Raw genomic sequence first — 56471 nt, forward strand, 5'->3', positions numbered from 1 at the left:
ACCGGCTTCCAGTTCCAGCCGAGCAGCGCAAAGGTGGGCACGGCGCCGATCAGCACGGCCTTGTCGTAGCCATCCATCCACTGGCCGTATTGCGACAGCGCAACGCCCGCGCCGACGGCCAGCGCCAGCGCGAACAGCCAGTCCACCCACGTCAGCCGACGCAGGAAAGAAGGTTCGAGATAGGCCTCATCGCCAGCGCCCCCGTGGGCGGGCGTGGCGGGCGTGGCTTGTGTGGTGCCGCGCATGGCGTGGTCGGCCGGGTTCACGTTTGAAGACATAGCGTACCTGCTCGTTTAATGGCTGCCGCCCTGGTGTGGCGCTTCAGTGGGTGTCCCGCCGGCGGCACGGCCGACGTCGTCGCGCAGTGCCGAGAACTCCTTTTCGAAGTCCATCGTGCGGCGCTGGGTCGACATCGCCATCAGTACATGGCTGCTGGACGCCGTGGTCTCGCTCTCGGCGGGGTTGTCCTTGATCCAGATCCAGACGCGGCGCTCGCGGATATAGAACATCGCGAACACGCCCAGCGTCAGCAGCAGACAACCAAGATACACGATGTTCTTGCCCGGCGCACGGGTCATCTGGAACACGCTTGCCTTGATTTCCTTGAACTCGTCGAGCTGCAGGAACACCGGTGCGCCGTAGAAGAAACTGTCCGACAACGCGTTGATCGCCTGCTGCAGGAACGCACCGCTCTGTGCGCTGTTGGGCACCACCGGCAGCTTGTCCTGGTCACGCGCGAGCTGCCACAGCTCCCACATTGAACCGTTCAGGATCTTCAGCAACACGTCGGCGGCCTTCTGCTGCTCGGCCTGCGGCACCGACTTTTCCAGGAACGCCGCGATCGCGGTAAATCCGCCCGGCGGCGAGTCCGACGTGGGGCGCGTGGCGCCGGCGAACAGGTCGAGTGCGCGCAGCGCGCTTTCGGCAAGCTGGCGGCGCAGGTCAGCCTTGTCTGCGCCCGGCATCGATGCCAGCGCAAAGCGGCGCGCGGCCTCGCCGCGCAGCGCACGGTCCTGCAGCGCGGCACGCAGGCGCATCCAGTCGGCGACGCTGCTTTGGTCGTCGGCGGGAATGCGCAGGTAGCGGAACTGTTCGCTCGGCGATTCGCGCATGCCGGCCAGGAACACAGACTGGCCGTCTATCTGCACCGGCACCATGTAGTTGTTGTACTCGCGCGCCTGGCCGGTGCGGTCGCGCAGCTTGTACTGCACCGAGGGGCCGACGTTGCGCAGCGTCTTGGCGCGGTCGGCGCTGGCTGCGGCGCCCAGGTGCTTCTCCAGCGTCTCGTTCAGCGATTTGCGCGCGACGCCGCGCGCATCGGGCTTGCCCGAGGCATCGGTGACGTTCTCGATATTCATCAGGCGGAAGTCGCTGAATTCGACCGTCACGCCCTCGCTGTCCGCGCTGGTGCCGGTGCCCTTCAGCGGCGCATTGCCGCCCACCGCGCCGTCGATGGCAAAGGGGTTGCGCGCAGCACCCTGCATCGGGTAGCCGACGAACTTCAGCCGCGAGCCGCCGTCCTCGAAACTGGACTGGTAGATGGCGATGCCGTCGACGATCAGCGGCTCGTTCACCTTGATGGTGGCCTCGGTCTGCTTGCCGGTGGCGCGGTCGGTGACGATCACGTCGGAGGCGAACAGCTTGGGCATGCCGGTCTCGTAGAAGTCGATCGAGAACTTCTTGAGCGTGAGCGCGAACGGCAGGTCCTGCACCAGCGCACCATCGGCGACGTTCAGGATCGCCGTCGACACGGTCGAACCCTCAGGCACGTAGGCATTGCCACGGAAACCGGGGTTGCTCGCCGCCAGCCGGTGCTGTGGCGGGATCTCGCTGATCACCGCGTTGCCGCGGATCGGCGTCTTGCCACCCAGCCACATCTGCGCGCGGATCAGCATGTCGCCATCGAGCAGGCCACCGATGCAGATCACCACAATAGCGGTGTGCGCCAGGATATAGCCGACCTTGTTGGCGGCCCCCGCCTTGCCCGCCAGCAGCGTGGCGCCGTCATGCTCGACGGCCTTGATGCGGTAGCCGCGGTTGCGCAGCAGCGCGGACAGCCGTCCCACCGCCTCGGTACGCGTGCGCGCGCCGTCGAACTCGCCGCGATGGTGGAAGGCGCGCAGGCTGCGCTCGCGCACCTGGTCCTTCCACGACCGCATGTCCGCGACCATTTTGGGCGCATTGCGCACCAGGCAGAGCGAGGTCGACACCACCAGGAACGCCAGGATCAGCAGGAACCACCACGAGCCGTAGACCTTCTGCAGCGACAGCGAATGGAAGACATCGGCCCAGAACGGCCCGAACTGGTTGACGTAGTTGGGATACGGCTCGTTCTGCTTGAGTACCGTGCCAACAATGCTCGCGATGGAGATCACCGTCAGCAGCGTGATCGCGAAGCGCATCGAGGACAACAATTCGACCGCGTCGCGCAACACGCGGTGAGGGGTCTTCAGGTGCAGCCCTGAAGTAGAAGCGGTCGACATGTGCAGTGGAACCCAAGACAACGTGCTGCTTTGAAATGAAAAAGGGTGGACTTGCTTCGACAAGCAGGCCACCCTTTTCGATTGTGACAGGCGCGTTCGGTTGCATGCCACACGGGCTGCATGCCGAAGCGCCGGCGCCTGGCGGCGCCAGCGTACTACGCTAACGTCGTTACCGGACGCCGGCGACGTAGTCCGCCACCGCCTTGATCTCGGCATCCGACATCTTGGCGGCGATGGTCGTCATGACCGAATTGTTCTTGCGGGTGCCCTGGCGGAACGCCACCAGTTGTGCCTCGGTGTATTCCGACCACTGTCCGCCAATACGCGGATACTGGGCCGGGATGCCGGCACCGGCAGGACCATGGCAGGCGGCGCAGGCCGGCACGCCCTTGGCGGCGATGCCGCCACGGTAGATCTTCTGGCCTTCTTCGATCGTGTCCTTGTTCTTGGCGGTGGCAGGCTTGATCGGCTGCTTGGCCAGGTAGGCGCCGATGTTGCGCATTTCGTCGTCGGTCAGCACCGATGCCATCGGCACCATGATCGCGTTATTGCGCGCCTTGGACTTGAAGTCGGCCAGTTGCTTGTGGACGTATTCCGGATGCTGGGCGGCCAGCTTGGGGTTGGCGGCGGCCGCGCTGTTGCCGGCGGCGCCGTGGCAGCTCAGGCAGGCAGGCACATTGCGATCGGGAGCGCCCTGCGTGTACAGCGTTTCACCCTTGGCCGGATCGGCCTTCGCGGCGGCCTGCTCTGCGGCAGATGCCAGTCCGGAAAGGGTGGCTGCAGGAACGGCCAGAGCCAGGACACCCAGAATCTTCGCAATGCGGTTCATTCGCACACCTTCTCTGAATTGTTTTGGATACCGTAATGCATGCCGGCCGGCACTCTGCCGGCGGTGAGGACGCGCCGGGACAAAGGCCTGACATCGTGGCGACCCGCGCGGATGACCGATCCGCTGCGGCATGCCTGGCGGCAGACCCCCGCCAGCCCCTGCTCCGCTGCCGCGGCACCTGAAGTTGACCCCAGGTGCAACGCATGGTGCGTAACAAGGCCTTGCCCACGATAGGACGACACAACGAGGCTTCCCGTCCGGACAACGGCAGCCGAGCCACGCGGCAAAGGATGTCGCGCGTCACCCGATCAGGAGACCGTAAACCGGCGTATTGTACAATAAGTTATGTGCCGGATTGATGCCTTGCGCCCTGCTGTGCCGTCTTGAAGCGGTACCGGGCTGCGCCAGATCAAACCCGGCGAGCGGCCCCGCCGCAGCCCTCCCCACCCTGGCGGTAACCCGGCCACGGCCAGCGCCCATTGCGCCGCCGCGGCACCCCGCCCTACCGCTATCGCGCATGTCCCTCCTTCACCAGGCCCGCTTCTTCATTACTGTCAACCACCTGCGCGACCTGCCCGCCACGGCAGTGCCCGAGGTAGCGTTCGCCGGCCGCTCCAACGCCGGCAAGTCCACCGCCATCAACATCCTGTGCAACCAGAAGCGGCTGGCGTTTTCCTCGCGCACGCCCGGGCGCACGCAGCACATCAACTATTTCACGGTGGCTCCGGTCAAGGCGCCGGACCCGCAGGCATTCCTGGTCGACCTCCCCGGCTACGGCTATGCCGAGGTGTCGGGCTCGGCCAAGTACCACTGGCAGGGCCTGCTCAGCGACTACGTGCAGACGCGGCCGCAACTGTCGGGCCTGATCCTGATGATGGATGCGCGCCGGCCGTTTACCGATCTCGATTGCCAGATGGTCGAGTGGTTCCTGCCCACCGGCAAGCCGATCCACGTGCTGCTGACCAAGGCCGACAAGCTCACCAACAGCGAGAACGCCAATGCGCTGCGCGAGACGCGCAAGATGCTGCAGGGCTATGCCGAGCAACTGGCAACGCCGGTGCCCCTGACGGCACAGCTGTTTTCCAGCCTCAAGCGCCGCGGCATCGAAGAAGCGCAGGGTGTGATCGCCGGCTGGCTCAACCTGCCCGAGGCGCAGAAGGACGTGGCGCAGGATGCTGCCGCGGCCCCGACGGCTGAGCCGCCTGCTCCCATGGATCCTGCGTCCCCTGCGGCATAAAGCCGCAGCGTTGCAAGGGCGCAAAAAAAGCACGCAAAAAAAAGCCCCGCTGCAAGCAACGGGGACAAACTTTCCCGCCGCTGGGGCGGGTACCCGCTCAGGGAGGAGTAGCGGGGAACACCCGCGCCACGCAAGGCGCAACGCATAGTGTCCGCGAGTATGATGGCGGGCACGCACAAAAGTTTAGTTTTTCTTCAGCCGGCATCTTTGCGCCGCGCGCGCAGTGCCTGCCGGCTGGCAAATTGGGACTTTTCTGTCCCGTCTCCAGCACAAGAAGCCTGCCATGTCGACCTTCCCCGAGTACCGCCCGCGCCGCATGCGCCGCGACGATTTCTCCCGCCGCATGATGCGCGAGCATCGCCTGTCGCCGGACAACCTGATCTACCCCGTTTTCATCCTTGACGGCCAGAACCAGCGCCAGTCCGTGGCCTCGATGCCGGGCGTCGAGCGGGTCTCCGTGGACCTGCTGATGGCGGTGGCCGAAGACTGCGTCAAGCTTGGCATCCCGGTGCTCGCGCTGTTCCCGGTGATCGACCCGTCGCTGAAAACGCCGGACGGCATCGAGGCCATCAATCCCGACGGCCTGGTGCCGCGCGCGGTGCGTGCGCTGAAGGACCGCTTCCCCGAACTCGGCGTGCTGTGCGACGTCGCGCTCGACCCCTACACCAGCCACGGCCAGGACGGCGTGCTGGATGAAAACGGCTACGTCATCAACGACACCACCGTCGACATCCTGGTGCGCCAGGCGCTGGCCCAGGCCGAAGCGGGCGTCGATATCGTGGCCCCGTCAGACATGATGGACGGCCGCATCGGCGCGGTGCGCACGGCGCTGGAAGACAACGGCCACATCCATACCCGCATCATGGCCTACTCTGCCAAGTACGCGTCGGCCTTCTACGGCCCCTTCCGCGACGCGGTGGGCTCGGCGGCCAACCTGGGCAAGGGCAACAAGATGACCTACCAGATGGACCCGGCCAACACCGACGAGGCCCTGCGCGAAGTGGCGCAGGACATCCTCGAAGGCGCCGACATGGTGATGGTCAAGCCCGGCATGCCGTACCTCGACATCGTGCGCCGCGTGAAGGACGAGTTCAGCTTCCCGACCTACGTCTACCAGGTCAGCGGCGAGTACGCGATGTTGAAGGCCGCCGCGCAGAACGGATGGCTCGACCACGACAAGGTCATGATGGAATCGCTGCTGGCCTTCCGCCGCGCCGGCGCCGACGGCATCCTGACCTATTTCGCACGCGACGCCGCACGCCTGCTGGCCGCCTGATCCATATCGCTCTATTCGGGAACTCGCGCCTATGGAACTGCTCGGCTTCTCGGCCAGCCAGGTACACCCGCTTGCCTCGCTCGCCGAGGCGGGCGGCTTCCTCAGCGGCAATGCCGCCGCGCTGTTCGTCTGGGCAGACTTTTCCACCGAGGAAGTCACCGCCGCGCCCGACACCTGGCGCGAGAATGTGCGCCAGCTTGCCGGCGCCTCGATCCTGGACCTGCACCTGGCCGACGCCACCAATGCCGCGCATCCGTCGTACTTCGACACGACCAATGCGTATGACATGGTGATCTTCCGCAAGCTGACCTTCGAGACCAGCCGCGCGATCGCCGAGGCCGAACCGCAGGAGGCAACGCCGGCCAGCGCGGCCAGGATGCCGGGTGATGGGGCCGCCCGTGCGCGGCGGTATCCGCCCGGCTTCCTCCCCGCGCTGGCCAAGATTGATACGCAGCCGGTTACGTTTTTCGTCTTCGATACACTGCTGGTCACCGTCCGCAACGGCCCGTCGCGCACAGTCGACCAGGTACGCCAGCGCCTGCTCGAGCTTTGCCAGGCGCCGCGCCCGCAAGCATCGGCCGCGCGCGGCAACGGCCAAACGCTGCTGCACGGCGTGCGTCCGCCGAACCGGCCCGAAGACCTGATGCTGCGCCTGCTCAATGCGATGGTGGACCGCTACCTGGAACTACGCGCCCCGCTCACGCGCCAGCTCGACCGCTGGCAACGCGCGCTGCTGAACTCGCGGCGCAGCTTTTCCAGCTGGGAAGGCCTGCTGGATGCACGCATCCAGCTGCGCAAGCTGGAGCACCTGAGCGAGGAACAGCGCGATGCGTTGCAGGAATTCCGCGACAGCCTGCTGGACAACCGCTACAGCAGCGACCAGCACGGCACCCCGGTGGATATCCCGGGTCGCGACGAAGTGCTGCTGGTGCGCATCAACGATGTGATGGAGCATATCCAGCGCGTGCTTGCGCATGCGCGCCGGCTGGAAGATTCGATCGAGTCGGCGGTGCAGATCCACTTCTCGGCGGTCGCGCACCGGACCAACCGCACCATGCGCATGCTGACGCTGATCACGGCCCTGTTCATGCCGCTGACGCTGATCACCGGCATTTTCGGCATGAACTTCGAGCGCATGCCGTGGCTGCAGGCGCCGGACGGATTCTGGTGGTCCATCAGCCTGATGGGGGCGGTGGTGGTAGTGCTTGGCGCGCTATGGCTCGTGGCGCGGCAGCTGGAGCGCTAGCGCAGGGGCGGGTACGCCTCAGGTGCTGGTGCGCTGGCCGAAGGCGCGCTCCAGGCTTTCCAGGAAACGGTTGGCCGACTGGTAGCCGATCACGCGCACCGGCCGCTCGCGGCCATCCGGTCCGAACAGGATGATCCCCGGCGGGCCAAACAGCCCGAAGCGCTTGAGCAGCGCCTTGTCGTCGGCATTGTTGGCGGTTACGTCCGCCTGCAGCAGCACGATCTCCGACAGCCGCGCGCGCACGCGCGCGTCAACGAAGGTCATGCGCTCCATCTCCTTGCAGCTGACGCACCAGTCTGCATAGAAATCGAGCAGTACCGGCTTGCCGGCCGCGGCGGCCTGCGCCACGCGGGCATCGAGTTCGGCCACGCTGCGCACGCGCTCGAATCGCACCGCCTGGGTCGTGCCGGCGCTTTCCGCACCGCCGCGGCCGACGCTGAGGTGCGACAGCGGCTGCAGGGGATCGCGCCCGCCCGACGCCACGCCGATCAGTACGATGGCTGCGGCGATCGCAAACAAGACCCCCAGGCCCTTGCCCACGCGCGCCAGGTTGCGCGGATCGGGACCCAGCCCGTCAAAGGCGCCGAGGAACACCGCCGCGACCAGCAACAGTACCGCCAGCAGCAGCATCGTCGCCCACGCCGGCAGCACCGGCCCAAGCATCCACAGGGCCACGCCCAGCAGCAAGAAGCCAAAGAAGCGCTTGGTCACTTCCATCCAGCGCCCGGCGCGCGGCAGCAGGTTGCCGGCGCCTACGCCCACCAGCACCAGCGGCACGCCCATGCCGATCGCCATCGCAAACAGCGCCGCCCCGCCGATGACCGCATCGCGGGTCTGCGCGATATAGGCCAGCGCCCCCGCCAGCGGCGCGGTCACGCACGGGCCGACAATCAGCGCGGAGATCGCGCCCATCGCTGCCGCACCGGCCACCTGCCCGCCCTGGCGCCGGTTGGACGATTCCGTCAGCCGCGTCTGCCAGCGCTGCGGCAGCTGCAGCTCATACAGGCCGAACATCGACAGCGCCAGCGCCACCATCAGCGCGGCGAACAGGCCCAGCACCCAGGGCGTCTGCAACGCGGCCGACAGGCCTTCGCCAAGCATCCCGGCGGCCACGCCGACCGCGGTGTACACCACCGCCATGCCCAGCACGTAGGCCAGCGACACCACCAGCGCACGGCTGCGCGTGACGTGCTCGCCGACGACGATCGAAGACAGGATCGGCACCATCGGCAGCACACACGGCGTGAAGGTCAGCAACAGGCCCAGGCCGAAGAAGAGCGCCGCGATCAGGGCCACGTTGCGGCTAGCCAGCGCGCCGGCGATGCGGTCGCTGTCATCGGCACGCAGCGTGGCCGCGGGCGCCGGCTGGGCCGGCTGGGTTAGCGCAGGGGCTGCAGCAGTGGCATCGGAGCGCCCGCGTTTGCCGAACAGGTCGGCCAGGCCGGCGCCGCCGACCTTGTAGATGCTTTCCATCGGCGGATAGCACAGGCCCTTGTCGGCGCAGCCCTGCGAGGTGACCGTCAGCGTCCACTTGCCGTCCGCTGGCGCCGCCGCCACCGGCACGCGGATGGTCACGCTGTCGCGGTACGTTTCCATCTCCTTGCCAAAGGTGTCGTCGAACTTGACCTTGCCGTGCGGGAAGTCAGGCGTGCCGAGCTTCACGCCGGCAGGCTCAGTGGCAAAGGCGAATCGCTCCCGGTACATGTAGTAGCCGGGCGCGACATCGAAACGCACCTCCACGGTGTTGTCGTCGATCTGGCGCGCGGCGAAGCGGAAGGCTTGCTCCGGCGGCAGGAAATCGGCTTCCGTGGCGGCCTGCGCTGCGCCAGCCAGGCAAAGCCAGGCCAGTACCGCCAGCAGGACTGCGGCAATATGCCGCGCCTGAACCAGACCGCGTGCCCGCTGCGGAAGTGCCAAACCGATGTTCATGAAGCTGTTTCCTGTCTGTCCTGGCCACTGGGTCTCGCCGTACCCGCTGCTGCGCGGCGGCCCCCTTCGCCCGTTATCCCGCCGGCTGCGCGCCGGCATCCGTCTCGCTGCCGACCCACGCCAGGTATGGCGCAAAACCCGCCGTCACCGGCAGTGCGATGATCTCCGGCACGTCATAGGGGTGATGTTGCCGGATCACGGCCTCCAGTGCAGCGTAGCGCGCGCGCGTGGTCTTGATCAGCAGCGGCCATTCCTGCGCCTGTTCCAGCGCGCCTTGCCACCAGTACTGGGATTCCACCGGAGCCAGACGGTTCACGCAGGCGGCCGCGCGTGCTTCCAGCACGGCCCGGGACAGCCGCGCCGCAGTCTCGGCATCGGGAGTATTGGTGATCACCACGATCACTTCGGCGGAGTCGTGTGACGGGCTGGAATCTGGCATCGGAACCCTCCTGAAACGGCTGGCGGCCGCCCAAAACAAAAGAGCCAGGCGGATGCCTGGCTCGATTGTAAGCGGTGTGCCCGGAACCGTCGCACGACGGCAGCGGGCAGGAAACGCACTTATTCCGCGGCTTCTTCAGCCGGGGCTTCGGTGATTTCCGGACGATCCACCAGCTCGACCAGCGCCATCGGCGCATTGTCGCCCTGACGGAAGCCGAACTTCAGGATGCGGGTGTAGCCGCCCGGACGGGTGGCGTAGCGCGGGCCCAGTTCGGTGAACAGCTTGGTGACGATGTCGCGGTCGCGCAGGCGGGCAAAAGCCAGGCGGCGGTTGGCAACGGTGTCCTTCTTGGCCAGCGTGATCAGCGGCTCGACAACCTTGCGCAGTTCCTTGGCCTTGGGCACGGTGGTCTTGATCAGCTCGTGCTGGAACAGCGAGTTGGACATGTTGCGCAGCATCGCGAGGCGGTGCGACGAGGTGCGGTTCAGTTTCCGCAGACCATGACGGTGACGCATGATGATTCCTTTCAGTTAAGTGTTTGACCAGCTCTTCTATCGTCCGATGCGGCTGGACGCGGGCCGGTAGTGATACGAGCCCCGGCGCGAAGCCAGGGCGGTTACTGCGACGCGGGACAAAATGCCCCGCACCACAATTACTTCTCCAGACCTGCAGGCGGCCAGTTCTCGAGCTTCATGCCGAGGGTCAGGCCACGCGAGGCGAGGACTTCCTTGATCTCGTTGAGCGACTTGCGACCCAGGTTCGGGGTCTTGAGCAGTTCGTTCTCGGTACGCTGGATCAGGTCGCCGATGTAGTAGATGTTCTCGGCCTTCAGGCAGTTGGCCGAACGCACCGTCAGCTCCAGGTCGTCGACCGGGCGCAGCAGGATCGGGTCGATCTGCGGCGTGCGGCTCGAAGCAGCCTCGGCGGCCGACTCGGTGCCTTCCAGCGCTGCGAACACGGACAGCTGGTCGACCAGGATGCGGGCCGACTGGCGAATCGCTTCCTCGGGCGAGATCACGCCGTCGGTTTCGATGTTCATCACCAGCTTGTCCAGGTCGGTACGCTGTTCCACGCGAGCGGACTCAACGGCGTACGACACGCGGCGCACCGGCGAGAACGAGGCGTCCAGCACGATACGGCCGATGACCTTGCCCGACTCGTCGCCAAACTTGCGCACGTTGCCCGGCACGTAGCCGCGGCCTTGCTCGACCTTGATCTGCATGTCCAGCTTGCCGCCGGCCGACAGATGGGCGATCACGTGGTTCGGATTGATGATCTCGACGTCGTGCGGCAGCTCGATATCGGCAGCCGTGACAACACCTTCGCCATCCTTGCGCAGCGACACCGTGACTTCATCACGGTTGTGCAGCTTGAACACCACGCCCTTGAGGTTGAGCAGCAGGTTGACGACGTCTTCCTGCACGCCGTCGATGGTGGAATACTCGTGGACCACCCCAGCGATCGTGACTTCGGTCGGGGCATAGCCGACCATCGACGACAGCAGCACGCGACGCAGGGCGTTACCGAGCGTATGGCCGTAGCCGCGCTCGAACGGCTCCATCACGACTTTGGCGTGATGGTCGCCCAGAGGCTCGACGGCAATGATTTTTGGCTTGAGGAGTGCTGTTTGCATTAGGTTGTCCTTTTCAATACCCTCGGCTCGTTACACCGATAAGGCTGACGTTTGGAACCTGAAAATTCCCATCGCAACGATGGGCGAAGCCCGACCGCGCGTAGCGCGCGTCGGGCTGGAAGAGAAGCTTTGCGGAGAACGCAAGCGCTGGGCCGTCTGCTCGCGGATTAACGCGAGTAGAGTTCGACGATCAGGCTTTCGTTGATGTCGCCCGAGATGTCGGTGCGATCCGGAACTTGCTTGAAGGTACCTTCGAACTTCTTCGCATCCACGGCAACCCAGGTCGGGAAGCCCGACTGCTCGGCCAGCGACAGCGATTCGGCGATACGGACTTGCTTCTTCGACTGCTCGCGGATGGCGATGATGTCGCCCGACTTGATCTGGGCCGACGGCACGTTCAGGGTCTGACCGTTCACCAGGATCGCCTTGTGCGAAACCAGCTGGCGCGCTTCAGCGCGGGTCGAGCCAAAGCCCATGCGGTACACCACGTTGTCCAGGCGCGATTCCAGCAGTTGCAGCAGGTTTTCGCCGGTGTTGCCCTTGCGACGGTCGGCTTCGGCGAAGTAACGGCGGAACTGGCGCTCGAGCACGCCGTAGATGCGCTTGACCTTCTGCTTTTCGCGCAGTTGGTTGCCGTAGTCCGAGGTGCGGGCACCCGAGGTGCGGCCATGCTGGCCCGGCTTGCTGTCCAGCTTGCACTTGTCGGCCAGCGAGCGGCGCGAGCTCTTCAGGAACAGGTCGGTGCCTTCACGGCGGGAAAGTTTGGCCTTCGGGCCGGTATAACGTGCCACGTTGTCTTCCTTTGATCGATCACGGCGCCTTCTTGACGCGCCGCGAGTCCGTCAACGCAGTTACTTCCCGCAATGCTTAACGCTGCGGGGAGACCGTGACGGACGGTGGGCTTATGAAGCGTGCCCTGGCCGCATGGCCGGGTACGACGCTGAAAGCATTTACAGTGCATCGATATCGGAATGCGCTTTATGCGACACCCCGTCGATGCAAAACGAAAACCTGCCGCATCAAATGCAGCAGGTCAACGCGCGATACTATCATATCCGGCTCCGGCAGGTAAACCCACCGGGGCTGGACAAGGCCAGCGCTTAGATGCGGCGGCGCTTCGGCGGACGGCAGCCGTTGTGCGGAATCGGCGTGACGTCTTCGATGATCGCGATCTTGATGCCCAGCGCGTTCAGCGCGCGGACAGCCGATTCACGGCCAGGGCCGGGGCCCTTGATGCGCACTTCCAGGTTCTTGATACCCTGGTCTTGCGCCACGCGGCCGGCGTTCTCGGCAGCAACCTGGGCAGCGAACGGGGTCGACTTACGCGAACCCTTGAAGCCCTGGCCACCGGCGGTCGCCCACGACAGGGCGTTGCCCTGACGGTCGGTGATCGTGATGATGGTGTTGTTGAACGAGGCGTGGACGTGCGCAATGCCGTCGGCAACGTTCTTCTTGACCTTTTTACGCGCGCGAGCGGCGTTATTCGGACCTTTTGCCATTAGTTTCTTCCTCTGCCTTCGGCTTTACTTCTTCAGAGCCACGCCGGCCTTGCGCGGACCCTTGCGGGTACGTGCGTTGGTACGGGTACGCTGACCGCGCATGGGCAGGCCCTTGCGGTGACGCATGCCACGATAGCAACCAAGGTCCATCAGACGCTTGATGTTCATCGTGGTTTCACGACGCAGGTCACCCTCGACCGTGACCTTGCCCACTTCGTCACGAAGCTTTTCCAGGTCGGCGTCGGTCAGATCCTTGACCTTCTTGTCAAACGGTACACCGGTGGCCTCGCAAATCTTGCGAGCGCGCGAGCGGCCGACACCATAAATGGCCGTCAGGCCGATTTCGGTGTGCTTGTGGTTCGGGATGTTAACCCCTGCGATACGTGCCATTCGTCAATCCTCTTTCCGATTAGCCTTGGCGTTGCTTGTGGCGGGGATCCGACGAGCAGATCACGCGCACGACACCGTTGCGCTTGATGATTTTGCAGTTGCGGCAAATGCGCTTCACAGAAGCCAGCACTTTCATAATTTTCCTCTTCCTTCAATTCCTGTTCGCTCACTTCGTCCGGAAGACGATTCGTGCGCGCGACAGATCATATGGAGTCAGCTCGACCGTCACCTTGTCACCCGGAAGAATCCGGATGTAGTTCATTCTCATCTTGCCGGAGATGTGGCCCAGCACTACATGGCCATTCTCCAGCTTGACTCGGAACGTCGCATTGGGCAGGTTCTCCAGGACCTGGCCCTGCATCTGGATGACGTCGTCTTTTGCCATACCTAGCCTGTACCGATCCGAAGTCAGCGCAAGGTCAGATTACCCTTGAAATTCGCCTTCTTCAGCAGCGACTCATACTGCTGCGACATGACGTAGGACTGAACCTGGGCCATGAAGTCCATCGTGACGACCACGATGATCAGCAGCGAGGTTCCGCCAAAATAGAACGGAACGTTCCAGCGCAGCACCAGGAATTCCGGCAACAGGCAAACCAGCGTGATGTAGATCGCGCCAGCCAGCGTCAGTCGCACCAGAATCTTGTCGATATAGCGCGTCGTCTGCTCGCCCGGACGAATGCCCGGAATGAAGGCACCGCTTTTCTTCAGGTTGTCTGCCACTTCACGGCTGTTGTACACCAGGGCCGTGTAGAAGAAGCAGAAAAATACAATCGCAGCAGCGTACAGCAGGATGTAGACCGGCTGGCCCGGCGACAGCGTGGCAGCCAGGTCCTTGATGAACCGGCCAACCGTGCCCGTCGAGTCAGACGTGAACCAGCCCGCGATCGTCGCCGGGAACAGGATGATCGACGATGCGAAGATCGGCGGAATCACCCCTGCCATGTTCAGCTTCAGCGGCAGGTGCGACGACTGGCCGCCGTACACCTTGTTGCCGACCTGACGCTTGGCATAGTTCACCAGGATCTTGCGCTGGCCACGCTCGACAAACACCACGGCGAAGGTCACACCGATCACGATCGCCACGATGAAGATCGCCGCGATGATGCTCATGGAACCCGTGCGGACCAGTTCGAACAGTCCGCCGATCGCGTTGGGCAGGCCCGCCGCGATACCGCCGAAGATGATGATCGAGATGCCGTTGCCCAGACCACGCTCGGTGATCTGCTCACCCAGCCACATCAGGAACATCGTGCCGGTCACCAGCGTGATTACCGCCGTGGCCCGGAACATCAGGCCAGGATCCAGCACCAGCCCGGGCTGCGACTCCAGCGCCACCGCAATCGACAGCGCCTGGAACGTGGCCAGGACCACGGTGCCGTAACGCGTGTACTGCGTGATCTTGCGCTGCCCTGCCTGCCCTTCCTTCTTCAGCGTTTCCAGCTGCGGCAGCACGATCGTCAGCAACTGCATGATGATCGACGCCGAGATGTACGGCATGATGCCGAGCGCGAAGACGGTAAAGCGCGACAGCGCCCCGCCCGAGAACAGGTTGAACATCCCGAGGATGCCACCCGACTGACTCTGGAAAAGCTTCGCAAGCTGCTCCGGATCGATACCGGGCACCGGAATATGAGCGCCGATGCGGTACACGATCAGGGCCAGCACCAAGAACATCAGCCGGCGCTTGAGGTCGCCGTACTTCGCCGTGTTCCTGGCTTGCGCGCTTGCATTGGGTTTCGCCGTGGCCAAACGATGCTCCGACTATGACTGCCTATGCTGCGATAAATGCCGTATCAGGCTGCGATCTGGCCGCCGGCGGCTTCGATCGCGGCCTTGGCGCCAGCGGTGGCGCCCAGACCCTTGATCGACACCTTGCGGGTCAGTTCGCCAGCCTTGATGACCTTGGCGCTCTTGACCAGCTCGCCCACCAGGCCAGCTTGCTTCAGGACCAGCAGGTCGACTTCAGCCGCTTCCAGGCGCTCGATGTCACGCAGCGTGACTTCGGCGGTGAACGCCTTGGTCAGCGAGGTGAAGCCGCGCTTCGGCAGACGACGATACAGCGGCATTTGACCGCCTTCGAAGCCCACCTTGTGGAAGCCGCCCGAACGCGACTTCTGACCCTTGTGACCGCGACCGGCGGTCTTGCCCAGGCCGGAGCCGATACCGCGGCCGACGCGACGCTTGGCGTGCTTCGAACCGGCGGCCGGTTTCAGGTTGTTCAGTTGCATCTTGCTCTCCAAGTCCCGATCAGGCCAGAACCTTGACCAGGTACGAGACCTTGTTGATCATGCCGCGCACAGCGGGCGTGTCCTGCAGTTCCGACACCGAGTTGATGCGGCGCAGGCCCAGGCCACGAACGGTGGCGCGATGATCCTCGCGCGTGCCGATCAGGCTGCGCACGAGTTGCACTTTTACGGTTTTCTGCGACATTGCGTTCACCTTAACCCAGGATGTCTTCGACCGACTTGCCACGCTTGGCGGCGATTTCGCCCGGCGTGCTCATCTTCTGAAGGCCGTCCAGCGTGGCGCGAACCATGTTGTACGGGTTGGTGGAGCCGTGCGACTTGGTCACCACGTTGGTGACGCCCATCACTTCGAAGATCGCGCGCATCGGGCCGCCGGCGATCACGCCGGTACCTTCCTTGGCGGGCATCATCAGCACCTTGGCGGCGCCGTGCTTGCCAACGACTTCGTGTTGCAGCGTGCCGTTCTTCAGCGAGACCTTGACCATCTTGCGACGGGCTTCGTCCATTGCCTTCTGAACAGCAACCGGCACTTCCTTAGCCTTGCCCTTGCCCATGCCGATGCGGCCATCGCCGTCACCAACCACGGTCAGCGCAGCGAAACCGAGAATCCGGCCACCCTTCACCACCTTGGTGACACGGTTGACCGAGATCATCTTCTCGCGGAGGCCGTCGTCGCGTTCGTCCTGTTGGACTTTTGCTTGCATCTTTGCCATGACGTATCTCTCTCTATGCGCTTAGAACTTCAGGCCGGCTTCGCGGGCGGCGTCTGCCAGGGCCTTCACGCGGCCATGGAAACGGAAGCCGGCGCGATCGAACGCAACGGTTTCCACGCCGGCAGCCTTCGCCTTCTCGGCGATGCGCTTGCCAACCACGGTGGCGGCAGCGGCGGTAGCGCCCTTGCCATCCAGTTCCTTGCGCACTTCCACCTCTGCGGTCGACGCGGAAGCCAGCACCTTGGTGCCGCACTCCGAGAAAACCTGGGCGTAAATATGCGAATTCGTACGGAACACGGTCAGACGATTGACTTTCATCTCCGCGATCTTGGCGCGGGTCTGACGTGCACGGCGCAAACGAGCGTCTTTCTTGTTCATCATTGCACCCCTTACTTCTTCTTGGTTTCCTTCAGGATGACGCGCTCGTCGCTGTAACGCACACCCTTGCCCTTGTAGGGCTCAGGCGGGCGGTACGCGCGGACTTCCGCGGCAACCTGACCGACTTTCTGCTTGTCCGCACCCTTGATGATGATCTCGGTCTGCGTCGGCGTTGCAGCCGTCACGCCTTCCGGCATCTCATGGATCACGTCGTGCGAGAAACCAAGCTGGAGCTTCAGCGCAGCGCCTTGCAGCTGGGCACGGTAGCCCACGCCAACGAGGTTCAGCTTGCGCTCGAAACCGGTGGTCACGCCCTTGACCATGTTCGCCGCCAGGGCGCGCATGGTGCCTTGCAGGGCGTTTGCTTCACGCGACTCGTCAGCCGGCGAGAAGGTCAGCGTGTCGTTCTCGACATTGACCTTGACCAGGCTGTGAATCGGTTGCGACAGCGTACCGAGCGGGCCCTTCACGGAGAGCACGCCAGCCGCCACGTTCACTTCCGCGCCCTTGGGGAGCGCGATGGGAGCCTTACCTACACGGGACATGGTTCTCTCCTTAAGCGACGTAGCAGAGAACTTCGCCGCCCACGCCAGTGGCGCGAGCCTTGCGGTCGGTCATCAGACCCTGCGGGGTCGAGATGATCGCCACGCCCAGGCCGTTCATCACTTGCGGGATGTCGCTGCGGCCCTTGTACACGCGCAGGCCGGGCTTCGAGACGCGCTCGATGCGCTCGATCACCGGACGGCCGGCGTAGTACTTCAGGCCGATGCTCAGTTGTGCCTTGCCGCCATCTTCCTGGACGGCGTAATCGTCGATGTAGCCTTCGTCCTTCAGGACCTTGGCGATTGCCACTTTCAGCTTCGACGACGGCATGACAACCGACGCCTTCTGCACGCCTTGGGCGTTGCGGATGCGCGTCAGCATATCGGCGATAGGATCGCTCATGCTCATACTGTTTCTCCTGTAGCCTGTGCGTAATTACCAGCTGGCTTTCGTCAGACCCGGGATTTCGCCCTTGAAGGCGATTTCGCGGATCTTGTTACGCGCCAGGCCAAACTTGCGGAAGGTACCGCGGGGACGACCGGTGATCGCGCAGCGGTTACGCTGGCGAGTCGGGTTCGCGTTGCGCGGGAGCTGTTGCAGCTCGAGACGCGCGCTGTAACGCTCTTCTTCCGACTTCTCTTGGTCGTCGATAATGGCCTTGAGGTTGGCGCGCTTGGCGGCGTACTTCGCCACCAGCTTGGCGCGCTTCTTCTCACGTTCAATCAGAGCCAGTTTAGCCACGGTTACCCCTTAATTGCGGAACGGGAACTTGAACGCACCGAGGAGTGCCTTGGCTTCCTCGTCGTTCTTTGCCGTCGTCGTGATGCTGATGTTCAGACCACGCAGTGCGTCGATCTTGTCGTACTCGATTTCGGGGAAAATGATCTGCTCTTTCACACCGATGTTGTAGTTGCCACGACCGTCGAACGAACGGCCCGACACACCACGGAAGTCACGCACGCGCGGCAGGGCCACGGTGACGAAACGATCGAGGAATTCGAACATGCGCTCGCCGCGCAGGGTCACCATCGCACCGATGGGGTAGCCCTGGCGGATCTTGAAGCCGGCGATGGCCTTCTTGGCCTTCGTCACGACCGGCTTCTGACCAGCGATCTTGGTCAGGTCGCCGACGGCGTTTTCAATGATCTTCTTGTCATTGATCGCTTCGCCAAGGCCCATGTTCAGGGTGATCTTGGTGATGCGCGGCACTTCCATGACCGACTTGTAGCCGAACTGTTCGATCAGCTTCGGCACAACCTGTTCTTTGTAAAACTCTTGCAGACGTGCTGCCATGCTCAACTCCTAAACGTGCCCAGAATCAAGCTGCCACGACGGCGCCGGTGGTCTTCAGCACGCGCACGCGCTTGCCGTCTTCCACCTTGATGCCGACGCGCGACGGCTTGCCATTGGCATCCACGAGCGCAACGTTGGAAATATGCAGCGGCATGACCTTGTCGACCACACCACCGGTAGTGCCCAGCATCGGGTTCGGGCGGGCATGCTTCTTGGCGATGTTCACGCCTTGCACCGCGACCTTGTCGCCAAGCACGGCTTGCACGGTACCGCGCTTGCCCTTGTCCTTGCCGGTCAGCACGATGACTTCGTCGCCTTTGCGAATCTTGTTCATGGCGGCTCCTTACAGCACTTCCGGAGCGAGCGACACGATCTTCATGAATCGCTCGGTACGGAGTTCACGAGTCACCGGCCCGAAGATACGGGTGCCGATCGGCTCGAGCTTGTTGTTCAGCAGGACGGCGGCGTTGCCGTCGAACTTGATCAGCGAACCGTCAGCGCGGCGCACGCCCTTGGCGGTACGCACGACGACGGCGTTGTAGATGTCGCCCTTCTTCACGCGACCGCGCGGCGCTGCGTCCTTGACGGTCACCTTGATGATGTCGCCAACGCTTGCGTAGCGGCGCTTGGAGCCACCCAGCACCTTGATGCACAGCACTTCGCGCGCACCAGTGTTATCGGCCACTTCGAGCCGGCTTTCTGTCTGAATCATGGTGTTTGTCTTCCCAACTTAATCCGCCAGGTGCGATAGCGCCCGTCGGTCAGTCTTGGTCCCGTCGGCTCCGGCCTTGCGCCAGCACCGTCTGGGTTGATCAACTTTGAAGTCGGTAGGAACCTGGCAATCCCGACAGATCGTCGAGGCCGCCTGGCCCTGGCTCGCTCAACAGGCCCGCCCGGGTGGTACAGCTAAGGCGAACGCAATAAAGCGGAAGTCCAGGATTATAGCTACATAATCCTGGACTTGCAAGTCAAGCTAAGAACGTGTTGTTCTTAGATGACGCGTGCAGCCTCTACCAGCCGGGAAACCACCCAGGACTTGGTCCGCGACAGCGGACGGCCTTCCTGGATTTCGACCTTGTCGCCTTCCTTGTACTGGTTGGCTTCGTCGTGTGCGTGGTACTTCTTGGAACGCAGCACGTACTTGCCGTACAGGGGATGCTTGACGCGGTTTTCCACCAAGACCGTAACGGTCTTGTCCATCTTGTCGCTCACGACACGGCCGACCAGGGTACGGCGAAGCGACTTTTCCGTTTGTGCAGCTTCAGTCATTTCGCGTTCGCCTTTTGAGTCAGCACGGTTTGCACGCGCGCGATGTCCTTGCGAACCTTCTTCAGCTGGCTGGTGTTCTGCAGCTGTTGGGTTGCCTTTTGCATGCGCAGGCTAAATTGGGCCTTCAGCAGCTCGGAGAGCTCCTGGTTCAGGCCTGCGGCGTCCTTGCCGCGAAGTTCGGATGCTTTCATTCCTGCTCTCCTTACGTCCCGACCTGGCGCACCACGAAATTGGTGGCGATCGGCAGCTTGGCGGCTGCGAGGCGGAACGCCTCACGCGCCAGCTCTTCGCTCACGCCATCCATTTCGTACAGCATCTTGCCCGGCTGGATTTCAGCCACATAGTATTCCGGGTTGCCCTTACCGTTACCCATACGGACTTCAGCGGGCTTCTTCGAAATCGGCTTGTCCGGGAAGATCCGGATCCAGATGCGGCCGCCACGCTTGATGTGACGGGTCATCGCACGACGTGCCGACTCGATCTGACGAGCCGTCAGACGGCCGCGGCCCATTGCCTTCAGGCCGAATTCGCCGAAAGACACGGCGTTGCCACGGGTAGCCTTACCCGTGTTGCGGCCTTTCTGCTCCTTGCGGTATTTTCTGCGCTTAGGTTGCAGCATCGTTATTCTCCACTCTTCCCATCTGCGCCAGGCGCAGCGCGACGACCGGCACCGGCACCGCCACGGCGGTTGCCACCCGGACGGCCTTCGCCTTCACGGCGGCGACCTTCCGGACGACCCGGACGACGACGACGATCGTCTTGCGGCTCTTCCACCACCGGCGCGTCATTGCGGCCGAGGTGATCCCCCTTGTAGACCCACACCTTGACACCGATGATGCCGTAGGTGGTTTCTGCTTCGGAGAAGCCGTAGTCGATGTCGGCGCGCAGGGTGTGCAGGGGCACACGGCCTTCGCGGTACCACTCGGTACGTGCGATTTCGATACCGTTCAGACGGCCTGCGCTCATGATCTTGATACCCTGGGCGCCCAGGCGCATCGCGTTCTGCATGGCGCGCTTCATGGCGCGGCGGAACATGATGCGGCGCTCGAGCTGCTGGGTGATCGAGTCGGCGATCAGCTGAGCATCGGTTTCCGGCTTGCGGATTTCCTCGATGTTCACGTGCACGGGCACGCCCATGCGACGCTGCAGTTCGGCCTTCAGCAGTTCGATGTCCTCACCCTTCTTGCCGATCACCACGCCCGGACGCGAGCTGTAAATGGTGATGCGGGCATTGCGGGCGGGGCGCTCGATAACGACGCGGCCAACCGATGCGTTCTTCAGCTTCTTCTTCAGGAAGTCGCGAACTTCGATGTCTTCCTTCAGCATGCCGGCGAACTTCGTGTTGCTGGCGTACCAGCGCGAAGCCCAGTTACGGCTGACAGCCAGACGGAAGCCAGTCGGATGAATCTTCTGTCCCATCGTGACTCCTTAGTTGCCGAGCGTCACAGTGATGTGACAGGTTTGTTTCTCGATGCGGTTGCCGCGGCCCTTCGCCCGTGCGGTGAAGCGCTTGAGCGAGGTCGCCTTGTCGACGTAGATCGATTTGACCTTCAGTTCGTCGATGTCGGCGCCTTCGTTGTGCTCGGCGTTGGCGATGGCCGATTCGACCACCTTCTTCACGATCCCGGCAGCCTTTTTCGGGCTGAACTGCAGGACATTGAGCGCGCGCTCGATCGGCAGACCACGGATCTGGTCAGCGACCAGGCGCGTCTTCTGGGCGGAGATGCGGGCACCGCGATGAATCGCTTTCACTTCCATGATGGCACCTTACCTCTTCGCTTTCTTGTCAGCCGCGTGGCCCTTGAACGTGCGGGTAATCGCAAATTCGCCGAGCTTGTGGCCAACCATGTTTTCCGTAACGTACACCGGCACGTGTTGACGGCCGTTGTGCACGGCGATCGTCAGGCCAATGAACTCCGGCAGAATGGTCGAGCGACGCGACCAAGTCTTGATGGGCTTCTTGTCCTTGCCGCTTACCGCAACTTCCACCTTCTTCAGCAGGTGGGCGTCGCAGAACGGACCCTTTTTAGCGGAACGAGTCATATCTTTAGCTCCTACCTACCGATTAGCGCTTGTGGCGCTTCTGGACGATCATGCTGTCCGTGCGCTTGTTGCTGCGGGTGCGGTAGCCCTTGGCCGGGGTACCCCACGGCGAAACCGGATCACGACCAGCAGCAGTCTTGCCTTCACCACCACCGTGCGGGTGATCCACCGGGTTCATCACGACACCACGCACCGTCGGGCGGATACCGCGCCAGCGGGTAGCACCGGCCTTGCCGATGACGCGCAGGCTGTGCTCTTCGTTGCCCACTTCACCGATGGTGGCGCGGCACTCGATGTGCACGCGGCGAACTTCACCCGAGCGCAGGCGAACCTGGGCGTACAGGCCTTCACGAGCCAGCAGCACGGCGGAACCGCCGGCAGCACGCGCGATCTGGGCACCCTTGCCCGGCAGCATTTCCACGTTGTTGATCGTGGTACCGACCGGAATGTTGCGGATCGGCAGGTTGTTACCGGCCTTGATCGGCGCTTCCGAGCCGTTCATCAGCGGTTGGCCGGCAACCATGCCCTTGGTGGCGATGATGTAGCGGCGCTCGCCGTCGGCGAACACAACCAGAGCGATGTTGGCGCTGCGGTTCGGATCGTATTCCAGGCGCTCGACCTTGGCGGCGATGCCGTCCTTGTCGTTGCGCTTGAAGTCGACCACGCGGTAGTGGTGCTTATGACCACCGCCCTTGTGACGGGTGGTGATGTGACCATTGTTGTTACGGCCCGACTTCTGGAATTGCTTTTCCAGCAGCGGAGCGTGCGGGGCGCCCTTGTGAAGGTCCTTGTTGACCACCTTCACCATCGAGCGACGACCCGGGGACGTCGGCTTGGTCTTGACGAGTGCCATGATTACTTGGCCTCCGCTTCAAAATTGATTTCCTGACCCGGCTTCAGCGACACGTAAGCTTTCTTCACGTGGTTGCGGCGGCCCATGAAACGGCCGAAGCGCTTCTGCTTGCCCTTCTGGTTCAGGATCTGAACGGACTGCACCTCGACCTTGAACAGCAGTTCGACGGCGGCCTTCACTTCTGCCTTGTTGGCATCGCGGGCTACCTCGAACACGACTTGTTCATTCTTGTCGGCGACCAGGGTTGCCTTTTCGGAAACCACCGGCGCGAGCAGCACCTGCATCAAACGATGATCGTTCTTGGCTACTTGCGTCATTTCAGCAACTCCTCGATCTGCGCGACGGCCGCCTTGGTCACCAGCACCTTCTTGTAGTGCACGAGCGACAGCGGATCAGCCTGGCGCGGCTCCACGACTGCCACGTGCGGCAGGTTGCGCGAAGCCAGGTAGAGGTTTTCGTCGAGGCTGTCGGTGATGATCAGCACCGAGTCCAGGCCCATGGCCTTGAACTTGTCGGCCAAGAGCTTGGTCTTGGGCGCGTCGACAGTGAAACCGTCCACCACGTTGATACGACCTTCACGTGCGAGCTGCGAGTAAATCGAGCGCATGCCGGCACGGAACATCTTCTTGTTGACCTTCTGGGTGAAGTTCTCTTCCGGCGAATTCGGGAAGATACGGCCGCCCCCGCGCCACAGCGGCGAGGAAGACATACCGGCACGAGCACGGCCCGTACCCTTCTGGCGCCACGGCTTCTTGGTCGTGTGCTTGACCTCTTCACGATCCTTCTGCTTACGGTTACCGCTGCGAGCGTTGGCCTGGTAAGCGACGACGATCTGGTGAACGAGGGCTTCGTTGTAGTCACGGCCGAACACTTCGGGCGACGCGTCAACGCCGGCGCCGATCTGGCCATTGTCCTGGAGGAGCTTGAGTTCCATTACATGCGCTCCTTAAGCTTTGGCTTTGGCCTTGACGGCCGGGGTAACGATGACCTTGCCGTTCTTGGAGCCCGGGATGGCGCCCTTGACCAGCAGCAGCTTGCGCTCTGCGTCGATCTTGGCGATCTCCAGGTTCTGCACGGTGCGGGTGACATCGCCCAGGTGACCGGTCATGCGCTTGCCCGGGAACACACGGCCCGGATCCTGCGCCATACCGATCGAGCCCGGCACGTTGTGCGAGCGCGAGTTACCGTGCGTGGCACGGCCGGAGGCGAAGTGGTAGCGCTTGATGGTACCGGCGTAGCCCTTACCGATGGTCACGCCCTGCACGTCGATCTTCTGACCGACTTCGAACAGGTCGACCGACAGCGAACCGCCAGCTTGCAGTTCGGCAGCCTTGGCTGCGTCGATACGGAATTCGCGGATGATTTCGCCGGCTTCCACGCCGGCTTTGGCGAGGTGACCCGCCAGCGGCTTGGTGACACGGCTTGCGCGTCGTGCGCCGAAGGTGACTTGAACCGCGGTATAACCGTCGGTCTCGTCCGTCTTGATTTGCGTCACGCGGTTGTCGCCGACCTCGACCACGGTCACGGGAATCGCTTCACCGTCGTCCGTGAAAATACGGGTCATGCCAACCTTGCGACCTACAAGGCCAAGGCTCATGGTTTGCTCCATTCCCAGCTGCGATTGGCCGGGGCTGATTGATACACGAAAACTGTGTTTGCGCTTGTGCGCGGATGGGCTGCGCTAAAGAGGACTGCGCGTGGCCAAAACGGCCAACCCACTACCCGGAGACACGGGTAGCCTTACACTATAACGCTTCCCCCAGGAAAGGGCAATAAGCAATTGCGATTTGCCGAGGGGTGTTGCAGGCAGGATTCACGCAGATGTGCGCAAAAGCTGGCACGAAGGCGGCGCGGCGAGCGGCAGGCCCCGCCCCCGCGCAAAGGTCAGGCCGCGACGCGCACGAAGCCGCCACCATAGAAGACCAGCGGCTCGCCCTCTTCCGCCGAGATGGACTCCACCGCGCCCACGACCAGCAGGTGGTCGCCAACGGGATCGGCGCGCTCGACGCGGCATGCGAGCGTGGCGAGCGCCTCGTCCAGGTAGGGCACGCCCTGGGCGCAGCGCGTATGACGCACGCCGGCGAACTTGTCGGCCGCCGGCGTGGCGAAGCGGCGCGCCAGTTCCCCGTGTCCGGCGCGCAGGATGCTGACGCCGAACGGCCGGCCTGGCTCGAACAGGCCCGCATTGGGCGAGTGCGACGCCAGGCTCCACAGGATCAGCGGCGGCGCCAGCGACAGCGACGCGAACGAGTTGACGGTGATGCCGACCGGCCGCTGCTGCGCCGTGCAGGCACCGATGACCGCCACGCCGGTCGCGTAGCGGCCGCAAACCCGGCGCAGTTCGCGTGGATCGAGCAGGGGCGCGGCATGACTGGTGGTGTCCATGTCAGGCAGCCCGCGGCAGGTGGTGGTCGATCAGCTGGTGGCAAGCCTGCGCGTCCATCCACCATGGGAAATAATCCGGCGGATTGTCGAAGCCGTTGGCAATGCGCGCCGCCAGCGCCGGCGCCTGCCCCGCCGCACCCAGCAGCGCCAGGATATGCGGCGGCGGCGGGGTCAGCAGCGAGTTGGTCCACGCCACGACATCGCCGGCATATTGCCAGTACCGGGCGAAGGTCTGCTCCATCCAGTCACGGTCGAACGGCCGCTCGCCATGGGCAAGGATGGCGTCGAGGTAGACCTGGCAGCATTTGGCGGCATTGTTGGAGCCTTGCCCGGTGATCGGGTCGTTGACCACCACGGCATCGGCCATGCCGAATACCATCCGGCCCGATGGCAGCGTCAGCACCGGCTTGCGCACGCTCGGTGCGAAGCGGCCCGACAGGATACCGTTGTCGTCGGTCAGCGCCACGCGCTCGCAGCGCTCGGCTTCCCACGGCGCATAGGTGCGCAGGATGCGCAGGCTTTCTGCGAGGTGCTGCTCGGGCGTGCGCGCCTCGGCCCAGCGGTCCATCGGACCGCCAGGGATGCCTTCGAACACCATGATCTCGCACGGGCCCGACATCGTCAGCGCGGGAAAGACGAAGTATTCGCCGATGCCCGGGATCAGGTTGAAGCAAACCCGCGAGAACGGCTCGCGCGGCACCATGCCGGTCACGTAGGTCAGCGCCAGCGCGCGTTGCGGCTTGTCGAACGGGCTGCGCCGCGCATCGCGCTCGAAACGGCCGACGATCTCGCCCTTGCCGGCAGCCAGCAGCACGAGGACGTGATCGCGCGTCAGGTCCTCCAGTTCATCCATGCCGACATCGACAATGCGCAGGTCGCCGCCACGCGCAGCGAAGGCCTCCATCCAAACCGGCATCTTCAGCCGCTGGTCGACCGCCTGCGCTGGCCGGTCCAGCGGCGCGGCCCAGTCGATGACTTTCGCGCCAGGCTGCTCGGGATGCGGCACGGCGAGGCCAATGCCCTCGACCGGCGGGCAGGTGTCGTCCCACCAGTTGAGGCCGAGGTCGCGCTCGGTCTGCAAGGCGCGGTCGAACATGCATTGGCTCGACATGACCTTGCCTGCGCGGACCTGATCCGGCGCGCGGTTGGACAGCAGCGTGACCTGGTAGCCGGCTGCCTGCAGCCCGAGGGCCATTTGCAAACCGGACTGCCCGGCCCCGACGATGGCGATGCGTTGGCGCATGATGTTGTCTCCTGGTTGGATGCGGGATGGCTTCAGCCGGCCAGCTTGCCGATTGCCGGAACGTTCTGCTCCGGGCCCATGGCGCTGTAGCCACCGTCGACGGCGTAGTCCGCGCCGGTGACAAAGCTGGCATGGTCAGAGCACAGGAACAGCACCACCTGCGCGACCTCGTCGGGCTCGCCAACGCGGCCCAGCAGATGGAATGGCGCGGCAACGGCATCGGTACGGGCGCGGTTGCCGCCGCTGACCTCGTCCATCAGCCGGCACCAGGTCCAGCCGGGCGAGACCGAGTTCACGCGGATACGGTCGGGCGCCAGGTCCATCGCCATGTTGCGCGTCAACTGCGCGATGGCTGCCTTCGATACCGGATAGAGCCAGCGACCGGTCTGCGCGACGGTGGCCGAGATGCTGGTGAAATTGACGATGGCACCGCCGCCGCGCGCGCGCATCAGCGGCTGCACCGCCTGCGCCAGCATCACGCCGGACACGACGTTGACGTCGAGAGCCGTGAGCCAGTCGGCACGGCTGGAACGGAAGCCGTCATCGAGATAGGTGCAGGCAAGGTTGACCAGGAAATCCACGCCGCCAAAGCGCTGCGCGACCTGGCTTACCGCATCGCGGACCTGCTCGTCCTGCGTGATGTCAGCCGCGATGAAGAGGGCGTCCTTGCCCAGCTCCGCGGCGACGCGCTCGCCGTTGGCGGCATCGATATCGAAGATCGCCACGCGCGCGCCAGCCTCGACGAAAGCCCGAGCCACGCCGGCGCCGATCAGCGTGGCGCCGCCGGTGACGATGGCCACCTTGTCCTGCAATCCCTTCATGGTTGTCTCCTTGTTTGCCATCCGTGTCCAGGGTCCGGGCGGGCTTCTTCGGGCCCGCTCCGGATCGATGCTGCAACGCTCGCTACTTGACCTCGCTACTTGACCTCGCTACTTGACCTCGCTACATAACCTCGCTACTTGCCTTCACTCTCCTGCCAGCGCGCCATCAGCGTGTTCGACGGCAAGGCTTCGTCCAGCAGCTTGCGCGCGGTCTCGACGCCCGCCACCGGCAAGCCCGCCGGATCGAGCTTGCCGACCTGCACCAGCACGCTGGCCTGGTCCCAGTAGATATGCTCGTGATAAAGCTTGTCGCCTCGGAACTTGACGATGGCGATCAGCGGGATCTCCACGCGTTTGCCGGTGGGGGGCACGCCAGGCAGCATCCAGTCGATCTCGCAGGTATGCGTGAAGCAGAACAGCAGTTCGTCGACGATCTGCGTGGCACCGACCGTTCGCGACAGCGGGATCAGCGTGGTATCGGGGGGATTGCTGTGGACAAAGTGGTTCTGGTAGAAGCGTCGCAGCTGCGCGTAGCCGACGCCGCCGGTCATGGTCGGGATATGGTTCACATAGGGCTGCGCCACCATCGTCGCCATGGTGGCATCGACGTCGCGCGTGGCGAATTCATATTCGCAGTGCTTGTCCCACAGCGCGGAAAAATCGTAGTGCGGTCCCATCTCGCGCCGCAGCGCGGCGATCGCGCGCTGGTGCGCCATCAGTGCGGACGGCTTGTCGAAGTGCTCGCCGCCAGCACGCGCAAAGGCGTGGTCGACACCCGGGTAGACATAGACCTCGATGTTGTCGCGCCCGGCCAGGGCTTCGCGGATCGCGGCCTGTGCCTGCGGCGGGCAGAAGCCATCCTTCTCCGCGATATGCAGCACCAGGCGGCCTCGCACTTGAGCAGCTTCCCCCAGCGCATGCTCGATGCCCACGCCGTAGTAGGCCACCGCACAGCCCACGTCCGGTAGCCGGCACGCCGCCAGGTAGGCCAGCTTGCCGCCCAGGCAGAATCCCAGCACCCCGGTCTGGCCGACGCATTCCTGGCGCGCCCGCAGCGTATCCAGCGCCGCGCCTACGTCCTGCACGCCCTTGGCTTCGTCGAACTGCTGGTAGAGGCCGAGCGCGCGCTGGAAATCCTCGCCGCGATCGGTCAGCTCGATGCCGGGCGCGAGCCGCCAGAACAGGTCCGGAACCAGCACCGTGTACCCCTCTTCGGCGTAGTAGTCGGCGACCTGCCTCATGGTGGCATTGACGCCGAAGATCTCCTGGCACAACACGATTCCCGGGCCCTTGCCCGTCGCCGGAACGGCGAGATAGCCGCTGAAACTGCCTTCGGGGGTCTGGATCTGGATGGTCTGGCCCATGCCCTGCTCTCCTTGTCGTTGTCTCTTGACGGTGTCCGCTGGCGCCGCCGTGCTGGGTTCCATGATGGTGGCTCCGCACCGCAGCAAACTAGCCGCCCGCTGCAGCGGCTATCCGATTAGTGCAGGAAACTGCCAACTCGGTCAACGCTGCATCGCTGACGGCGAGGGCATCCGCTATAGTGGATCGCGTGGGAGACCGTGCGCCGGCGCAATCCCGGCGCAATGCCGGCGCAATGCCGGTGCGATACCGGACCATCCCCGGACCATGCGGCGCGCACGGCGCCAGGGCTCTGCCAGCACCGGCTGGCCGCCCTGCCCGGCAGCACCGCGGCCACGCCAGAGGAGCGAGACAATGCAGCTGCCCCCCGCCGCCACGGCCTTCCCGCACCAGGGAACGCTGGCGAGCACCCTGCTCGGCGATCCCGCCCGGTGCGTGTTCGCCTCGACCGACCTGGCAGAGACGCGCGCCGCCGTCGGCCGCGTATTCAAGCCGCACCGGCTCGATGTCCGCGGCACGCGGCTGCACGCGCGCATGCACCATGCGCCGCTTGGCGCGGTTTCCTTCAATCGCCTCGCCTACGGGGCCGAGGTCACCATCGATCCCGGTCCGCTTGGGGACTTCCTGCTGGTGCAGATGCCGCTGTCAGGGCAGGCCGATATCCGCTGTGGCGACCAGCACATCGTCTCGACGCCCGACTGCGCTTCGGTGCTGACGCCGAGTGATCCGTTGGCGATGCGCTGGAGCGCCGACAGTGACCAGTTGATCGTGCGCATCGAACGCAGCGCGCTGGAACGCGTCTGCGCCGCGCACCTGGGCCGGCGCCCCGGGCGGCCGCTGCGCTTTGCACTCGGCATGGACTGGCGCATGGGCGCCTGGTATGAGCTGGTGCGCTACCTCGCGGCGATGATCGAGACTGCGCCCGAGACCACGCGCCATCCGCTGACCGCCTGCCAGCTCGAGCAGCTGGTCATCGGCACGCTGCTGACATGGCAGCCGCACAACCTTTCGGATGCGCTGCGCGAGCACGGCAAGCCGTTGGCGCCGCGCCATGTGAAGGTGGTGGAGGAATACATCCATGCCAACGCCGATGCGGAATTGACGCCGGCCTTGCTGGCGGAAGTCGCTGGCGTCAGCGTGCGCAGCCTGTTCGCCGGCTTCCGCGAGCATCGCGGCACCGGGCCGATGGCCTACCTGCGCACCGTGCGCCTCGAGCGGGTGCGGCACGACCTGCTGAACGATGCGTCGGTGACGTCGGTCAGCGCGGCGGCTTTGCGCTGGGGCTTTGCGCACCTGGGGCGCTTCAGCGCGGAGTATCGTCGGGCGTTCGGGGAGTGCCCGGCGCAGACGCTGCGGCGGCGGGGAAGGGGCTAGCCGACCCCACACGAGAACGGCCGCCCAAAACAAAAACGGCGAACCACACGGTTCGCCGTTTTGCTGCATCAAGCCGCCGGAGCGGCCCGAAACATATTTACACCTTGATCTCGACGTCCACGCCGGCCGGCAGGTCGAGCTTCATCAGCGCGTCAACCGTCTTGTCGGTCGGATCGACGATGTCCATCAGGCGCTGGTGAGTGCGGATCTCGAACTGATCGCGGCTGGTCTTGTTGACGTGCGGCGAACGCAGGATGTCGAAGCGCTGGATGCGGGTCGGCAGGGGCACCGGGCCCTTGACGATCGCGCCGGTACGCTTGGCGGTATCCACGATTTCGGCGGCCGACTGGTCGATCAGGCGATAGTCGAAAGCCTTCAGGCGGATACGGATCTTCTGGTTCTGCATGATATTTCCTTAAAAGAGCGATTGGGCAACGTGCCCAGTTAAATGGGGACATGCCTGCAGGCATGTCCCAGGAAGTGCTTAGTCGAGGATCTTTGCCACGACGCCGGCGCCGACGGTACGGCCGCCTTCACGGATAGCGAAGCGCAGGCCTTCTTCCATGGCGATCGGGGCGATCAGCTTGACGGTGATCGACACGTTGTCACCCGGCATCACCATTTCCTTGTCCGCCGGCAGCTCGATCGAGCCGGTCACGTCGGTGGTACGGAAGTAGAACTGCGGGCGGTAGTTGTTGAAGAACGGGGTGTGACGGCCGCCTTCGTCCTTCGACAGGATGTACACCTCGCCGGTGAAGTGGGTGTGCGGCTTGATCGAACCCGGCTTGCACAGCACCTGGCCGCGCTCGACGTCTTCACGCTTGGTGCCGCGCAGCAGCAGACCGACGTTGTCGCCAGCCTGGCCCTGGTCCAGCAGCTTGCGGAACATTTCCACGCCGGTGCAGGTGGTCTTCACGGTCGGGCGAATACCGACGATTTCGATTTCTTCGCCAACCTTCACCACGCCGCGCTCGATACGGCCGGTCACCACGGTGCCGCGACCCGAGATCGAGAACACGTCTTCCACCGGCATCAGGAAGGTACCGTCAACGGCACGCTCCGGCGTCGGGATGTAGCTGTCCAGCGCTTCGGCCAGGTTCATGATGGCCACTTCGCCCAGCTCGCCCTTGTCGCCTTCCAGCGCCAGCTTGGCCGAACCCTTGATGATCGGGGTGTCGTCGCCGGGGAATTCGTACTTCGACAGCAGCTCGCGAACTTCCATCTCGACCAGCTCGAGCAGTTCAGCGTCGTCCACCATGTCGCACTTGTTCAGGAACACGATGATGTACGGCACGCCAACCTGACGGGCCAGCAGGATGTGCTCGCGCGTTTGCGGCATCGGGCCGTCAGCGGCCGAGCACACCAGGATCGCGCCGTCCATCTGGGCGGCACCCGTGATCATGTTCTTCACGTAGTCGGCGTGGCCCGGGCAGTCAACGTGCGCGTAGTGGCGGTTGGCCGTCTCGTACTCGACGTGGGCGGTATTGATGGTAATACCGCGTGCCTTTTCTTCCGGCGCTGCGTCGATTTCGTCGTACTTCTTGGCGGCACCGCCGAACTTGGCAGCCAGCACCGTGGCGATCGCTGCGGTCAGCGTGGTCTTGCCATGGTCAACGTGACCAATCGTACCAACGTTCACGTGCGGCTTGGTCCGCTCGAACTTTTCCTTTGCCATTTCTTAGCTCCTGATAGGAATGCAGTCTTGTTGTTTCATCGCGCCGCCGCACCGGCAGGCGCGGCGGCAAACTTCGAATTACTTGCCCTTGGCCGTCATCACGGCTTCGGCGATGTTCTTCGGTGCCTCAGCGTAGTGCTTGAATTCCATGGTGTACGTGGCGCGGCCTTGCGTGGCCGAGCGCAGCGACGTGGAATAACCGAACATTTCCGACAGCGGGACTTCGGCCTTGATGATCTTGCCGCCGCCCACCATGTCGTCCATGCCCTGCACGATGCCGCGGCGGGACGACAGGTCGCCCATCACGGTACCCGTGTAGTCTTCCGGCGTTTCCACTTCCACGGCCATCATCGGCTCGAGCAGAACCGGGCTGGCCTTGCGCATGGCTTCCTTGAAGGCCATCGAGCCGGCCATGCGGAACGCGTTTTCGTTCGAGTCCACGTCGTGGTACGAACCAAACGTCAGCGTGACCTTCACGTCCACCACCGGGAAGCCAGCCAGGATGCCGTTCGGCAGCGTGTCGACGATACCCTTCTCTACCGCCGGGATGTATTCGCGAGGAATCACGCCGCCCTTGATGGCGTCGATGAACTCGAAGCCCTTGCCCGGCTCTTGCGGTTCCAGCGTGATCACGGCGTGACCGTACTGGCCGCGGCCGCCCGACTGCTTGACGAACTTGCCCTCGACGCCTTCGGCGGTCTTGCGAATGGTTTCGCGGTAGGCCACCTGCGGCGCGCCGATGTTGGCTTCCACGTTGAATTCGCGCTTCATGCGGTCGACCAGAATTTCGAGGTGGAGCTCGCCCATGCCCGAAATGATGGTCTGACCCGATTCTTCATCGGTACGCACGCGGAACGACGGATCTTCAGCGGCCAGGCGGTTCAGGGCGATGCCCATCTTTTCCTGGTCAGCCTTGGTCTTCGGCTCGACAGCCTGCGAGATCACCGGCTCCGGGAACACCATGCGCTCGAGCACGATCGGTGCAGCCGGATCGCACAGCGTGTCGCCCGTGGTGGCGTCCTTCAGACCCACTGCAGCGGCGATGTCGCCGGCCAGCACTTCCTTGATTTCTTCGCGCTGGTTGGCATGCATCTGCAGAATACGGCCGAGGCGTTCCTTCTTGCTCTTGACCGGGTTGTACACGGTGTCGCCCGAATTGATCTTGCCCGAGTACACGCGGAAGAAGATCAGCTGACCAACGAACGGGTCGGTCATGATCTTGAACGCCAGTGCCGAGAACTTTTCGTTGTCGTCAGCCTTGCGCTCGAGCTTCTTCTCGCTGTCGTCCTCGTCCGTGCCCGTAACCGGCGGAATGTCGACCGGCGACGGCAGGAAGTCGATCACGGCGTCGAGCATGCGCTGCACGCCCTTGTTCTTGAACGCGGTGCCGCACAGCATCGGCTGGATTTCGCAGGCGATGGTACGGTCACGCAGCGCCTTGACGATCTCGGCGCGGGTCAGCTCTTCGCCGCCCAGGTACTTTTCCATCAGCTCTTCGCTGGCTTCGGCGGCGGACTCGACCATCTTCTCGCGCCATTCGTCAGCGGTGGCTTGCAGCTCGGCCGGGATGTCCTGGTATTCGAACTTCACGCCCTGGCTGGCTTCGTCCCAAACGATCGCCTTCATTTCCAGCAGATCGACGACGCCCTGGAAGCCGTCTTCAGCGCCGATCGGCACCACGACGGGCACCGGGTTAGCCTTCAGGCGGGTCTTCAGCTGGTCGTAGACCTTGAAGAAGTTCGCGCCGGTACGGTCCATCTTGTTGACGAACGCCAGACGCGGCACCTTGTACTTGTTGGCCTGACGCCAGACGGTTTCGGACTGCGGCTGCACGCCACCCACTGCGCAGTACACCATGCACGCGCCGTCCAGCACGCGCATGGAACGCTCCACCTCGATGGTGAAGTCCACGTGGCCCGGGGTGTCGATGATGTTGAAGCGGTGCTCGGGGTAGTTGCCGCCCATGCCCTTCCAGAAGGCGGTGGTCGCAGCAGACGTGATGGTGATGCCGCGCTCCTGCTCCTGCTCCATCCAGTCCATGGTGGCCGCGCCATCATGCACTTCACCGATCTTGTGGTTCACACCGGTGTAGAACAGGATCCGCTCGGTCGTGGTGGTTTTACCCGCGTCAATGTGAGCCGAGATACCGATATTGCGGTAGCGCTCAATGGGAGTCTTACGAGCCACTTTAATCCTCTATTCGTCCGTGAGGCGCCGGCATCTCATGGCCCGCGCCCCTAACACAAACGGGCGAGATGTGTAAAAACACAGCCCGCCCGGCAACCAACAAACGCTATCGCGCGCTTAGAAGCGGAAATGCGAGAACGCCTTGTTGGCTTCGGCCATGCGGTGCACTTCGTCACGCTTCTTCATTGCGCCGCCACGGCCTTCCGATGCTTCCAGCAGCTCACCTGCCAGGCGCAGCGCCATCGACTTCTCGCTGCGTTTCTTCGCGGCCTCGCGCAGCCAACGCATCGCCAATGCCAGACGACGCGACGGACGGACTTCGACCGGAACCTGATAGTTGGCGCCGCCCACGCGACGGCTCTTCACTTCCACCACCGGCTTCACGTTGTTGATGGCAACGGAGAACACTTCGATGGGGGCCTTGCCTGCCTTCTTCTCGATCTGGTCGAACGCGCCATAGACGATACGTTCGGCAACCGACTTCTTGCCGTCCAGCATCAGCACGTTCATGAACTTGGCAACTTCAACGTTGCCGAACTTCGGATCAGGCAGAACATCCCGCTTGGGGACTTCACGACGACGTGGCATCTTCTTTCCTTTAGATTCAGTTGAGAGCGCGGTCAGTTGTTTCCGCTCTCCGGCCACCAACTAGCTTGCATGCAATAGACAGCAAATTCGCCGGGGTGACCACTTACTCGACGGCACGGTTGCCAAAAAGGCGCTCCGTTGTACCGCCGCCTGGTGACAGCACCATGACTCGCGCCACAGGCTATCGTTTGTTTGCTGCTTTGGGTCTCGCAGACCCAGGCACCCTAAGCTTAGGCCGCCTTCGGACGCTTCGCGCCGTACTTCGAACGGGCCTGCTTGCGGTCCTTCACGCCTTGCAGATCCAGCGAGCCACGGACGATGTGGTAACGCACACCCGGCAGATCCTTCACACGGCCGCCGCGGATCAGCACGACCGAGTGTTCCTGCAGGTTGTGGCCTTCACCGCCGATGTACGAAATGACTTCGAAACCGTTGGTCAGGCGCACCTTGGCGACCTTACGCAGTGCCGAGTTCGGCTTCTTCGGCGTCGTGGTGTACACGCGGGTGCACACACCACGGCGCTGGGGGCAGTTCTCAAGCGCCGGGCTCTTGCTCTTGACGACTTCAGAGACGCGCGGCTTGCGAACCAGTTGGTTGATAGTTGGCATTGTTCAATCCAGCTTGGTTTTACGAAAAACGCCCCTCGCACCGGCATGTACCAGGATGGAGAGGCAACTACGGGTTTTTGGGCGGGAGAGATGAGCAGACGCGCTCTGGAGACGGGACTGTGCGGTAACAGCATGCCAAAGAGCGCGAGCCGGCACCCGGATCCCGCATCTGCCGCCACCGGTCCATCAAAACCGGTCCGGAAGGCTTGCCAGCAGCGGCATGAAAGCCACTTATCCGACGGGCGAGCGAAATCCAAAGCCAAAAACTCGAATCTGGCATCCTAGCAGGGGAATCGTATACAGTCAAGCCGTATACCCGACAGGCAAACAGTACCGGCTAGACCCCGCGCAGGGTGTCGAGGATACCCTGCCCATAGCGCTCCAGCTTGGATGCACCAATCCCGGGAATCCCTTGCATCGCCGAGAGCGAGTCCGGCGCAGTGCGCGCCAGTTCGGCCAGCGTGGCGTCATGGAAGATCACGTAGGCCGGCACGCCGTGTTCGCGCGCGGCTTCCGTGCGCCAGCGGCGCAGCGCCTCCCAGTTTGCCAGCGTATCGGCGTCCATGTCCGCGGTATGGTCGGTGCGGGTGCCGCGCGCCGCGCGCTCGCCGGACTTGCCGGGCTTGGTAGCCTGGCGTCGCAGGATGATCTGCCGCTCGCCCTTGAGCACCTCGCGCGCGCGCTCGCCCAGCAGCAGCGCGCCGTGGCCGCCATGGTCGATCATCAGCAAGCCCTGGGCGATCAGTTGGCGGAAGACCGTGTGCCACTCATGCACCGAACGGTCCTTGCCGATGCCGAAGGTCGATACCTTGTCATGGCCCCACTGCTTGATCTTCTCCGAGGCATTGCCGCGCAGTACGTCGACCAGGTGGGTCGCGCCAAAGTGGATCCGGCTTGCCTGCGCGGTGCGGTAGACGCATGACAGCGCCATCTGCGCCTCGCGCGTGCCATCCCAGGTGGCCGGCGGCTCCAGGCAGGTATCGCAGTTGCCACAGGGTTCGCTGGCTTCGTTGAAGTAGTCAAGGATGCGCTGGCGCCGGCAGCCGGCGGTTTCGCACAAACCCAGCAGCGCGTCGAGCTTGGCCGACGACACGCGCTTGAAGGCCTCGTCCGCCTCGGACTCATCGATCATGCGCTTCTGCTGCACCACATCGCCCAGGCCATAGGCCATCCACGCATTGGCCGGCATACCGTCGCGGCCGGCGCGGCCCGTCTCCTGGTAGTAGCCCTCCATGCTCTTGGGCAGGTCAAGGTGAGCGACGAAGCGGACGTCCGGCTTGTCGATCCCCATGCCAAAGGCAATGGTGGCCACCATTACCAGCCCTTCTTCCTCGCGGAAGCGTGCCTGGTGGCGCTGGCGCGTGCCGGGGTCCATGCCGGCATGGTAGGGCAGCGCGTTGATGCCCTGCCCTACCAGCCACGCCGCGGTGTCTTCCACCTTCTTGCGTGACAGGCAGTAGATGATGCCGCTGTCGTGGGTGCCGTCGGCGGCGGTGTGCTCCGCCTTGATAAAGGCCAGCAACTGCTGGCGCGCATTGTCCTTCTCGACGATGCGGTAGCGGATATTGGGCCGGTCGAAGCTGGAGATGAAAACGCGGGCGTCGTCCAGCGCCAGTCGCTCAATGATCTCGTTGCGCGTCAGCGCGTCAGCCGTTGCGGTCAGCGCGATGCGCGGCACGTACGGGAATCGCTCGTGCAGCACCGACAGCTGGATGTACTCAGGCCGGAAATCATGGCCCCACTGCGATACGCAATGCGCCTCGTCGATGGCGAACAGCCCGACACGGGTACGCTCGAGCAGGTCGAGGAAGCGCGGGGTCATCAGCCGCTCGGGTGCGACGTAGAGGATCTCCACCCTGCCGGCCAGCAGGTCGCGCTCGACGGCGGACGCCTCTGAACTGGTCAGCGTCGAATTCAGCACCGCGGCGCGCACGCCGGCTTCGGTCAGTGCCGCGACCTGGTCCTGCATCAGCGCGATCAACGGCGATACCACGATGCCGACACCCTGCCCTGTGCGCTGGCGCAGCAGCGCCGGAATCTGGTAACACAGCGACTTGCCGCCGCCGGTCGGCATCAGCACCAGGCTGTCGCCGCCTTCGGCAACGTGGTCGATGATCTCGGCCTGGCGCCCGCGGAAGGCGTGATAGCCGAAGACATCTTTGAGGATCGCCAGTGCTTGCGACATGGACTGCGGAATTGCTGAAGCCGGAAAAGCCGTAACCTTACCACTAAGGAACGCGGCCACCGCGCCTGGCGCGCAAACTCTCCGACGTTTCTCACGAAAGGTCACGTCACGCGCGGGCATAAAAAAAGCCCGGCTGATTCAGCCGGGCTTTTGGCCGCCTTGCGGCGGGCAATCACTACTGCAAGATCAGGCGTTGTCGCCTTCACCCTCAGTCGTCGCCTGCACCACCGGCGTCGGCTCGATGAAGAGCGACTGCTCTTCTTCGGCGATCGCCTGGGCGCGTTCGCGCTCGGAGGCCTCGCGCGCCTTGCGGGCACGGTGGTAGGCCAGGCCGGTACCGGCCGGGATCAGACGGCCGACGATCACGTTTTCCTTCAGACCACGCAGGTCGTCGGTCTTGCCCATGATCGCGGCTTCGGTCAGCACGCGCGTGGTTTCCTGGAACGATGCCGCCGAGATGAAGCTGTCGGTCGACAGCGACGCCTTGGTAATACCCAGCAGCAGGTTCTCGTAGGTTGCCGGACGCTTGCCTTCGGCGATCACGCGGTCGTTCTCGTCGAGCAGTTCCGAGCGCTCCACCTGTTCACCCGGGATGAACTTGGTGTCGCCCACGTCGGCGATCTGAACGCGGCGCAGCATCTGGCGAACGATCACCTCGATGTGCTTGTCGTTGATCTTCACGCCCTGCAGACGGTACACGTCCTGCACTTCGTCCACGATGTAGTGCGCCAGCTCTTCGATGCCCTTCAGGCGCAGGATGTCGTGCGGGTCCGCCGGACCTTCCACGATCATTTCGCCCTTGTTCACCACCTGGCCGTCGTGCACCAGCACCTGCTTTTCCTTCGCGATCAGGAACTCGTGGGCATTGCCGTCCAGGTCGGTGATGACCAGGCGCTGCTTGCCCTTGGTGTCCTTGCCGAACGAGGTCGTGCCGGTGACTTCCGCCAGCACGGCGGCGTCCTTCGGCGAACGCGCTTCGAACAGTTCGGCCACTCGCGGCAGACCACCGGTAATGTCGCGGGTCTTCTGCGATTCGGTCGGGATACGCGCGAGCACTTCACCCACATGCACCTGCTGGCCGTCCTTCACGGTAATCAGCGCGCCAACCTGGAAGCCGATGGTCACGGAGTGATCCGTGCCCGGGATCTTCACTTCCTGGCCGTTGGCGTCGAGCAGCTTCACCTGCGGGCGGATGCCCTTGGTTGCAGCCGTGCGGCGCTTGGCGTCGATCACCACCAGGGTCGACAGGCCCGTCACTTCGTCCATCTGCTTGGCGACGGTCACGCCTTCTTCGACGTTCTCGAACTTGGTCGTACCGGTGTATTCCGAAACGATCGGTCGAGTCAGCGCGTCCCACGTGGCCAGCTGCGTGCCAGCCTTGATGGCCTGGCCGTCCTGCACCAGCAGCGTGGCGCCGTACGGGATCTTGTGGCGCTCGCGCTCACGGCCGTGGTCGTCGGTGATCAGCGCTTCGCCCGAACGCGAGATGACGATCAGTTCGCCCTTCGCATTGGTGACGTAACGCATGGTCGCCGTAAAACGCACGGTACCGGTTGCCTTGGCTTCCACGCTCGATGCCACTGCCGCACGCGATGCCGCACCACCGATGTGGAACGTACGCATGGTCAGCTGCGTGCCCGGCTCACCGATCGACTGGGCGGCAATCACGCCAACCGCTTCGCCGGAGTTCACCAACACGCCGCGGCCCAGGTCGCGGCCATAGCACTTGCCGCACAGGCCATAGCGCGTGTCGCACGACAGCGGGGTGCGGACCTTGACTTCGTCCACGCCGATGTTGTCGATCAGTTCGACCAGGTCTTCGTCCAGCAGCGTGCCGGTTTCGATCGCGGTTTCCTGGGTTTCAGGGTTCACCACGTCGGCCACGGTCACACGGCCGAGAATACGGTCGCGCAGGGCTTCGATCACTTCACCGCCTTCGACCAGGGCCTTCATGGCCACGCCGTTGGAGGTGCCGCAATCGTCTTCCACCACGACCAGATCCTGCGTCACGTCGACCAGACGACGGGTCAGGTAACCCGAGTTCGCGGTCTTCAGTGCCGTATCGGCCAGGCCCTTACGAGCGCCGTGGGTCGAGATGAAGTACTGCAGAACGTTCAGGCCTTCACGGAAGTTCGCCGTAATCGGCGTTTCAATGATCGAGCCATCCGGCTTGGCCATCAGGCCACGCATACCGGCCAGCTGGCGGATCTGCGCTGCGGAACCCCGTGCGCCCGAGTCGGCCATCATGTAGATGGAGTTGAACGACTCTTGCTTCACGGTCTTGCCTTCGCGGTCGACCACGTCTTCGTGCTGGAGCTGCTCCATCATCGCCTTGCCCACCTGGTCGCCGGCGGCGCCCCAGATGTCCACGACGTTGTTGTAGCGTTCCTGGTCGGTCACCAGACCCGACATGTACTGCTTGTCGTATTCCTTCACCTTGGCCGAGGCCTCGGCGATGATCTTCTCCTTGGCGGGCGGCACCAGCATGTCGTCGATGGCGATCGAGATACCGGCGCGGGTTGCCAGGCGGAAGCCCGACTGCAGCAGCTTGTCGGCGAAGATCACGGTCTCGCGCAGGCCGCACTTGCGGAACGCGGTGTTGATCAGGCGCGAGATTTCCTTCTTCTTGAGCGGCTTGTTCAGCACCGAGAACGGCAGGCCCTTCGGCAGGATCTCGGACAGGATCGCGCGGCCGACCGTGGTGGCCTGCAGCGTGACCTTGGGTGCGAAACGGGCGTCGCCTTCGGCGTCCTTGTCGACCAGCTCATACTCGGTGATACGCACGTTCACGCGGGAAGCCAGCTCGACTTCCTTGTTCTCGTAGGCGCGGATCACTTCGCTGATGTCGGCGAAGGTCATGCCCTCGCCGCGGCCGTTGATCTTGTCGCGGGTCGTGTAGTACAGACCCAGCACCACGTCTTGCGACGGGACGATCGACGGGTCGCCGTTGGCCGGGAACAGCACGTTGTTGGAGGCCAGCATCAGGGTGCGGGCTTCCATCTGCGCTTCCAGCGACAGCGGGACGTGGACAGCCATCTGGTCACCGTCGAAGTCGGCGTTGAACGCCGCGCAGACCAGCGGGTGCAGCTGGATGGCCTTGCCTTCGATCAGCACCGGCTCGAACGCCTGGATGCCCAGGCGGTGCAGCGTCGGCGCACGGTTCAGCATCACCGGGTGCTCGCGGATCACCTCTTCGAGGATGTCCCACACCACCGGGGTCTGGCTTTCGACTTCCTTCTTCGCCGCCTTGATGGTGGTGGCGATGCCCATCGTTTCCAGCTTGTGGAAGATGAAAGGCTTGAACAGCTCGAGCGCCATCAGCTTGGGCAGGCCGCACTGGTGCAGCTTGAGCGTCGGGCCCACCACGATGACCGAACGGCCCGAGTAGTCGACGCGCTTGCCCAGCAGGTTCTGACGGAAACGACCGCCCTTGCCCTTGATCATTTCGGCCAGGGACTTCAGCGGGCGCTTGTTGGCGCCGGTCATCGCCTTGCCGCGGCGGCCGTTGTCCAGCAGCGAGTCAACCGCTTCCTGCAGCATGCGCTTTTCGTTGCGCACGATGATCTCAGGCGCCTTCAGCTCCAGCAGGCGCTTCAGGCGGTTGTTACGGTTGATGACGCGGCGATACAGGTCGTTCAGGTCCGAGGTCGCGAAGCGGCCGCCGTCCAGCGGCACCAGCGGACGCAGCTCGGGCGGCAGCACCGGCAGCACTTCGAGGATCATCCACTCGGGCTTGATGCCCGAACGCTGGAAGGCCTCGAGCACCTTCAGGCGCTTGGCGAACTTCTTGATCTTGGCTTCGGAGCCGGTGGCCTGCAGCTCGGCGCGGATCTGTTCGATCTGCTTCTCTATGTCGATGCCGCGCAGCAGTTCACGGATGCCCTCTGCACCCATCATGGCGACGAACTCGCCCTCGCCGTACTCGTCGCACTTCGCCAGGTAGTCGTCTTCCGACATGATCTGGCTCTTCTTGAGCGGGGTCATGCCAGGCTCGAGCACCACGAATGCCTCGAAGTACAGCACGCGCTCGATGTCGCGCAGCGTCATGTCCAGGACCATGCCCAGACGCGACGGCAGCGACTTCAGGAACCAGATGTGCGCGGTCGGCGCGGCCAGTTCGATGTGGCCCATGCGCTCGCGGCGCACCTTGGCCAGCGTCACTTCAACGCCGCACTTCTCGCAGATCACGCCGCGGTGCTTCAGGCGCTTGTACTTGCCGCACAGGCACTCGTAGTCCTTGATCGGGCCAAAGATCTTGGCACAGAACAGGCCGTCGCGTTCCGGCTTGAACGTACGGTAGTTGATCGTTTCCGGCTTCTTGACTTCGCCGTACGACCACGAACGGATCTTCTCGGGCGAGGCCAGGCCGATCTTGATCGCGTCGAACTGCTCTTCCTGCTGTACCTGCTTAAAGAGATCGAGCAATGCTTTCATTGCAACTCCTTGTTTCGCCATCGGCCCGGAGTCTGTCCGGGTCGATGGCATTCATCCTGTGGGAAATCCTTCGCTGCTTTGTGTCGACAGGGAACCGGCCGCAACCGGCTCCCTTCATCTGCCCGATCAGTAGCGATCGAGGTCGATGTCGATACCCAGCGAGCGGATTTCCTTCACCAGCACGTTGAACGATTCCGGCATGCCGGCGTCGATCGAGTGCTCGCCCTTGACGATGTTCTCGTACACCTTGGTACGGCCGTTCACGTCATCGGACTTGACCGTCAGCATTTCCTGCAGCACGTACGACGCGCCGTAGGCTTCCAGTGCCCACACTTCCATCTCACCGAAACGCTGGCCACCGAACTGGGCCTTACCGCCCAGCGGCTGCTGCGTCACCAGCGAGTACGGGCCGGTGGAACGGGCGTGCATCTTGTCATCCACCAGGTGGTGCAGCTTCAGCATGTGCATCACACCCAGCGTGACCGGACGCTCGAACGCTTCGCCGGTGCGGCCGTCGAACAGCGTGACCTGTTGCTTGGACGCGGTCAGGCCCTTCTCCTTCGCGATCCCTTCCGGATAGGCGAGGTCCAGCATGCGGCGGATTTCGTCCTCATGCGCACCATCGAACACCGGCGTCGCGAACGGCACGCCCTTCTTCAGGTTGTCGGCCAGTTCCAGGACTTCCGAATCCGACAGGCTGTCCAGGTCTTCGACCTTGCCGCTCTCGTTGTAGATCTGCGTGAGCAGGTTGCGCACTTCGGCTGCCTTGGCTTGCGCCTTCAGCATGTTGCCGATGCGCTCGCCCAGACCGCGCGCGGCCCAGCCCAGGTGCGTCTCGAGAATCTGACCCACGTTCATCCGCGAAGGCACGCCCAGCGGATTCAGCACGATGTCAGCCGGCGTACCGTCGGCCATGTAGGGCATGTCTTCGATCGGGGTGATCTTCGACACCACACCCTTGTTACCGTGACGGCCTGCCATCTTGTCGCCAGGCTGCAGGCGGCGCTTCACGGCCAGGTACACCTTGACCATCTTGATCACGCCCGGCGGCAGTTCGTCGCCCTGCGTGAGCTTCTTGCGCTTCTCTTCGAAGGCCAGGTCGAACTCGTGGCGCTTCTGCTCGATGGCTTCCTTGACGGCTTCCAGCTGGGCAGCCAGTTCCTCGTCGGCCGGGCGGATGTCGAACCAGTGGTACTTGTCGACGTCGGCCAGGTATTCCTTGGTGATCTTGGCACCCTTGGCCAGCTTCTTCGGACCGCCGTTGACGGTCTTGTCGATCAGCAGGCGCTCCAGACGCTGGAAGGCATCGCCTTCCACGATACGCAGCTGGTCGTTCAGGTCCAGGCGGTAGCGCTTCAGTTCGTCGTCAATGATCGACTGGGCACGCTTGTCGCGGGTCACGCCTTCGCGGGTGAAGACCTGGACGTCGATCACGATGCCGCTCATGCCCGAGGGCACGCGCAGCGAGGTGTCCTTCACGTCCGAAGCCTTCTCGCCGAAGATCGCGCGCAGCAGCTTCTCTTCCGGGGTCAGCTGGGTCTCGCCCTTCGGCGTGACCTTGCCCACCAGCACGTCGCCAGCTTCCACTTCAGCGCCGATGTAGGTGATGCCCGACTCGTCCAGGCGAGCCAGCTGAGCCTCGGCCAGGTTCGAGATATCGCGCGTGATTTCCTCAGGTCCCAGCTTGGTGTCGCGGGCAACGACCGACAGTTCCTCGATGTGGATCGAGGTATAGCGGTCTTCGGCCACCACACGCTCCGAGATCAGGATCGAATCCTCGAAGTTGTAGCCGTTCCACGGCATGAACGCCACCAGCATGTTCTGGCCCAATGCCAGTTCACCCAGGTCGGTCGAGGCGCCGTCGGCGATCACATCGTTGCGGGCAACGATATCGCCAACCTTGACCATCGGACGCTGGTTGATGTTGGTGTTCTGGTTCGAACGCGTGTACTTGATCAGGTTGTAGATGTCCACGCCGACTTCACCGGCCACGGCTTCGTCGTCGTTCACACGGATCACGATACGCATTGCATCGACGTAGTCGACCACGCCGCCACGCATCGCCTGCACGGCGGTACCCGAGTCGACCGCAACGGTGCGCTCGATGCCGGTACCGACCAGCGGCTTGTCCGGACGCAGGCAAGGCACGGCCTGACGCTGCATGTTCGCGCCCATCAGTGCACGGTTCGCGTCATCGTGTTCCAGGAACGGCACCAGCGAGGCAGCGGCCGACACGATCTGCGACGGCGCCACGTCGATGTACTGCACGCGGTCCGGCGTCACCATACGGGTTTCACGCTCGGAGCCTTCACGCGCCGACACCAGTTCGTCGGTCAGGTTGCCGCCAGCGTCGACGGTCGCGTTGGCCTGCGCCACCACGTACTTGCCTTCCTCGATCGCGGACAGGTAGTCGACCTGGTCGGTCAGCTTGCTGTTCTCGACCTTGCGGTACGGGGTTTCCAGGAAGCCGTACTCGTTCAGGCGTGCATACAGTGCCAGCGAGTTGATCAGACCAATGTTCGGACCTTCCGGCGTTTCGATCGGGCACACGCGGCCGTAGTGGGTCGGGTGCACGTCGCGGACTTCAAAGCCGGCGCGCTCGCGGGTCAGACCGCCCGGGCCCAGTGCGGAGACACGGCGCTTGTGCGTGATCTCGGACAGCGGGTTGGTCTGGTCCATGAACTGCGACAGCTGCGACGAACCGAAAAACTCGCGGATCGCCGACGAGATCGGCTTCGAGTTGATCAGGTCGTGCGGCATCAGGTTCTCGGTCTCGGCCTGGCCCAGACGTTCCTTGACGGCACGCTCCACGCGCGACAGGCCGGCGCGGAACTGGTTTTCGGCCAGTTCGCCGACGCAACGCACGCGACGGTTGCCCAGGTGATCGATGTCATCGACCTCGCCCTTGCCGTTGCGCAGGTTGACCAGGATCTTGATGGTCTCGAGGATGTCCTCGTCCTGCAGCACCATGGCGCCTTCACCGCTGGGGCGGCCCAGGCGGCTGTTGACCTTCATGCGGCCAACGCGCGACAGGTCGTACGACTCTTCGCTGTAGAACAGGCGCTGGAACAGCGCTTCCACGGCTTCTTCGGTCGGCGGCTCGCCCGGGCGCATCATGCGGTAGATCGCGATACGCGCAGCGGTCTGGTCGGCGGTCTCGTCCACGCGCAGGGTCTGCGACATGTACGGGCCCTGGTCCAGGTCGTTGGTGTACAGGGTCTGGATCTGCTTGACGCCGGCTTCGCGCAGGTTTTCCAGCAGCGTTTCGGTCAGTTCGTCGTTGGCGTTGGCAATCACCTCGCCGGTATCCGGGTCGATGATGTTCTTGGCCAGCACGCGGCCCAGCAGGTAGTCTTCCGGCACGCTGATCAGCTTGGTGCCGGCCGAGTCCAGGTCGCGGATGTGCTTGGCGTTGATCCGCTTGTCCTTCTCGACCACCACGCGGCCGTTCTTGTCGGCGATGTCGAAGCGCGCGACTTCACCGCGCAGGCGCTCGGGCACGAACTCCAGCTGCGCGCCTTCCGACTGCAGCGTGAAGTTGTCGAACACGAAGAAGTGCGCGAGGATCTGTTCCGGGGTCAGGCCGATCGACTTCAGCAGGATCGTCACCGGCATCTTGCGGCGGCGGTCGACGCGGAAGTACAGGATGTCCTTCGGGTCGAATTCGAAGTCCAGCCACGAACCGCGGTAGGGGATGATACGAGCCGAGAACAGCAGCTTGCCCGAGCTGTGGGTCTTGCCCTTGTCGTGCTCGAAGAACACGCCCGGCGAGCGGTGCAGCTGCGAGACGATGACACGCTCGGTGCCGTTGATCACGAACGAACCGGTGGAAGTCATCAGCGGGATTTCGCCCATGTAGACTTCCTGCTCCTTCACTTCCTTGACCTTGCCCGGGTTCTCGCGATCGTTGATGATCAGGCGAACCTTGGCGCGCAGGGCCGAGTGGAAGGTCAGGCCACGCTGTTGACATTCCTTGACGTCGAACGGCGGGTTGGACAGGTGATACGAGACGAACTCCATACGGGCAAGCCCGTTATGCGAGGAGATCGGGAAGATTGCGTTGAAAGCGGCCTGGAGGCCTTCGGTCTTGCGACGCGCGGTCGGCGTTTCCGCTTGCAAGAACTGGGTGTAGGATTCAATCTGAGTGGCAAGCAGGAATGGAACCTGATGTACCGTAGCGCGCTTCGCAAAGCTTTTGCGAATGCGCTTCTTTTCGGTGAAGCTGTACGCCATGGGATCTCCGAATCATCGCAGGACGGCTGGACCTGGCCGCGCCTGAGGTGTTCAGCGACTGGGAGGGGATTTGGCGGTTGGCCGCTACCAACCTCTGGCTGACGGTGTCCGCACGCTGCGGGCGGTGTGGTCGTCGCATCAGCGCAACGCCTGCACTCGCCCGGGGGACACCCGACCAAACTTGTCTTCTGCAGTCGGTTCAGAAGACAAACATCAGCAGCAACTAGTTAGTGTGCCACTGATGTTTGGCCTCTGCTGAGATGCCGGCAAATCAAGTGCCGCCGGGACTCGCAAAGATCACTTCTTGCAGCTTTGCCGCTGTGCGGAGTGGTGACTAAAACACAATCGCACAAGCGCAAAAAGGCTGGCGCCGGGAATTTCCCTTTGCCAGCCCCATTCGCGTGCCACGAGGGCACGCGAGCACAGCCTTACTTGACGTCGACCTTTGCGCCAGCGTCTTCCAGCTTCTTCTTGGCTTCGGCAGCAGCGGCCTTGTCCACGCCTTCCTTGACGGGCTTCGGTGCGCCATCGACCAGGTCCTTGGCTTCCTTCAGGCCCAGACCGGTGATTTCGCGAACAGCCTTAATCACGCCGACCTTGTTGGCGCCGACTTCGGCCAGGATCACGTTGAATTCGGTCTGCTCTTCGGCAGCAGCAGCGCCGCCAGCGCCCGGAGCGGCAGCCACGGCCATGGCAGCGGCCGACACGCCAAACTTCTCTTCGAACGCCTTAACCAGGTCGTTCAGTTCCATCACGGACATCGCGCCAACGGCTTCCAGGATGTCGTCTTTGGTGATTGCCATTTGAAATACTCCTACTAGATTTGATTCGGTATCGGTAATGCGATCTTTCGATGCGCGGCCTGGATTGCCTTAGGCGCCGGCGGCTTCCGCTTCCGCGGGAGCACCTTCTGCGTTCTTGGCAGCCAGTGCAGCCAGCAGACGGGCGAAGCCCGACACCGGTGCCTGCATCACGCCCAGCAGCTGAGCAATCAGTTCGTCGCGGCTCGGGATCGAGGCCAGCGCCTTCACGGCGGCAGCGTCGAGAACCTTGCCGTCATACGACCCGGCGCGCAGGACCAGCTTGTCGTTGGTCTTGGCGAAGTCGTTCAGAACCTTGGCCGACGACACTGCATCTTCGGAAATACCGTAGATCAGCGGACCGGTCATCTGCTCTGCGAGGCCTGCAAACGGCGTACCTTCGACGGCACGGCGAGCCAGCGTGTTCTTCAGAACACGCAGGTACACGCCTTGCTGGCGAGCGGCAGCACGCAGCTTGGTCAGATCGCCAACCGCAATGCCGCGATATTCGGCCACGACGATGGTCTGGGCCTTGGCGACTTGCGCCGAGACCTCAGCAACGACGGCCTTCTTATCTTCAATATTGAGTGGCACGGTTAAGCTCCAAAATGACGCTGTTTCTCCGGCAATACCGGAGCCTTCACGTCAGCACAAACGAACGGCGTCCGATTGGCCCGAATCGACCGGGGCAGTGCCCGGCTTCTTCAATCCCTTCGGGTGCGCCATCTGCGCTGGCTGGCCGGAACACGTCGCTCAGGCTGGGAAGCCTTCCCGCACGTTCCGACCGATTAAGCCCTTTCCGCATCACTGCCGCGGACAAGGACACCAGCGGTCTTTGATAACCAGCAGTGCCCGCCGATGCTTTCGCACCCGGCCGGACACCACTGCCCAAAGCCTTGCTCCATCCCTTGCGGTCCGGAGACGACCCCCGCCATTGGCCAGGGCCTTCAATTCTTCTTGCCAACCGGAGTTATCGGGTTCCGGTCAGCAATTTGCCGTCAGCTCAGGCAGCCAGCGTAGCCTGGTCGACACGCACGCCAACACCCATGGTCGACGAGACAGCCACCTTGCGCAGGTACACGCCCTTGCTGGTAGCCGGCTTGGCCTTGACCAGCGCGTCCAGCAGCGCGGCGAGGTTGCTCTTCAGCGCGGTGTCTTCGAACGAACGACGGCCGATGGTGGCGTGGATGATACCGGCCTTGTCGACACGGAACTGGACCTGACCGGCCTTGGCGTTCTTCACGGCCTGGGCCACGTCGGGGGTCACGGTGCCAACCTTCGGGTTCGGCATCAGGCCACGCGGGCCCAGGATCTGGCCCAGCGTACCGACGATACGCATAGTGTCCGGCGAAGCGATCACGACGTCGAAGTTCAGGTTGCCGGCCTTGACTTGCTCAGCCAGGTCTTCCATGCCGACGATGTCAGCACCGGCGGCCTTGGCGGCTTCGGCCTTCTCGCCCTGGGCGAACACAGCCACGCGCACCGACTTGCCGGTACCGGCGGGCAGCACCACGGAACCACGAACCACCTGATCCGACTTCTTGGCGTCGATGCCCAGTTGCACGGCCACGTCGATCGATTCGTCGAACTTCGCCGAGGCGCAGCCCTTCACCAGGCCCAGGGCCTCGTCGATCGGGTAGAACTTGGTACGCTCGATCTTCGCCTTGTTGGCGGCGACGCGCTTGGAAACCTTAGCCATTTACAGACCCTCCACGGTGATGCCCATCGAACGAGCCGAGCCGGCGATGGTACGCACGGCGGCGTCCAGGTCGGCGGCGGTCAGGTCAGCGTTCTTGGCCTTGGCGATTTCTTCAGCTTGCGCGCGGGTGATCTTGCCAACCTTGTCGGTGTGGGGCTTCGGCGAACCCTTGGTGATGCCGGCTGCCTTCTTGATCAGCACGGTCGCCGGCGGCGACTTCATCACGAAGGTGAAGCTCTTGTCGGCGAAGGCGGTAATCACCACCGGCACCGGCAGACCAGGCTCCATGCCTTGGGTCTGGGCGTTGAACGCCTTGCAGAACTCCATGATGTTCAGACCACGCTGGCCCAGTGCGGGACCAACGGGCGGGGAGGGATTTGCCTTACCAGCCGGAATCTGCAGCTTGATAAAGCCAATGATCTTCTTGGCCATTTCTACTCCAATCCGGATCGCCCCACAGAGGGGTTGCGATCCTGTTGAGTCGTAACGCGCTGTCGCCGCACCGATGGCACGGCCTCACGCTCCTCTTTGGCTACGCCGTGAGGCGCTGCCCTTGCCAGTTGCCGCCCTTTCGGCCGCCAACCGGCAAATTCCTTAAACCTTCTCGACCTGGCCGAACTCGAGTTCGACCGGCGTAGCGCGCCCGAAGATCGTGACCGAGACGCGCAGGCGCGATTTCTCGTAGTTCACTTCTTCCACGTTGCCGTTGAAGTCGGTGAACGGGCCGTCCTTGACGCGCACCATTTCGCCTACTTCGAACAGCGTCTTGGGACGCGGCTTCTCGACCCCTTCCTGCATCTGGGTCATGATCTTGTCGACTTCGCGCTGCGAAATCGGGCTCGGGCGATTGCGGGCGCCGCCCACAAAACCGGTGACCTTGCTGGTGTTCTTCACCAGATGCCAGGTCTCGTCGGTCATTTCCATTTCCACCAGCACATAACCGGGGAAGAAACGGCGTTCGGTCACCGACTTGTGGCCACCCTTGATTTCCACGACTTCTTCGGAGGGCACCAGGATGCGGCCAAACTTGTCCTGCATCTCGGCGCGCTCGATGCGCTCCTGCAGCGCGCGCTGCACGCTCTTCTCCATGCCGGAGTAGGCATGCACGACATACCAGCGCTTCTTCGATGAAGGCGATTCCGGCGCGGTGGTTTCCTGCTGGGCGTTATCCGTCATGTGCTACCTCTTATTTCCAGCCCAGTACGAGCGAAAACACGATCCACTCGATGAGCTTGTCCGCCGACCACAGGAACAGTGCCATGATGACGACAAAGACGAAGACCAGCCCCGTCATCTGCCCGGATTCCTTGCGCGTCGGCCAGACGACCTTGCGAACTTCTCGATACGATTCTTTGGCGAACCCAATGAAGTCCTTGCCTGGTGCCGACACCAGTGCAACGACGACACCCAGTGCAATACCGCCGAACAGCGCAGCGCCACGTACATAAGACGGTTGCTGTGCAAGTGCATAGAAACCGATGACGCCGGCAACCACCAGCAGCACCGCGACGCCGAGCATCCACTTGCCGCTGTTGGCGTTCACGGTTTCAACATTGGGATTGGCCATGTTTCGCAAACGAGACTAAGCCGCGTCACGATTGTTCTTCGCGACGCGGCTGATTGATTTGGCAGGGGCAGAGGGAATCGAACCCCCAACCTTCGGTTTTGGAGACCGACGCTCTGCCAGTTGAGCTATACCCCTAGAACTACTGAGGGCTGACGCTTGCGCCACCCCTTTTCTGGCAACGAACGCGGCCGGTTGTTGCCGCGTTCGCAATCGAACAGCTTAGTCGAGGATCTTTGCCACGACGCCGGCGCCGACGGTACGGCCGCCTTCACGGATAGCGAAGCGCAGGCCTTCTTCCATGGCGATCGGGGCGATCAGCTTGACGGTGATCGACACGTTGTCACCCGGCATCACCATTTCCTTGTCCGCCGGCAGCTCGATCGAGCCGGTCACGTCGGTGGTACGGAAGTAGAACTGCGGGCGGTAGTTGTTGAAGAACGGGGTGTGACGGCCGCCTTCGTCCTTCGACAGGATGTACACCTCGCCGGTGAAGTGGGTGTGCGGCTTGATCGAACCCGGCTTGCACAGCACCTGGCCGCGCTCGACGTCTTCACGCTTGGTGCCGCGCAGCAGCAGACCGACGTTGTCGCCAGCCTGGCCCTGGTCCAGCAGCTTGCGGAACATTTCCACGCCGGTGCAGGTGGTCTTCACGGTCGGGCGAATACCGACGATTTCGATTTCTTCGCCAACCTTCACCACGCCGCGCTCGATACGGCCGGTCACCACGGTGCCGCGACCCGAGATCGAGAACACGTCTTCCACCGGCATCAGGAAGGTACCGTCAACGGCACGCTCCGGCGTCGGGATGTAGCTGTCCAGCGCTTCGGCCAGGTTCATGATGGCCACTTCGCCCAGCTCGCCCTTGTCGCCTTCCAGCGCCAGCTTGGCCGAACCCTTGATGATCGGGGTGTCGTCGCCGGGGAATTCGTACTTCGACAGCAGCTCGCGAACTTCCATCTCGACCAGCTCGAGCAGTTCAGCGTCGTCCACCATGTCGCACTTGTTCAGGAACACGATGATGTACGGCACGCCAACCTGACGGGCCAGCAGGATGTGCTCGCGCGTTTGCGGCATCGGGCCGTCAGCGGCCGAGCACACCAGGATCGCGCCGTCCATCTGGGCGGCACCCGTGATCATGTTCTTCACGTAGTCGGCGTGGCCCGGGCAGTCAACGTGCGCGTAGTGGCGGTTGGCCGTCTCGTACTCGACGTGGGCGGTATTGATGGTAATACCGCGTGCCTTTTCTTCCGGCGCTGCGTCGATTTCGTCGTACTTCTTGGCGGCACCGCCGAACTTGGCAGCCAGCACCGTGGCGATCGCTGCGGTCAGCGTGGTCTTGCCATGGTCAACGTGACCAATCGTACCAACGTTCACGTGCGGCTTGGTCCGCTCGAACTTTTCCTTTGCCATTGCGCGACTCCTGTCTCGGTAGCGATGTTGCCAGTGCGGTGGTGTTTGGTGCCCATGGGCAGGATCGAACTGCCGACCTCTCCCTTACCAAGGGAGTGCTCTACCACTGAGCCACATGGGCGAAACTAGACGTACTACTTTATGACAGCAACCGCGCGACTTGGAGCGGGTGAAGGGAATCGAACCCTCGTCGTAAGCTTGGAAGGCTTCTGCTCTACCATTGAGCTACACCCGCCCGGTTCTTTCCTGCTTCTTCACCGGCACTGCCGGCTGCTGTCTTGCATTCTGGTGGAGAGGGCTGGATTCGAACCAGCGTAGGCGTAAGCCAACAGATTTACAGTCTGCCCCCTTTAGCCACTCGGGCACCTCTCCGCAGAGAACTATCGATTATGGGGCTGTTCACCTCGCCTGTCAAGCACTTTCCGTTGCGGATGCTGTACCTGATCAGACTAGGGAAGGCGTTCCAGCGTGGCGCTTGATGCCGCCTGACCGCTCCCACAAGCGCAGATTAGATTTCTACGTTCTCACCCTATAGGGGCTTCGCAGGACGGCTCCTGGAGGCTCTGAAGGAGCCTGGCAGAGTTGCATGGCGGCACGCGAGGGGCGACCGGAAAAGCAAAAACCCCTCGCAGCACACGCTGTCGAGGGGTTTTGCACAATAAGAGCCTGGCGATGACCTACTTTCACACGGGTAGTCCGCACTATCATCGGCGCGGAGCTGTTTCACGGTCCTGTTCGGGATGGGAAGGGGTGGTTCCAGCTCGCTATGGTCACCAGGCATAAGGGGTTGCAGCGCTGAGGTTGAGGTCAACGCTGCGAATCGGGATGTAGTCTTGGGTTGTGCGTATTGTGCCAACCGAGGGCACAGACACGATCACACACACCAGGTGAAACACACTGGTTATAGGATCAAGCCTTACGGGCAATTAGTACTGGTTAGCTTAACGCATTACTGCGCTTCCACACCCAGCCTATCAACGTCCTGGTCTCGAACGACCCTTCAAGGAGGTCAAGCCTCCAGGGAATCCTCATCTTCAGGCGAGTTTCCCGCTTAGATGCTTTCAGCGGTTATCTCTTCCGTACATAGCTACCCTGCGATGCCTCTGGCGAGACAACAGGTACACCAGCGGTACGTCCACTCCGGTCCTCTCGTACTAGGAGCAGCCCCCGTCAAGATTCCAACGCCCACGGCAGATAGGGACCAAACTGTCTCACGACGTTTTAAACCCAGCTCACGTACCTCTTTAAATGGCGAACAGCCATACCCTTGGGACCGGCTACAGCCCCAGGATGAGATGAGCCGACATCGAGGTGCCAAACACCGCCGTCGATATGAACTCTTGGGCGGTATCAGCCTGTTATCCCCAGAGTACCTTTTATCCGTTGAGCGATGGCCCTTCCATTCAGAACCACCGGATCACTATGTCCTGCTTTCGCACCTGCTCGACTTGTCGGTCTCGCAGTTAAGCACGCTTTTGCCATTGCACTTTAGGTACGATGTCCGACCGTACCAAGCGTACCTTCGAACTCCTCCGTTACACTTTGGGAGGAGACCGCCCCAGTCAAACTGCCTACCATGCACTGTCCCCGACCCGGATTCACGGGCCAAGGTTAGAACCTCAAACAAACCAGGGTGGTATTTCAAGGACGGCTCCACGTGAACTAGCGTCCACGCTTCAAAGCCTCCCACCTATCCTACACAGATCGGTTCAAAGTCCAATGCAAAGCTACAGTAAAGGTTCATGGGGTCTTTCCGTCTAGCCGCGGGGAGATTGCATCATCACAAACACTTCAACTTCGCTGAGTCTCGGGAGGAGACAGTGTGGCCATCGTTACGCCATTCGTGCAGGTCGGAACTTACCCGACAAGGAATTTCGCTACCTTAGGACCGTTATAGTTACGGCCGCCGTTTACCGGGACTTCAATCAAGAGCTTGCACCCCATCATTTAATCTTCCGGCACCGGGCAGGCGTCACACCCTATACGTCCACTTTCGTGTTTGCAGAGTGCTGTGTTTTTATTAAACAGTCGCAGCCACCATTTTATTGCAACCCCTTCACCCTTCTGGCGCAGGCCAGTCAAGCTACCAGGGCGTACCTTATCCCGAAGTTACGGTACCAATTTGCCGAGTTCCTTCTCCCGAGTTCTCTCAAGCGCCTTAGAATACTCATCTCGCCCACCTGTGTCGGTTTGCGGTACGGTCTCGTATGACTGAAGCTTAGAGGCTTTTCTTGGAACCACTTCCAATTGCTTCGCAGCACTAGGCCGCTCGCCCCACATCCTTGAATTCCGCGCCCGGATTTGCCTAAGCGCCTTCTCCAATGCAGGGACCGGGACTTCCAACACCCGGACAACCTTCCGCGATCCGTCCCCCCATCGCATCATACGACGGTGCAGGAATATTAACCTGCTTCCCATCAGCTACGCATCTCTGCCTCGCCTTAGGGGCCGACTCACCCTACGCCGATGAACGTTGCGTAGGAAACCTTGGGCTTACGGCGAGGGGGCCTTTCACCCCCTTTATCGCTACTCATGTCAGCATTCGCACTTCTGATACCTCCAGCATCCTTTACAAGACACCTTCACAGGCTTACAGAACGCTCTCCTACCACGCACATTGCTGTGCGTCCGCAGCTTCGGTGACTGGCTTAGCCCCGTTACATCTTCCGCGCAGGACGACTCGATCAGTGAGCTATTACGCTTTCTTTAAAGGGTGGCTGCTTCTAAGCCAACCTCCTGACTGTTTTAGCCTTCCCACTTCGTTTCCCACTTAGCCAATCTTGGGGACCTTAGCTGGCGGTCTGGGTTGTTTCCCTCTTGACACCGGACGTTAGCACCCGATGTCTGTCTCCCGTGATTGCACTCTTCGGTATTCGGAGTTTGCTATGGCGGGGTAATCAGCAATAGACCCCCCAACCATGACAGTGCTCTACCCCCGAAGGTGACACACGAGGCACTACCTAAATAGTTTTCGGAGAGAACCAGCTATTTCCAGATTTGTTTAGCCTTTCACCCCTATCCACAGCTCATCCCCTAACTTTTCAACGTTAGTGGGTTCGGTCCTCCAGTACGTGTTACCGCACCTTCAACCTGGCCATGGATAGATCATCTGGTTTCGGGTCTACACCCAGCGACTCAACGCCCTGTTCGGACTCGCTTTCGCTACGCCTTCCCTAATCGGTTAAGCTTGCCACTGAATGTAAGTCGCTGACCCATTATACAAAAGGTACGCCGTCACCCGTTGCCAGGCTCCGACTGTTTGTATGCATGCGGTTTCAGGATCTATTTCACTCCCCTCCCGGGGTTCTTTTCGCCTTTCCCTCACGGTACTGGTTCACTATCGGTCGATCACGAGTATTTAGCCTTGGAGGATGGTCCCCCCATCTTCAGACAGGATTTCACGTGTCCCGCCCTACTTGTCGTACACCTAGTTCCACAACGCTGTTTTCGCATACAGGGCTATCACCTGCTACGGCCGGGCTTTCCATCCCGTTCTGCTAACAATGCTGCTAAAGAGTACAAGGCTGTTCCCATTTCGTTCGCCACTACTCTGGGAATCTCGGTTGATTTCTGTTCCTGCAGCTACTTAGATGTTTCAGTTCGCCGCGTTCGCTTCCCACACCTATGAATTCAGTGTGGGATGACCCATTCGGGCCGGGTTTCCCCATTCGGACATCTCCGGATCAAAGCTTGTTTGCCAGCTCCCCGAAGCTTTTCGCAGGCTACCGCGTCCTTCATCGCCTGTGATCGCCAAGGCATCCACCACATGCACTTGTTCGCTTGACCCTATAACAAGTGTGTCTCAAGCTTGCGCTCTATGACACCGCTCACTACAGGTTGAGTTCTCGCATTTGTGCCGTATTCCAAGTCATCTTTCGATCACTTAAATACATTTTGGTTGATACAATCACAACCCGGTATCGCGTTGGTACTGCAGCGTCTCATCAACGCTCGCGCGACACCTTTACTACATCCCATATTGTTAAAGAACAGCCGATCGTTCCGATCGCTTGGCAATGCCAAATGCAAACGCTCAATCCTAAGCGCTTGCATTTGACCACCAATCCAAGGTAACCAGGCCCATCGAAGCGATGGTGGAGGATGACGGGATCGAACCGACGACCCCCTGCTTGCAAAGCAGGTGCTCTCCCAGCTGAGCTAATCCCCCGCATGGATAACTTGGTGGGTCTGGTAGGACTTGAACCTACGACCCCCGCCTTATCAAGACGGTGCTCTAACCACCTGAGCTACAGACCCTTGGCTGTAACAGCAAACAAACCGATAAGTGTGAACGCTAGGCTTGAGACACAAGCCTCTAGAAAGGAGGTGATCCAGCCGCACCTTCCGATACGGCTACCTTGTTACGACTTCACCCCAGTCATGAACCCTGCCGTGGTAATCGCCCTCCTTGCGGTTAGGCTAACTACTTCTGGCAAAACCCACTCCCATGGTGTGACGGGCGGTGTGTACAAGACCCGGGAACGTATTCACCGCGGCATGCTGATCCGCGATTACTAGCGATTCCAGCTTCACGTAGTCGAGTTGCAGACTACGATCCGGACTACGATGCGTTTTCTGGGATTAGCTCCCCCTCGCGGGTTGGCAACCCTCTGTACGCACCATTGTATGACGTGTGAAGCCCTACCCATAAGGGCCATGAGGACTTGACGTCATCCCCACCTTCCTCCGGTTTGTCACCGGCAGTCTCTCTAGAGTGCTCTTGCGTAGCAACTAGAGACAAGGGTTGCGCTCGTTGCGGGACTTAACCCAACATCTCACGACACGAGCTGACGACAGCCATGCAGCACCTGTGTCCACTTTCCCTTTCGGGCACCTGATGCATCTCTGCTTCGTTAGTGGCATGTCAAGGGTAGGTAAGGTTTTTCGCGTTGCATCGAATTAATCCACATCATCCACCGCTTGTGCGGGTCCCCGTCAATTCCTTTGAGTTTTAATCTTGCGACCGTACTCCCCAGGCGGTCAACTTCACGCGTTAGCTACGTTACTGAAGAAATGAATCCCCAACAACTAGTTGACATCGTTTAGGGCGTGGACTACCAGGGTATCTAATCCTGTTTGCTCCCCACGCTTTCGTGCATGAGCGTCAGTGACGTCCCAGGGGGCTGCCTTCGCCATCGGTATTCCTCCACATCTCTACGCATTTCACTGCTACACGTGGAATTCTACCCCCCTCTGACATACTCTAGCCTGACAGTCACAAGCGCCATTCCCAAGTTAAGCTCGGGGATTTCACGCCTGTCTTATCAAACCGCCTGCGCACGCTTTACGCCCAGTAATTCCGATTAACGCTCGCACCCTACGTATTACCGCGGCTGCTGGCACGTAGTTAGCCGGTGCTTATTCTTCCGGTACCGTCATCGACCCCGGGTATTAACCAGAGCCATTTCTTTCCGGACAAAAGTGCTTTACAACCCGAAGGCCTTCTTCACACACGCGGCATTGCTGGATCAGGGTTGCCCCCATTGTCCAAAATTCCCCACTGCTGCCTCCCGTAGGAGTCTGGGCCGTGTCTCAGTCCCAGTGTGGCTGATCGTCCTCTCAGACCAGCTACTGATCGTCGCCTTGGTAGGCTCTTAC

At 62.6% G+C, this 56471-nt stretch carries 56 protein-coding genes, 6 tRNA genes and 3 rRNA genes (2 of these 65 only partly in view); 4 read left to right on the plus strand and 61 right to left on the minus strand.

Features of this window, described 5'->3' with window-relative positions; all coding sequences use genetic code 11:
* From ccsB to CTP10_RS15625, 3 genes are all read right to left on the minus strand, one after another.
* Positions 1-278: the 5' portion of a c-type cytochrome biogenesis protein CcsB gene (gene ccsB, locus CTP10_RS15615; protein ID WP_116320333.1), read on the minus strand. 943 nt of this gene lie to the left of the window's left edge; the window shows 278 of its 1221 coding nt (coding positions 1-278); the start codon lies at positions 276-278; its stop codon lies off the left edge, out of view.
* A gap of 15 nt (positions 279-293) precedes the next feature.
* Positions 294-2483: a cytochrome c biogenesis protein ResB gene (locus CTP10_RS15620; protein WP_116320334.1), complete on the minus strand. Its 2190-nt coding sequence runs from the start codon at positions 2481-2483 to the stop codon at positions 294-296.
* Between the two features lie 169 nt (positions 2484-2652).
* Positions 2653-3312 carry a c-type cytochrome gene (locus tag CTP10_RS15625; RefSeq protein WP_116320335.1) on the minus strand — a complete coding sequence of 220 codons (660 nt, stop codon included), beginning with the start codon at positions 3310-3312 and terminating at the stop codon, positions 2653-2655.
* Positions 3313-3829: 517 nt separating this feature from the next.
* Between CTP10_RS15625 and yihA the strand changes: the two genes are divergently transcribed.
* The 3 genes from yihA (at position 3830) to CTP10_RS15640 (ending at position 7071) form a co-directional block, all read left to right on the plus strand.
* On the plus strand, positions 3830-4549 hold the full coding sequence (gene yihA / locus CTP10_RS15630; protein ID WP_116320336.1) for a ribosome biogenesis GTP-binding protein YihA/YsxC: 720 nt from the start codon (positions 3830-3832) through the stop codon (positions 4547-4549).
* A gap of 283 nt (positions 4550-4832) precedes the next feature.
* A complete protein-coding gene (hemB, locus tag CTP10_RS15635; RefSeq protein WP_116320337.1) occupies positions 4833-5825 on the plus strand; it encodes a porphobilinogen synthase in 993 nt (330 codons plus the stop codon).
* A gap of 31 nt (positions 5826-5856) precedes the next feature.
* The gene (locus CTP10_RS15640; RefSeq protein ID WP_116320338.1) at positions 5857-7071 is read left to right on the plus strand and encodes a magnesium transporter CorA family protein; all 1215 of its coding nucleotides are present in this window, start codon (positions 5857-5859) and stop codon (positions 7069-7071) included.
* An 18-nt stretch (positions 7072-7089) separates the two neighbouring features.
* On the opposite strand, the gene dsbD is transcribed toward CTP10_RS15640, so the two are convergent.
* The 34 genes from dsbD to CTP10_RS15810 form a co-directional block, all read right to left on the minus strand.
* Complete coding sequence (gene dsbD / locus CTP10_RS15645) at positions 7090-9000, minus strand: protein-disulfide reductase DsbD (RefSeq protein WP_116320339.1); 1911 nt, start codon at positions 8998-9000, stop codon at positions 7090-7092.
* 73 nt (positions 9001-9073) lie between these two features.
* Positions 9074-9439, minus strand: coding sequence for a divalent-cation tolerance protein CutA (gene cutA, locus CTP10_RS15650; protein ID WP_116320340.1), 366 nt, complete (start codon positions 9437-9439; stop codon positions 9074-9076).
* Between the two features lie 119 nt (positions 9440-9558).
* The gene (gene rplQ, locus CTP10_RS15655; protein WP_116320341.1) at positions 9559-9954 is read right to left on the minus strand and encodes a 50S ribosomal protein L17; all 396 of its coding nucleotides are present in this window, start codon (positions 9952-9954) and stop codon (positions 9559-9561) included.
* Positions 9955-10091: 137 nt separating this feature from the next.
* Positions 10092-11072 carry a DNA-directed RNA polymerase subunit alpha gene (locus CTP10_RS15660; protein WP_010812374.1) on the minus strand — a complete coding sequence of 327 codons (981 nt, stop codon included), beginning with the start codon at positions 11070-11072 and terminating at the stop codon, positions 10092-10094.
* Between the two features lie 167 nt (positions 11073-11239).
* The gene (rpsD, locus tag CTP10_RS15665) at positions 11240-11863 is read right to left on the minus strand and encodes a 30S ribosomal protein S4 (protein ID WP_116320342.1); all 624 of its coding nucleotides are present in this window, start codon (positions 11861-11863) and stop codon (positions 11240-11242) included.
* 309 nt (positions 11864-12172) lie between these two features.
* A complete protein-coding gene (gene rpsK / locus CTP10_RS15670) occupies positions 12173-12571 on the minus strand; it encodes a 30S ribosomal protein S11 (protein WP_010812376.1) in 399 nt (132 codons plus the stop codon).
* 24 nt (positions 12572-12595) lie between these two features.
* A complete protein-coding gene (gene rpsM, locus CTP10_RS15675) occupies positions 12596-12961 on the minus strand; it encodes a 30S ribosomal protein S13 (protein WP_010812377.1) in 366 nt (121 codons plus the stop codon).
* 19 nt (positions 12962-12980) lie between these two features.
* Complete coding sequence (gene rpmJ, locus CTP10_RS15680; RefSeq protein ID WP_008642959.1) at positions 12981-13097, minus strand: 50S ribosomal protein L36; 117 nt, start codon at positions 13095-13097, stop codon at positions 12981-12983.
* A 30-nt stretch (positions 13098-13127) separates the two neighbouring features.
* Entirely contained in the window at positions 13128-13346 is a 219-nt protein-coding gene (gene infA, locus CTP10_RS15685; protein WP_116320343.1) for a translation initiation factor IF-1, read from the minus strand.
* A gap of 23 nt (positions 13347-13369) precedes the next feature.
* Positions 13370-14713, minus strand: a complete 1344-nt coding sequence (gene secY / locus CTP10_RS15690) for a preprotein translocase subunit SecY (RefSeq protein WP_116320344.1) — start codon at positions 14711-14713, stop codon at positions 13370-13372.
* A gap of 44 nt (positions 14714-14757) precedes the next feature.
* Positions 14758-15192: a 50S ribosomal protein L15 gene (gene rplO / locus CTP10_RS15695; RefSeq protein ID WP_116320345.1), complete on the minus strand. Its 435-nt coding sequence runs from the start codon at positions 15190-15192 to the stop codon at positions 14758-14760.
* Positions 15193-15211: 19 nt separating this feature from the next.
* Positions 15212-15394: a 50S ribosomal protein L30 gene (gene rpmD, locus CTP10_RS15700; protein ID WP_010812381.1), complete on the minus strand. Its 183-nt coding sequence runs from the start codon at positions 15392-15394 to the stop codon at positions 15212-15214.
* Between the two features lie 10 nt (positions 15395-15404).
* Entirely contained in the window at positions 15405-15923 is a 519-nt protein-coding gene (rpsE, locus tag CTP10_RS15705; protein WP_006160449.1) for a 30S ribosomal protein S5, read from the minus strand.
* 21 nt (positions 15924-15944) lie between these two features.
* Entirely contained in the window at positions 15945-16301 is a 357-nt protein-coding gene (gene rplR / locus CTP10_RS15710; protein ID WP_010812382.1) for a 50S ribosomal protein L18, read from the minus strand.
* 11 nt (positions 16302-16312) lie between these two features.
* The gene (gene rplF, locus CTP10_RS15715; RefSeq protein ID WP_116320346.1) at positions 16313-16846 is read right to left on the minus strand and encodes a 50S ribosomal protein L6; all 534 of its coding nucleotides are present in this window, start codon (positions 16844-16846) and stop codon (positions 16313-16315) included.
* A 10-nt stretch (positions 16847-16856) separates the two neighbouring features.
* Entirely contained in the window at positions 16857-17252 is a 396-nt protein-coding gene (rpsH, locus tag CTP10_RS15720) for a 30S ribosomal protein S8 (protein WP_010812384.1), read from the minus strand.
* A 27-nt stretch (positions 17253-17279) separates the two neighbouring features.
* Positions 17280-17585 carry a 30S ribosomal protein S14 gene (gene rpsN / locus CTP10_RS15725; RefSeq protein ID WP_010812385.1) on the minus strand — a complete coding sequence of 102 codons (306 nt, stop codon included), beginning with the start codon at positions 17583-17585 and terminating at the stop codon, positions 17280-17282.
* Positions 17586-17594: 9 nt separating this feature from the next.
* Positions 17595-18137 (minus strand): 50S ribosomal protein L5, encoded by a 543-nt coding sequence (gene rplE, locus CTP10_RS15730; protein ID WP_010812386.1) that lies wholly within the window; start codon positions 18135-18137, stop codon positions 17595-17597.
* Positions 18138-18162: 25 nt separating this feature from the next.
* On the minus strand, positions 18163-18471 hold the full coding sequence (rplX, locus tag CTP10_RS15735) for a 50S ribosomal protein L24 (protein WP_010812387.1): 309 nt from the start codon (positions 18469-18471) through the stop codon (positions 18163-18165).
* A gap of 9 nt (positions 18472-18480) precedes the next feature.
* Positions 18481-18849, minus strand: coding sequence for a 50S ribosomal protein L14 (gene rplN, locus CTP10_RS15740; RefSeq protein ID WP_010812388.1), 369 nt, complete (start codon positions 18847-18849; stop codon positions 18481-18483).
* A gap of 278 nt (positions 18850-19127) precedes the next feature.
* A complete protein-coding gene (rpsQ, locus tag CTP10_RS15745; protein ID WP_010812389.1) occupies positions 19128-19406 on the minus strand; it encodes a 30S ribosomal protein S17 in 279 nt (92 codons plus the stop codon).
* Positions 19403-19597: a 50S ribosomal protein L29 gene (gene rpmC / locus CTP10_RS15750; RefSeq protein WP_010812390.1), complete on the minus strand. Its 195-nt coding sequence runs from the start codon at positions 19595-19597 to the stop codon at positions 19403-19405. The genes rpsQ and rpmC overlap by 4 nt, the downstream gene beginning before the upstream one ends.
* A gap of 11 nt (positions 19598-19608) precedes the next feature.
* Positions 19609-20025, minus strand: a complete 417-nt coding sequence (rplP, locus tag CTP10_RS15755) for a 50S ribosomal protein L16 (protein WP_006576240.1) — start codon at positions 20023-20025, stop codon at positions 19609-19611.
* Positions 20026-20027: 2 nt separating this feature from the next.
* A complete protein-coding gene (gene rpsC, locus CTP10_RS15760; RefSeq protein ID WP_063241274.1) occupies positions 20028-20825 on the minus strand; it encodes a 30S ribosomal protein S3 in 798 nt (265 codons plus the stop codon).
* A 9-nt stretch (positions 20826-20834) separates the two neighbouring features.
* On the minus strand, positions 20835-21164 hold the full coding sequence (gene rplV / locus CTP10_RS15765) for a 50S ribosomal protein L22 (protein WP_063241275.1): 330 nt from the start codon (positions 21162-21164) through the stop codon (positions 20835-20837).
* 9 nt (positions 21165-21173) lie between these two features.
* Positions 21174-21449 carry a 30S ribosomal protein S19 gene (gene rpsS, locus CTP10_RS15770; protein WP_029047585.1) on the minus strand — a complete coding sequence of 92 codons (276 nt, stop codon included), beginning with the start codon at positions 21447-21449 and terminating at the stop codon, positions 21174-21176.
* A gap of 22 nt (positions 21450-21471) precedes the next feature.
* Positions 21472-22302, minus strand: a complete 831-nt coding sequence (rplB, locus tag CTP10_RS15775; RefSeq protein WP_116320347.1) for a 50S ribosomal protein L2 — start codon at positions 22300-22302, stop codon at positions 21472-21474.
* A 2-nt stretch (positions 22303-22304) separates the two neighbouring features.
* Entirely contained in the window at positions 22305-22619 is a 315-nt protein-coding gene (rplW, locus tag CTP10_RS15780; protein ID WP_006576245.1) for a 50S ribosomal protein L23, read from the minus strand.
* Positions 22616-23236 (minus strand): 50S ribosomal protein L4, encoded by a 621-nt coding sequence (gene rplD / locus CTP10_RS15785; RefSeq protein ID WP_010812396.1) that lies wholly within the window; start codon positions 23234-23236, stop codon positions 22616-22618. The genes rplW and rplD overlap by 4 nt, the downstream gene beginning before the upstream one ends.
* Positions 23237-23248: 12 nt before the next feature.
* Complete coding sequence (rplC, locus tag CTP10_RS15790) at positions 23249-23899, minus strand: 50S ribosomal protein L3 (RefSeq protein ID WP_010812397.1); 651 nt, start codon at positions 23897-23899, stop codon at positions 23249-23251.
* A gap of 287 nt (positions 23900-24186) precedes the next feature.
* The gene (locus tag CTP10_RS15795) at positions 24187-24687 is read right to left on the minus strand and encodes a flavin reductase family protein (RefSeq protein WP_116320348.1); all 501 of its coding nucleotides are present in this window, start codon (positions 24685-24687) and stop codon (positions 24187-24189) included.
* Position 24688: 1 nt separating this feature from the next.
* The gene (locus CTP10_RS15800) at positions 24689-25930 is read right to left on the minus strand and encodes a styrene monooxygenase/indole monooxygenase family protein (RefSeq protein ID WP_116320349.1); all 1242 of its coding nucleotides are present in this window, start codon (positions 25928-25930) and stop codon (positions 24689-24691) included.
* A 32-nt stretch (positions 25931-25962) separates the two neighbouring features.
* Entirely contained in the window at positions 25963-26751 is a 789-nt protein-coding gene (locus CTP10_RS15805) for an SDR family oxidoreductase (RefSeq protein WP_116320350.1), read from the minus strand.
* Positions 26752-26885: 134 nt separating this feature from the next.
* Positions 26886-28115, minus strand: coding sequence for a dienelactone hydrolase family protein (locus CTP10_RS15810; RefSeq protein WP_116320351.1), 1230 nt, complete (start codon positions 28113-28115; stop codon positions 26886-26888).
* Between the two features lie 352 nt (positions 28116-28467).
* Here CTP10_RS15810 and CTP10_RS15815 point away from each other — a divergent pair, with 352 nt between their 5' ends.
* Positions 28468-29487, plus strand: a complete 1020-nt coding sequence (locus tag CTP10_RS15815; RefSeq protein WP_116320352.1) for an AraC family transcriptional regulator — start codon at positions 28468-28470, stop codon at positions 29485-29487.
* 97 nt (positions 29488-29584) lie between these two features.
* On the opposite strand, the gene rpsJ is transcribed toward CTP10_RS15815, so the two are convergent.
* From rpsJ to CTP10_RS15935, 24 genes are all read right to left on the minus strand, one after another.
* Complete coding sequence (rpsJ, locus tag CTP10_RS15820) at positions 29585-29893, minus strand: 30S ribosomal protein S10 (protein ID WP_006160488.1); 309 nt, start codon at positions 29891-29893, stop codon at positions 29585-29587.
* A gap of 78 nt (positions 29894-29971) precedes the next feature.
* Positions 29972-31162: an elongation factor Tu gene (tuf, locus tag CTP10_RS15825; protein WP_116320353.1), complete on the minus strand. Its 1191-nt coding sequence runs from the start codon at positions 31160-31162 to the stop codon at positions 29972-29974.
* A 78-nt stretch (positions 31163-31240) separates the two neighbouring features.
* Entirely contained in the window at positions 31241-33349 is a 2109-nt protein-coding gene (fusA, locus tag CTP10_RS15830; protein WP_063242130.1) for an elongation factor G, read from the minus strand.
* A 117-nt stretch (positions 33350-33466) separates the two neighbouring features.
* On the minus strand, positions 33467-33937 hold the full coding sequence (rpsG, locus tag CTP10_RS15835) for a 30S ribosomal protein S7 (protein WP_010810459.1): 471 nt from the start codon (positions 33935-33937) through the stop codon (positions 33467-33469).
* Between the two features lie 230 nt (positions 33938-34167).
* Complete coding sequence (rpsL, locus tag CTP10_RS15840; protein WP_010810460.1) at positions 34168-34545, minus strand: 30S ribosomal protein S12; 378 nt, start codon at positions 34543-34545, stop codon at positions 34168-34170.
* A gap of 337 nt (positions 34546-34882) precedes the next feature.
* Positions 34883-36730: a DNA helicase RecQ gene (recQ, locus tag CTP10_RS15845; protein WP_116320354.1), complete on the minus strand. Its 1848-nt coding sequence runs from the start codon at positions 36728-36730 to the stop codon at positions 34883-34885.
* 186 nt (positions 36731-36916) lie between these two features.
* The gene (gene rpoC / locus CTP10_RS15850; RefSeq protein ID WP_116320355.1) at positions 36917-41164 is read right to left on the minus strand and encodes a DNA-directed RNA polymerase subunit beta'; all 4248 of its coding nucleotides are present in this window, start codon (positions 41162-41164) and stop codon (positions 36917-36919) included.
* Positions 41165-41290: 126 nt separating this feature from the next.
* A complete protein-coding gene (gene rpoB / locus CTP10_RS15855; RefSeq protein WP_116320356.1) occupies positions 41291-45397 on the minus strand; it encodes a DNA-directed RNA polymerase subunit beta in 4107 nt (1368 codons plus the stop codon).
* 428 nt (positions 45398-45825) lie between these two features.
* Complete coding sequence (gene rplL, locus CTP10_RS15860) at positions 45826-46200, minus strand: 50S ribosomal protein L7/L12 (protein WP_010810464.1); 375 nt, start codon at positions 46198-46200, stop codon at positions 45826-45828.
* 69 nt (positions 46201-46269) lie between these two features.
* A complete protein-coding gene (gene rplJ, locus CTP10_RS15865) occupies positions 46270-46791 on the minus strand; it encodes a 50S ribosomal protein L10 (protein ID WP_022536870.1) in 522 nt (173 codons plus the stop codon).
* 409 nt (positions 46792-47200) lie between these two features.
* Positions 47201-47896: a 50S ribosomal protein L1 gene (gene rplA, locus CTP10_RS15870; protein ID WP_042882511.1), complete on the minus strand. Its 696-nt coding sequence runs from the start codon at positions 47894-47896 to the stop codon at positions 47201-47203.
* Positions 47897-48328, minus strand: a complete 432-nt coding sequence (gene rplK / locus CTP10_RS15875; protein WP_010810467.1) for a 50S ribosomal protein L11 — start codon at positions 48326-48328, stop codon at positions 47897-47899.
* Between the two features lie 162 nt (positions 48329-48490).
* A complete protein-coding gene (gene nusG / locus CTP10_RS15880) occupies positions 48491-49072 on the minus strand; it encodes a transcription termination/antitermination protein NusG (protein WP_010810468.1) in 582 nt (193 codons plus the stop codon).
* 10 nt (positions 49073-49082) lie between these two features.
* Positions 49083-49463 (minus strand): preprotein translocase subunit SecE, encoded by a 381-nt coding sequence (secE, locus tag CTP10_RS15885; protein WP_029049797.1) that lies wholly within the window; start codon positions 49461-49463, stop codon positions 49083-49085.
* Positions 49464-49522: 59 nt separating this feature from the next.
* A tRNA-Trp gene (locus CTP10_RS15890) sits at positions 49523-49598 on the minus strand.
* Between the two features lie 84 nt (positions 49599-49682).
* Positions 49683-50873 (minus strand): elongation factor Tu, encoded by a 1191-nt coding sequence (tuf, locus tag CTP10_RS15895; protein WP_116320353.1) that lies wholly within the window; start codon positions 50871-50873, stop codon positions 49683-49685.
* 46 nt (positions 50874-50919) lie between these two features.
* Positions 50920-50994 (minus strand) — tRNA-Thr (locus CTP10_RS15900).
* A gap of 40 nt (positions 50995-51034) precedes the next feature.
* Positions 51035-51108 (minus strand) — tRNA-Gly (locus CTP10_RS15905).
* A 51-nt stretch (positions 51109-51159) separates the two neighbouring features.
* Positions 51160-51245 (minus strand) — tRNA-Tyr (locus tag CTP10_RS15910).
* 292 nt (positions 51246-51537) lie between these two features.
* Positions 51538-51651 (minus strand): 5S ribosomal RNA (rrf, locus tag CTP10_RS15915).
* Positions 51652-51778: 127 nt separating this feature from the next.
* Positions 51779-54659: ribosomal RNA gene (locus tag CTP10_RS15920) — 23S ribosomal RNA — on the minus strand.
* A gap of 306 nt (positions 54660-54965) precedes the next feature.
* A tRNA-Ala gene (locus CTP10_RS15925) sits at positions 54966-55041 on the minus strand.
* A gap of 12 nt (positions 55042-55053) precedes the next feature.
* Positions 55054-55130: transfer RNA gene (locus CTP10_RS15930), tRNA-Ile, on the minus strand.
* A 62-nt stretch (positions 55131-55192) separates the two neighbouring features.
* Positions 55193-56471 (minus strand): 16S ribosomal RNA (locus CTP10_RS15935); it runs 255 nt beyond the window's last position.
* Together the 16S, 23S and 5S rRNA genes with 5 tRNA genes alongside form the textbook arrangement of a ribosomal RNA operon.

It is taken from the genome of Cupriavidus sp. P-10 (assembly GCF_003402535.2).
In the GTDB taxonomy this organism is placed as follows: domain Bacteria; phylum Pseudomonadota; class Gammaproteobacteria; order Burkholderiales; family Burkholderiaceae; genus Cupriavidus.

Excerpts from the sequence above, each read along its gene's own strand:
- rpsQ (WP_010812389.1), bottom strand. The coding sequence starts at position 19,406 with ATGACTGAAGCTGCACAAACGGAAAAGTCGCTTCGCCGTACCCTGGTC.
- CTP10_RS15810 (WP_116320351.1), bottom strand. The coding sequence starts at position 28,115 with ATGGGCCAGACCATCCAGATCCAGACCCCCGAAGGCAGTTTCAGCGGC.
- yihA (WP_116320336.1), top strand. The coding sequence starts at position 3,830 with ATGTCCCTCCTTCACCAGGCCCGCTTCTTCATTACTGTCAACCACCTG.
- rplC (WP_010812397.1), bottom strand. The coding sequence starts at position 23,899 with ATGAGCCTTGGCCTTGTAGGTCGCAAGGTTGGCATGACCCGTATTTTC.
- rpsH (WP_010812384.1), bottom strand. The coding sequence starts at position 17,252 with ATGAGCATGAGCGATCCTATCGCCGATATGCTGACGCGCATCCGCAAC.
- rplE (WP_010812386.1), bottom strand. The coding sequence starts at position 18,137 with ATGGCAGCACGTCTGCAAGAGTTTTACAAAGAACAGGTTGTGCCGAAG.
- rplR (WP_010812382.1), bottom strand. The coding sequence starts at position 16,301 with ATGAACAAGAAAGACGCTCGTTTGCGCCGTGCACGTCAGACCCGCGCC.
- CTP10_RS15625 (WP_116320335.1), bottom strand. The coding sequence starts at position 3,312 with ATGAACCGCATTGCGAAGATTCTGGGTGTCCTGGCTCTGGCCGTTCCT.
- rplL (WP_010810464.1), bottom strand. The coding sequence starts at position 46,200 with ATGGCAATCACCAAAGACGACATCCTGGAAGCCGTTGGCGCGATGTCC.
- rplO (WP_116320345.1), bottom strand. The coding sequence starts at position 15,192 with ATGCAACTGAACAACCTGAAACCGGCCGCCGGTTCGAAGCACGCCAAG.
- infA (WP_116320343.1), bottom strand. The coding sequence starts at position 13,346 with ATGGCAAAAGACGACGTCATCCAGATGCAGGGCCAGGTCCTGGAGAAC.
- rpmC (WP_010812390.1), bottom strand. The coding sequence starts at position 19,597 with ATGAAAGCATCCGAACTTCGCGGCAAGGACGCCGCAGGCCTGAACCAG.
- rplF (WP_116320346.1), bottom strand. The coding sequence starts at position 16,846 with ATGTCCCGTGTAGGTAAGGCTCCCATCGCGCTCCCCAAGGGCGCGGAA.
- rpoB (WP_116320356.1), bottom strand. The coding sequence starts at position 45,397 with ATGGCGTACAGCTTCACCGAAAAGAAGCGCATTCGCAAAAGCTTTGCG.
- rplX (WP_010812387.1), bottom strand. The coding sequence starts at position 18,471 with ATGAACAAGATTCGCAAAGGCGACGAAGTCATCGTGCTGACCGGCAAG.
- CTP10_RS15795 (WP_116320348.1), bottom strand. The coding sequence starts at position 24,687 with ATGGACACCACCAGTCATGCCGCGCCCCTGCTCGATCCACGCGAACTG.
- rplN (WP_010812388.1), bottom strand. The coding sequence starts at position 18,849 with ATGATTCAGACAGAAAGCCGGCTCGAAGTGGCCGATAACACTGGTGCG.
- tuf (WP_116320353.1), bottom strand. The coding sequence starts at position 31,162 with ATGGCAAAGGAAAAGTTCGAGCGGACCAAGCCGCACGTGAACGTTGGT.
- CTP10_RS15660 (WP_010812374.1), bottom strand. The coding sequence starts at position 11,072 with ATGCAAACAGCACTCCTCAAGCCAAAAATCATTGCCGTCGAGCCTCTG.
- rpsS (WP_029047585.1), bottom strand. The coding sequence starts at position 21,449 with ATGACTCGTTCCGCTAAAAAGGGTCCGTTCTGCGACGCCCACCTGCTG.
- rpsM (WP_010812377.1), bottom strand. The coding sequence starts at position 12,961 with ATGGCACGTATCGCAGGGGTTAACATCCCGAACCACAAGCACACCGAA.
- CTP10_RS15815 (WP_116320352.1), top strand. The coding sequence starts at position 28,468 with ATGCAGCTGCCCCCCGCCGCCACGGCCTTCCCGCACCAGGGAACGCTG.
- rpsK (WP_010812376.1), bottom strand. The coding sequence starts at position 12,571 with ATGGCAAAAGGTCCGAATAACGCCGCTCGCGCGCGTAAAAAGGTCAAG.
- rpsL (WP_010810460.1), bottom strand. The coding sequence starts at position 34,545 with ATGCCAACTATCAACCAACTGGTTCGCAAGCCGCGCGTCTCTGAAGTC.
- rplW (WP_006576245.1), bottom strand. The coding sequence starts at position 22,619 with ATGACGCAAGTAGCCAAGAACGATCATCGTTTGATGCAGGTGCTGCTC.
- rpmD (WP_010812381.1), bottom strand. The coding sequence starts at position 15,394 with ATGTCGCAGAAAACCGTAAAAGTGCAACTCGTGCGCAGCCTGATCGGC.
- rpmJ (WP_008642959.1), bottom strand. The coding sequence starts at position 13,097 with ATGAAAGTGCTGGCTTCTGTGAAGCGCATTTGCCGCAACTGCAAAATC.
- rpsG (WP_010810459.1), bottom strand. The coding sequence starts at position 33,937 with ATGCCACGTCGTCGTGAAGTCCCCAAGCGGGATGTTCTGCCTGATCCG.
- rplV (WP_063241275.1), bottom strand. The coding sequence starts at position 21,164 with ATGGAAGTGAAAGCGATTCATCGCGGTGCCCGCATCTCCGCCCAGAAG.
- rpsE (WP_006160449.1), bottom strand. The coding sequence starts at position 15,923 with ATGGCAAAGATGCAAGCAAAAGTCCAACAGGACGAACGCGACGACGGC.
- rpsC (WP_063241274.1), bottom strand. The coding sequence starts at position 20,825 with ATGGGACAGAAGATTCATCCGACTGGCTTCCGTCTGGCTGTCAGCCGT.
- rplQ (WP_116320341.1), bottom strand. The coding sequence starts at position 9,954 with ATGCGTCACCGTCATGGTCTGCGGAAACTGAACCGCACCTCGTCGCAC.
- rpsJ (WP_006160488.1), bottom strand. The coding sequence starts at position 29,893 with ATGCAGAACCAGAAGATCCGTATCCGCCTGAAGGCTTTCGACTATCGC.
- rplP (WP_006576240.1), bottom strand. The coding sequence starts at position 20,025 with ATGCTGCAACCTAAGCGCAGAAAATACCGCAAGGAGCAGAAAGGCCGC.
- rplA (WP_042882511.1), bottom strand. The coding sequence starts at position 47,896 with ATGGCTAAGGTTTCCAAGCGCGTCGCCGCCAACAAGGCGAAGATCGAG.
- CTP10_RS15640 (WP_116320338.1), top strand. The coding sequence starts at position 5,857 with ATGGAACTGCTCGGCTTCTCGGCCAGCCAGGTACACCCGCTTGCCTCG.
- CTP10_RS15620 (WP_116320334.1), bottom strand. The coding sequence starts at position 2,483 with ATGTCGACCGCTTCTACTTCAGGGCTGCACCTGAAGACCCCTCACCGC.
- tuf (WP_116320353.1), bottom strand. The coding sequence starts at position 50,873 with ATGGCAAAGGAAAAGTTCGAGCGGACCAAGCCGCACGTGAACGTTGGT.
- nusG (WP_010810468.1), bottom strand. The coding sequence starts at position 49,072 with ATGACGGATAACGCCCAGCAGGAAACCACCGCGCCGGAATCGCCTTCA.
- CTP10_RS15805 (WP_116320350.1), bottom strand. The coding sequence starts at position 26,751 with ATGAAGGGATTGCAGGACAAGGTGGCCATCGTCACCGGCGGCGCCACG.
- hemB (WP_116320337.1), top strand. The coding sequence starts at position 4,833 with ATGTCGACCTTCCCCGAGTACCGCCCGCGCCGCATGCGCCGCGACGAT.
- recQ (WP_116320354.1), bottom strand. The coding sequence starts at position 36,730 with ATGTCGCAAGCACTGGCGATCCTCAAAGATGTCTTCGGCTATCACGCC.
- dsbD (WP_116320339.1), bottom strand. The coding sequence starts at position 9,000 with ATGAACATCGGTTTGGCACTTCCGCAGCGGGCACGCGGTCTGGTTCAG.
- CTP10_RS15800 (WP_116320349.1), bottom strand. The coding sequence starts at position 25,930 with ATGCGCCAACGCATCGCCATCGTCGGGGCCGGGCAGTCCGGTTTGCAA.
- cutA (WP_116320340.1), bottom strand. The coding sequence starts at position 9,439 with ATGCCAGATTCCAGCCCGTCACACGACTCCGCCGAAGTGATCGTGGTG.
- rplB (WP_116320347.1), bottom strand. The coding sequence starts at position 22,302 with ATGGCACTCGTCAAGACCAAGCCGACGTCCCCGGGTCGTCGCTCGATG.
- rplK (WP_010810467.1), bottom strand. The coding sequence starts at position 48,328 with ATGGCCAAGAAGATCATTGGCTTTATCAAGCTGCAGATTCCGGCTGGT.
- secE (WP_029049797.1), bottom strand. The coding sequence starts at position 49,463 with ATGGCCAATCCCAATGTTGAAACCGTGAACGCCAACAGCGGCAAGTGG.
- rpoC (WP_116320355.1), bottom strand. The coding sequence starts at position 41,164 with ATGAAAGCATTGCTCGATCTCTTTAAGCAGGTACAGCAGGAAGAGCAG.
- rplD (WP_010812396.1), bottom strand. The coding sequence starts at position 23,236 with ATGGAACTCAAGCTCCTCCAGGACAATGGCCAGATCGGCGCCGGCGTT.